The sequence below is a fragment of the Halocynthiibacter namhaensis genome, from assembly GCF_000812685.1.
In the GTDB taxonomy this organism is placed as follows: domain Bacteria; phylum Pseudomonadota; class Alphaproteobacteria; order Rhodobacterales; family Rhodobacteraceae; genus Halocynthiibacter; species Halocynthiibacter namhaensis.
Genome location: NZ_JWIF01000065.1, coordinates 1 through 57,671 on the forward strand (window position 1 = coordinate 1; position 57,671 = coordinate 57,671).

Annotated in this window: 49 protein-coding genes, 2 tRNA genes and 3 pseudogenes (1 of these 54 running past the window's edge); 32 read left to right on the forward strand and 22 right to left on the reverse strand. The window is 53.1% G+C overall.

The annotated features are described in order from the left end of the window. Positions 1-38: 38 nt before the first annotated feature. Positions 39-230, forward strand: a pseudogene (locus RJ38_RS18595) (transposase); the annotation flags it as partial. A 232-nt stretch (positions 231-462) separates the two neighbouring features. Continuing rightward, complete coding sequence (locus RJ38_RS14175; RefSeq protein WP_052245411.1) at positions 463-2,298, forward strand: M3 family oligoendopeptidase; 1,836 nt, start codon at positions 463-465, stop codon at positions 2,296-2,298. 83 nt (positions 2,299-2,381) lie between these two features. Here the strand turns inward: RJ38_RS14175 and RJ38_RS14180 are convergent. Together RJ38_RS14180 and RJ38_RS14185 are read right to left on the reverse strand one after the other, a co-directional pair. Then, positions 2,382-3,579, reverse strand: a pseudogene (locus RJ38_RS14180) (IS30 family transposase). A gap of 199 nt (positions 3,580-3,778) precedes the next feature. Then, the gene (locus RJ38_RS14185) at positions 3,779-5,254 is read right to left on the reverse strand and encodes an Ig-like domain-containing protein (RefSeq protein ID WP_162183576.1); all 1,476 of its coding nucleotides are present in this window, start codon (positions 5,252-5,254) and stop codon (positions 3,779-3,781) included. A 70-nt stretch (positions 5,255-5,324) separates the two neighbouring features. Here RJ38_RS14185 and RJ38_RS19090 point away from each other — a divergent pair, with 70 nt between their 5' ends. Beyond that, complete coding sequence (locus tag RJ38_RS19090; RefSeq protein ID WP_162183577.1) at positions 5,325-5,666, forward strand: hypothetical protein; 342 nt, start codon at positions 5,325-5,327, stop codon at positions 5,664-5,666. 260 nt (positions 5,667-5,926) lie between these two features. Here the strand turns inward: RJ38_RS19090 and rpiB are convergent, their stop codons facing one another. The 3 genes from rpiB to RJ38_RS14205 form a co-directional block, all read right to left on the reverse strand. Continuing rightward, on the reverse strand, positions 5,927-6,367 hold the full coding sequence (gene rpiB, locus RJ38_RS14195; RefSeq protein ID WP_039019551.1) for a ribose 5-phosphate isomerase B: 441 nt from the start codon (positions 6,365-6,367) through the stop codon (positions 5,927-5,929). Positions 6,368-6,541: 174 nt separating this feature from the next. Continuing rightward, complete coding sequence (locus tag RJ38_RS14200; RefSeq protein ID WP_039019552.1) at positions 6,542-7,510, reverse strand: alpha/beta fold hydrolase; 969 nt, start codon at positions 7,508-7,510, stop codon at positions 6,542-6,544. Next, positions 7,510-7,797, reverse strand: a complete 288-nt coding sequence (locus tag RJ38_RS14205; RefSeq protein ID WP_039019553.1) for an SCP2 sterol-binding domain-containing protein — start codon at positions 7,795-7,797, stop codon at positions 7,510-7,512. Before RJ38_RS14205 ends, RJ38_RS14200 begins: the two co-directional genes overlap by 1 nt. A 68-nt stretch (positions 7,798-7,865) precedes the next feature. Here RJ38_RS14205 and RJ38_RS14210 point away from each other — a divergent pair, with 68 nt between their 5' ends. The 5 genes from RJ38_RS14210 to RJ38_RS14230 all read left to right on the forward strand — a co-directional run bounded on the left by RJ38_RS14210 (position 7,866) and on the right by RJ38_RS14230 (position 13,000). Then, entirely contained in the window at positions 7,866-8,492 is a 627-nt protein-coding gene (locus RJ38_RS14210; RefSeq protein WP_052245412.1) for a tetratricopeptide repeat protein, read from the forward strand. 30 nt (positions 8,493-8,522) lie between these two features. Next, positions 8,523-11,339, forward strand: a complete 2,817-nt coding sequence (locus RJ38_RS14215; protein ID WP_039019554.1) for a helicase-related protein — start codon at positions 8,523-8,525, stop codon at positions 11,337-11,339. Positions 11,340-11,345: 6 nt separating this feature from the next. After that, the gene (locus RJ38_RS14220) at positions 11,346-11,777 is read left to right on the forward strand and encodes an RNA-binding S4 domain-containing protein (protein WP_052245413.1); all 432 of its coding nucleotides are present in this window, start codon (positions 11,346-11,348) and stop codon (positions 11,775-11,777) included. Positions 11,778-11,831: 54 nt separating this feature from the next. Continuing rightward, positions 11,832-12,170 carry a ferredoxin FdxA gene (gene fdxA / locus RJ38_RS14225; RefSeq protein WP_039019555.1) on the forward strand — a complete coding sequence of 113 codons (339 nt, stop codon included), beginning with the start codon at positions 11,832-11,834 and terminating at the stop codon, positions 12,168-12,170. 314 nt (positions 12,171-12,484) lie between these two features. Continuing rightward, a complete protein-coding gene (locus RJ38_RS14230; protein WP_039019556.1) occupies positions 12,485-13,000 on the forward strand; it encodes a CarD family transcriptional regulator in 516 nt (171 codons plus the stop codon). Between the two features lie 113 nt (positions 13,001-13,113). On the opposite strand, the gene RJ38_RS14235 is transcribed toward RJ38_RS14230, so the two are convergent. Both RJ38_RS14235 and RJ38_RS14240 read right to left on the reverse strand, forming a co-directional pair. Then, complete coding sequence (locus tag RJ38_RS14235; RefSeq protein WP_039019557.1) at positions 13,114-14,970, reverse strand: monovalent cation:proton antiporter-2 (CPA2) family protein; 1,857 nt, start codon at positions 14,968-14,970, stop codon at positions 13,114-13,116. Between the two features lie 9 nt (positions 14,971-14,979). Beyond that, positions 14,980-15,453, reverse strand: a complete 474-nt coding sequence (locus RJ38_RS14240) for an Lrp/AsnC family transcriptional regulator (RefSeq protein ID WP_039019558.1) — start codon at positions 15,451-15,453, stop codon at positions 14,980-14,982. Positions 15,454-15,578: 125 nt separating this feature from the next. On the opposite strand from RJ38_RS14240, the gene hppD reads away from it, so the two are divergent. Continuing rightward, on the forward strand, positions 15,579-16,697 hold the full coding sequence (gene hppD, locus RJ38_RS14245) for a 4-hydroxyphenylpyruvate dioxygenase (RefSeq protein WP_052245414.1): 1,119 nt from the start codon (positions 15,579-15,581) through the stop codon (positions 16,695-16,697). Between the two features lie 68 nt (positions 16,698-16,765). On the opposite strand, the gene RJ38_RS14250 is transcribed toward hppD, so the two are convergent. The 3 genes from RJ38_RS14250 to RJ38_RS14260 all read right to left on the reverse strand — a co-directional run bounded on the left by RJ38_RS14250 (position 16,766) and on the right by RJ38_RS14260 (position 19,565). After that, positions 16,766-17,071 carry a hypothetical protein gene (locus RJ38_RS14250; RefSeq protein ID WP_039019559.1) on the reverse strand — a complete coding sequence of 102 codons (306 nt, stop codon included), beginning with the start codon at positions 17,069-17,071 and terminating at the stop codon, positions 16,766-16,768. A 59-nt stretch (positions 17,072-17,130) separates the two neighbouring features. Then, the gene (locus RJ38_RS14255) at positions 17,131-18,411 is read right to left on the reverse strand and encodes an O-acetylhomoserine aminocarboxypropyltransferase/cysteine synthase family protein (protein WP_039019560.1); all 1,281 of its coding nucleotides are present in this window, start codon (positions 18,409-18,411) and stop codon (positions 17,131-17,133) included. A 149-nt stretch (positions 18,412-18,560) separates the two neighbouring features. Continuing rightward, positions 18,561-19,565, reverse strand: a complete 1,005-nt coding sequence (locus RJ38_RS14260) for a hypothetical protein (protein WP_039019561.1) — start codon at positions 19,563-19,565, stop codon at positions 18,561-18,563. A 91-nt stretch (positions 19,566-19,656) separates the two neighbouring features. Between RJ38_RS14260 and RJ38_RS14265 the strand changes: the two genes are divergently transcribed. Next, the gene (locus RJ38_RS14265) at positions 19,657-20,094 is read left to right on the forward strand and encodes a hypothetical protein (RefSeq protein WP_052245415.1); all 438 of its coding nucleotides are present in this window, start codon (positions 19,657-19,659) and stop codon (positions 20,092-20,094) included. 8 nt (positions 20,095-20,102) lie between these two features. Here RJ38_RS14265 and RJ38_RS14270 read toward each other — a convergent pair whose 3' ends face one another. Together RJ38_RS14270 and RJ38_RS14275 are read right to left on the reverse strand one after the other, a co-directional pair. After that, positions 20,103-22,511, reverse strand: a complete 2,409-nt coding sequence (locus RJ38_RS14270; protein WP_039019615.1) for a PIG-L family deacetylase — start codon at positions 22,509-22,511, stop codon at positions 20,103-20,105. A gap of 144 nt (positions 22,512-22,655) precedes the next feature. Continuing rightward, a complete protein-coding gene (locus RJ38_RS14275; protein ID WP_052245416.1) occupies positions 22,656-23,903 on the reverse strand; it encodes an ROK family transcriptional regulator in 1,248 nt (415 codons plus the stop codon). Between the two features lie 154 nt (positions 23,904-24,057). On the opposite strand from RJ38_RS14275, the gene RJ38_RS14280 reads away from it, so the two are divergent. From RJ38_RS14280 to RJ38_RS14315, 8 genes are all read left to right on the forward strand, one after another. After that, on the forward strand, positions 24,058-25,311 hold the full coding sequence (locus RJ38_RS14280) for an extracellular solute-binding protein (protein WP_039019562.1): 1,254 nt from the start codon (positions 24,058-24,060) through the stop codon (positions 25,309-25,311). A 60-nt stretch (positions 25,312-25,371) separates the two neighbouring features. Continuing rightward, positions 25,372-26,265, forward strand: a complete 894-nt coding sequence (locus RJ38_RS14285) for a carbohydrate ABC transporter permease (protein WP_039019563.1) — start codon at positions 25,372-25,374, stop codon at positions 26,263-26,265. 1 nt (position 26,266) lies between these two features. Next, positions 26,267-27,142, forward strand: coding sequence for a carbohydrate ABC transporter permease (locus RJ38_RS14290; protein WP_039019564.1), 876 nt, complete (start codon positions 26,267-26,269; stop codon positions 27,140-27,142). A gap of 112 nt (positions 27,143-27,254) precedes the next feature. After that, complete coding sequence (gene argH, locus RJ38_RS14295; RefSeq protein ID WP_039019565.1) at positions 27,255-28,739, forward strand: argininosuccinate lyase; 1,485 nt, start codon at positions 27,255-27,257, stop codon at positions 28,737-28,739. A gap of 1 nt (position 28,740) precedes the next feature. Continuing rightward, entirely contained in the window at positions 28,741-29,796 is a 1,056-nt protein-coding gene (locus RJ38_RS14300) for an ABC transporter ATP-binding protein (RefSeq protein ID WP_039019566.1), read from the forward strand. Further along, the gene (locus RJ38_RS14305) at positions 29,793-30,701 is read left to right on the forward strand and encodes a carbohydrate kinase family protein (RefSeq protein WP_202903893.1); all 909 of its coding nucleotides are present in this window, start codon (positions 29,793-29,795) and stop codon (positions 30,699-30,701) included. The genes RJ38_RS14300 and RJ38_RS14305 overlap by 4 nt, the downstream gene beginning before the upstream one ends. 164 nt (positions 30,702-30,865) lie before the next feature. Next, positions 30,866-31,807 carry a calcium-binding protein gene (locus RJ38_RS14310; RefSeq protein ID WP_052245417.1) on the forward strand — a complete coding sequence of 314 codons (942 nt, stop codon included), beginning with the start codon at positions 30,866-30,868 and terminating at the stop codon, positions 31,805-31,807. Positions 31,808-31,982: 175 nt separating this feature from the next. Continuing rightward, a tRNA-Asp gene (locus RJ38_RS14315) sits at positions 31,983-32,059 on the forward strand. Between the two features lie 49 nt (positions 32,060-32,108). On the opposite strand, the gene RJ38_RS18230 is transcribed toward RJ38_RS14315, so the two are convergent. Beyond that, positions 32,109-33,392 carry a DUF6161 domain-containing protein gene (locus RJ38_RS18230; RefSeq protein WP_052245418.1) on the reverse strand — a complete coding sequence of 428 codons (1,284 nt, stop codon included), beginning with the start codon at positions 33,390-33,392 and terminating at the stop codon, positions 32,109-32,111. A 109-nt stretch (positions 33,393-33,501) separates the two neighbouring features. Between RJ38_RS18230 and RJ38_RS14325 the strand changes: the two genes are divergently transcribed. Together RJ38_RS14325 and RJ38_RS18235 are read left to right on the forward strand one after the other, a co-directional pair. Beyond that, positions 33,502-33,578: transfer RNA gene (locus RJ38_RS14325), tRNA-Asp, on the forward strand. Positions 33,579-33,739: 161 nt separating this feature from the next. Next, positions 33,740-35,752, forward strand: a complete 2,013-nt coding sequence (locus RJ38_RS18235; RefSeq protein ID WP_082005763.1) for an acyltransferase family protein — start codon at positions 33,740-33,742, stop codon at positions 35,750-35,752. Positions 35,753-35,776: 24 nt separating this feature from the next. On the opposite strand, the gene RJ38_RS14335 is transcribed toward RJ38_RS18235, so the two are convergent. Both RJ38_RS14335 and RJ38_RS14340 read right to left on the reverse strand, forming a co-directional pair. After that, a complete protein-coding gene (locus tag RJ38_RS14335) occupies positions 35,777-36,268 on the reverse strand; it encodes a cupin domain-containing protein (RefSeq protein WP_039019621.1) in 492 nt (163 codons plus the stop codon). A gap of 62 nt (positions 36,269-36,330) precedes the next feature. After that, positions 36,331-37,719 carry a dipeptidase gene (locus RJ38_RS14340; protein ID WP_039019567.1) on the reverse strand — a complete coding sequence of 463 codons (1,389 nt, stop codon included), beginning with the start codon at positions 37,717-37,719 and terminating at the stop codon, positions 36,331-36,333. Positions 37,720-37,883: 164 nt separating this feature from the next. Between RJ38_RS14340 and RJ38_RS14345 the strand changes: the two genes are divergently transcribed. The 5 genes from RJ38_RS14345 (at position 37,884) to RJ38_RS19525 (ending at position 43,623) form a co-directional block, all read left to right on the forward strand. Further along, positions 37,884-38,501, forward strand: a complete 618-nt coding sequence (locus tag RJ38_RS14345; protein WP_052245420.1) for a hypothetical protein — start codon at positions 37,884-37,886, stop codon at positions 38,499-38,501. Positions 38,502-38,639: 138 nt separating this feature from the next. After that, on the forward strand, positions 38,640-39,863 hold the full coding sequence (gene hemA / locus RJ38_RS14350) for a 5-aminolevulinate synthase (RefSeq protein ID WP_039019568.1): 1,224 nt from the start codon (positions 38,640-38,642) through the stop codon (positions 39,861-39,863). A 144-nt stretch (positions 39,864-40,007) separates the two neighbouring features. After that, on the forward strand, positions 40,008-41,207 hold the full coding sequence (locus RJ38_RS14355) for a helix-turn-helix domain-containing protein (RefSeq protein ID WP_039019569.1): 1,200 nt from the start codon (positions 40,008-40,010) through the stop codon (positions 41,205-41,207). Between the two features lie 109 nt (positions 41,208-41,316). Then, entirely contained in the window at positions 41,317-42,444 is a 1,128-nt protein-coding gene (ispG, locus tag RJ38_RS14360; RefSeq protein ID WP_039019570.1) for a flavodoxin-dependent (E)-4-hydroxy-3-methylbut-2-enyl-diphosphate synthase, read from the forward strand. Positions 42,445-42,564: 120 nt separating this feature from the next. Then, a complete protein-coding gene (locus RJ38_RS19525) occupies positions 42,565-43,623 on the forward strand; it encodes a TPM domain-containing protein (RefSeq protein ID WP_039019571.1) in 1,059 nt (352 codons plus the stop codon). A 256-nt stretch (positions 43,624-43,879) separates the two neighbouring features. Here the strand turns inward: RJ38_RS19525 and RJ38_RS14370 are convergent, their stop codons facing one another. Genes RJ38_RS14370 through RJ38_RS14380 form a run of 3 tightly spaced genes read right to left on the reverse strand, consistent with a single transcriptional unit; the run spans position 43,880 to position 46,954 of the window. Beyond that, entirely contained in the window at positions 43,880-44,812 is a 933-nt protein-coding gene (locus RJ38_RS14370; RefSeq protein ID WP_039019572.1) for a hypothetical protein, read from the reverse strand. Positions 44,813-44,817: 5 nt separating this feature from the next. Then, positions 44,818-45,582: a DsbA family protein gene (locus tag RJ38_RS14375; RefSeq protein ID WP_039019573.1), complete on the reverse strand. Its 765-nt coding sequence runs from the start codon at positions 45,580-45,582 to the stop codon at positions 44,818-44,820. 19 nt (positions 45,583-45,601) lie between these two features. Beyond that, on the reverse strand, positions 45,602-46,954 hold the full coding sequence (locus tag RJ38_RS14380) for a M48 family metalloprotease (RefSeq protein ID WP_052245421.1): 1,353 nt from the start codon (positions 46,952-46,954) through the stop codon (positions 45,602-45,604). A 247-nt stretch (positions 46,955-47,201) separates the two neighbouring features. On the opposite strand from RJ38_RS14380, the gene RJ38_RS14385 reads away from it, so the two are divergent. From RJ38_RS14385 to prfB, 3 genes are all read left to right on the forward strand, one after another. Further along, complete coding sequence (locus tag RJ38_RS14385) at positions 47,202-48,488, forward strand: N-acetylmuramoyl-L-alanine amidase (RefSeq protein WP_238321714.1); 1,287 nt, start codon at positions 47,202-47,204, stop codon at positions 48,486-48,488. Between the two features lie 169 nt (positions 48,489-48,657). Beyond that, complete coding sequence (locus RJ38_RS14390; RefSeq protein ID WP_039019574.1) at positions 48,658-51,201, forward strand: PBP1A family penicillin-binding protein; 2,544 nt, start codon at positions 48,658-48,660, stop codon at positions 51,199-51,201. Between the two features lie 110 nt (positions 51,202-51,311). Continuing rightward, positions 51,312-52,436: a peptide chain release factor 2 gene (prfB, locus tag RJ38_RS14395; protein WP_039019575.1), complete on the forward strand. Its 1,125-nt coding sequence runs from the start codon at positions 51,312-51,314 to the stop codon at positions 52,434-52,436. A gap of 369 nt (positions 52,437-52,805) precedes the next feature. On the opposite strand, the gene RJ38_RS14400 is transcribed toward prfB, so the two are convergent. After that, the gene (locus RJ38_RS14400) at positions 52,806-53,156 is read right to left on the reverse strand and encodes a winged helix-turn-helix transcriptional regulator (RefSeq protein WP_039019576.1); all 351 of its coding nucleotides are present in this window, start codon (positions 53,154-53,156) and stop codon (positions 52,806-52,808) included. Positions 53,157-53,283: 127 nt separating this feature from the next. On the opposite strand from RJ38_RS14400, the gene RJ38_RS14405 reads away from it, so the two are divergent. The 3 genes and pseudogenes from RJ38_RS14405 (at position 53,284) to RJ38_RS14415 (ending at position 55,205) form a co-directional block, all read left to right on the forward strand. Continuing rightward, positions 53,284-53,676 carry a nuclear transport factor 2 family protein gene (locus RJ38_RS14405; RefSeq protein WP_039019577.1) on the forward strand — a complete coding sequence of 131 codons (393 nt, stop codon included), beginning with the start codon at positions 53,284-53,286 and terminating at the stop codon, positions 53,674-53,676. Positions 53,677-53,709: 33 nt separating this feature from the next. After that, positions 53,710-54,579: pseudogene (locus tag RJ38_RS14410) on the forward strand (oxidoreductase). Positions 54,580-54,785: 206 nt separating this feature from the next. Next, the gene (locus tag RJ38_RS14415; protein ID WP_039019578.1) at positions 54,786-55,205 is read left to right on the forward strand and encodes a VOC family protein; all 420 of its coding nucleotides are present in this window, start codon (positions 54,786-54,788) and stop codon (positions 55,203-55,205) included. A gap of 1 nt (position 55,206) precedes the next feature. Here the strand turns inward: RJ38_RS14415 and RJ38_RS14420 are convergent, their stop codons facing one another. Then, positions 55,207-55,905, reverse strand: coding sequence for a creatininase family protein (locus RJ38_RS14420; RefSeq protein WP_039019579.1), 699 nt, complete (start codon positions 55,903-55,905; stop codon positions 55,207-55,209). Positions 55,906-56,138: 233 nt separating this feature from the next. On the opposite strand from RJ38_RS14420, the gene RJ38_RS14425 reads away from it, so the two are divergent. After that, positions 56,139-56,966, forward strand: coding sequence for a DUF2189 domain-containing protein (locus tag RJ38_RS14425; protein ID WP_052245424.1), 828 nt, complete (start codon positions 56,139-56,141; stop codon positions 56,964-56,966). A gap of 87 nt (positions 56,967-57,053) precedes the next feature. Here the strand turns inward: RJ38_RS14425 and RJ38_RS14430 are convergent, their stop codons facing one another. Further along, a complete protein-coding gene (locus tag RJ38_RS14430; RefSeq protein WP_039019580.1) occupies positions 57,054-57,551 on the reverse strand; it encodes a bactofilin family protein in 498 nt (165 codons plus the stop codon). Further along, a protein-coding gene (locus tag RJ38_RS14435) for a M23 family metallopeptidase (RefSeq protein ID WP_039019581.1) crosses the window boundary here: on the reverse strand, positions 57,541-57,671 show its final stretch. 1,183 nt of this gene lie beyond the right edge of the window; only the last 131 of its 1,314 coding nucleotides appear in the window; the start codon falls outside the window, past its right edge; its stop codon occupies positions 57,541-57,543. The genes RJ38_RS14430 and RJ38_RS14435 overlap by 11 nt, the downstream gene beginning before the upstream one ends.

Sequence of the window (57,671 nt, forward strand, 5' to 3'; positions counted from 1 at the left end):
CCTCTCATTGCTGTAAACAGCAATGAGAGGGCTATGCATGGCAACGCGGCTCAAATGAAAATACCAACCGCTTGCTGCGACAGTACTTTCCAAAGGGCACAGATTTGTCGATACATAGTCAAGCAAAGCTGAGCGCCGTTGCAAGACAGCTCAATGAACGGCCACGTAAGACGCTGGGATTTGAGACTCCCGCAGAGCGTTTCAATGCATGTGTTGCGTCGATCCATTGAGATCACCGCCCATTGCCGACCTTGGCGTGAACAGCCATAAAGGTTTGCGCTTGGAAGGTTGAATGTTTGGAGCAATATTGTAGCGGCCCGTAAATGGCATCACGAACCTGACCTATCAAGTCAAAGCTTCCGACGCCCCACGCCCGCTGTATCCACAAATTGGCAGGCTTTTCCCTTGTCTCTGCGCCCCTGCCCGCCTATCTCAGTAGGAACCAATTTCTGAGAGGTCCCTATGCAGTTTTCCCTTCCATTCGCCGCCCCCGAAATCAACCGCGATGCGGCAAGTGAAACCGGGGGGGATGCGCTTGGCAATCTGCCGGAATGGAACCTGGACGACCTGTACACGGGCGAAGACGCACCTGAACTAGAGGCCGACATGGCCTGGCTTGAAACCAACTGCGCGAAATTCGCCGGTGATTATGCGGGTAATCTGGATGGTTTAAGTGCTGCGGACATGCTGGCCTGCATTGAATTGCAAGAAGAAATCAACCAAAAGGCCGGGCGTATCATGTCCTATGCGGGCTTGCGCTATTACCAAAACACCATGGATTCCGGTCGTGCCCAGTTCATGCAAAACTGCCAAGAAACCTTGACAGATTATACCGGTCATCTTGTATTTTTTTCGCTTGAATTCAACCGCTTGGATGAAGATCATTTGGCTGGCCTTCTGACGGAAAACGCCGATCTCGCCCGCTACAAACCCGTCTTTGACCGTATGCGCGCGATGAAGCCACATCAGCTGTCTGACGAGCTGGAACAATATCTGCATGACCAGTCCTCTGTTGGTGCTGCCGCTTGGAACACGCTGTTTGACGAAACCATCGCGGGCCTGATGTTCAACATGAACGGCGAAGAGCTGAACCTTGAGGCGACCCTGAACTTCCTGACCGATCAAGACCGTTCCAAACGCGAAGCCGCATCACACGAATTGGCGCGTGTGTTTGGCGAAAACGTGCGTCTCTTTGCCCGCGTTCACAACACCCTTGCGAAAGACAAAGAGGTCGAAGATCGCTGGCGCAAAATGCCATCCCCGCAAGCAGGCCGTCATCTGTCCAACCACGTAGAGCCCGAGGTGGTCGAGGCCCTGCGCAACGCGGTTGTCGCCGCCTACCCCAAGCTATCGCACCGTTATTATGCCTTGAAAGCCAAATGGTTGGGCTTAGAGACCATGCAAACTTGGGACCGCAACGCGCCCCTGCCAATGGAAAGCGAACGTCTGGTCACCTGGGATGAGGCCCGCGCGATTGTCGACGGCGCTTATGGCGACTTCGACCCACGCATGAAGGAAATCGCTGCCCCGTTTTATGACAAAGGTTGGATCGATGCCGCCGTGAAACCTGGCAAGGCCCCTGGTGCCTTCGCGCATCCGACGGTCACCAATGTGCATCCCTATGTGATGCTGAACTATCTTGGGAAACCCCGTGACGTCATGACGTTGGCGCATGAATTGGGCCATGGTGTACACCAAGTTCTGGCGGCGGATCAGGGCGAAATGCTATCATCAACCCCGCTGACCTTGGCTGAAACCGCATCGGTCTTTGGCGAGATGCTAACCTTCCGCAAGCTGCTTGATGGCGCGACAACCCAAGTAGAACGCAAAATCATGCTGGCGGGCAAAGTTGAGGACATGATCAACACCGTCGTGCGCCAAATCGCGTTTTATGACTTTGAATGCAAACTACACGAAGCGCGCGCCGAAGGTGAATTGACGCCAGACGACATCAACGCCCTGTGGATGTCTGTGCAGGCCCAAAGCCTTGGCCCGGTGTTCGAATTCGCACCCGGCTATGAAACCTTCTGGGCCTACATCCCGCATTTCGTGCACTCGCCCTTCTACGTCTACGCCTATGCGTTCGGCGACGGCCTCGTGAACGCGCTTTACGCGGTCTACGCCGAAGGTGATCCAGACTTCCAAGAGAAGTATTTCGACATGCTCAAAGCCGGTGGTTCTAAACACCACAAAGAACTGCTCGCCCCCTTCGGCCTAGACGCCTCAGACCCCGCCTTCTGGGACAAAGGCCTGAGCATGATCTCTGGTATGATCGACGAATTGGAAGCGATGGAATAAGCTTCCCCCTCCACCACTTTTCTTAACTTGGGAATACTCAAGTTAAGAAAAGTGGTTCCAAATGTCTGCTGCGCGGGGTGATCTCAATGGATCGACGCAACACATGCATTGAAACGCTCTGCGGGAGTCTCAAATCCCAGCGTCTTACGTGGCCGTTCATTGAGCTGTCTTGCAACGGCGCTCAGCTTTGCTTGACTATGTATCGACAAATCTGTGCCCTTTGGAAAGTACTGTCGCAGCAAGCGGTTGGTATTTTCATTTGAGCCGCGTTGCCATGCATAGCCCTCTCATTGCTGTTTACAGCAATGAGAGGGGGCTGTGAGGGTCGCACAGAAAGACGTCGATATCGGTCGCCAGGGTGAAGGCCTTGTGCCCTGCTATTTCGCATCCACGATCCCAAGTCAGAGAACGATAAAGCTCTTTGGGCAACTTACGTGACTGCTTTATCAACGCTTGAATGACGCTGTGACTGTCTTTGTTGCCAACCTTCGCCAGCATCACAAAGCGGGTATGGCGTTCGACCAATGTTGCTATAAAGCTATTGCCAGATCCTGCGATTAAGTCTCCTTCCCAGTGACCTGGTACGGCCCGGTCCTCGACTTCTGCAGGTCTGTCGCTGATCGAAATCGCATCGTTGAACTTACCTATCCCGCTTCGTTTTAGCGTGGCATGCCGAGACCTGCGAATGGACCACGTCGCCCGCAAATGGGTTAGAAGTTCCTTCTTAAGTACACCGCGTGTCTGGATAAAAAGGCTCCGATAGATCGTCTCATGCGAAACGCGTTTACCTTCTTCATTGGGATGTTCACGCATCAGCCAACCTGCGATTTGTTGTGGGGACCACTTGCGTCTCAGCTTGGCCGAAACCGCGCGACAGAGATAGTCATTACTTGCCTACTTGCAGAGTTTAGGGCGCTTTGAGCGATCCCAAGCAGCGGCGTCTGACTGCGCCGCTCGGTAGCTTTTGGCACCTCCATTGCGGCGGACTTCGCGACTTATTGTCGAAGCCGAGCGACACAAAGATTGTGCAATCGCCCTCAGAGATATTTTGGCAATAAGGCCTCTCGATATCTCTTCACGTTCGGGCAGCGTAAGGGCCAAACACGATCTCACGCGTTTAGCAGGTCGAATGCCACCAGTTCGAGCCAGCAGCGGATAAATCGAAGATGAGGCACGATTGAATCTGCGCCCAATCGAACTCAAAGACTCCCCACGCTCCCATCGATCCCACATCTCCGACTTCTGCGTGTCTGTGTAAAACGTCCGTGTGCGATACTTCATGATAAACACTCCATCTTTCCAAAAAGATTAAAGTGTTGCGTCGACCAGTTGAAATCACCGGACGAACCAGACCTTCACTGAACATGCGTCAACGTCCGGGTCGGTGAACGGTCCTTTATTGAACATTCATATCTAGAGAATAAGCCCACCCCATCGTTATCAGTTTGAGCTGGTTTTGAGCATCCTGGAGAGGTCACCCTTAAAATTTCTTCTCGAAACTGAGACTTGCCCCGAAGCTTTCGTGGTCTGAGCCTATCCCGTCATAGAAAGTTCCGGCTGTGAAGTTTCCACCAATCTCTGTGACATAAGTCAGGCCCAGATGGGCGCGGCCACGATTGCCATCAAAATTAACCTCGCCACCATTGGTGGAGGCGTGGATCGCAGAAATACCGCCTGCAAGCTCAAGCTCGCCGGTCTCTATTTGCAGCGATGTGCTGAAATCGAGACCCACGGTCAGCTGCATCAGATCAACGGTTTGCCCGGCGATCGTATTGCCCAAATTATCGGTATAGGTTTCTTGGGTGTCATCTGTGTAGGTAAGATCGAGGAGTGGCATCAGGGTGGCAGACTGAAGCTTATATTCTCCTGTCGCCCGCAACTGCGCCAACCAACGCTCTGTCCGGAAGCTGTCCGTATAGGTGCCAAACGGAGAGATGTCGTTGCTTGTCTGACCATAAAGCAAGCGGCCCTCAAAAATGAACGGGTGTTCAGGTGCTTTCGCAACAAAATAGGGGCCAATCATCCAGCCATTGCCGGAAACATTGTTGGCATCATCTTTGGCATAATCCACCTGAACCATGCCGCCGACAAGCAGATCGGGGTTCACAAACCCATGCGCGCCAAAAGAGACCAACGTATAGGTGGTGTCACGCGACCACGCACCGCTTATATTGGCCCAAGTATTGCCGTGCGAAGCACACCCGCTGACAGAGCCCGCGCCTTCGGACGCATTGGCACTAAACGCTCCACACCCGCTGCCTTGCAGAAAATGTGACAGGCCACGCTGGTTGGACGCTAGGGTACCAGCACGTATCAACATGAAACCCGCGATGGCCTTTTGCGTTTCTTCAACGATGGCTCTACTTGTGCCAGGCGCGATGGATGAGTCGCGAGCTACGACAAGCGTGTTGGATGAGGTGTTACCGTTGCCTGAACCGTCCTGAGCGGCTGCGTCAGGGATAGTGATCGAGACATCGCCGCCCCCATCTGGGGTTACAGCCACAGTATAGACAGAGGCACTGACTTTGGTGATGCCCGTGACACTTGCATTGGTCACAGTGACATCTTTAGCGAATTCGTCAAAGCCAGTCACATCCTCATCAAATGTCGCGGTGACGGTGAATGGATCTGTGTTGGTCAACGTCGCTGGTGCACCGGAAAGGGTCACGGTGGGGGAAGTGGTGTCGCAGCTCAAACATGTGCGACTTACTATTTGTGTTGTTACAGAAGCTCCTGTGTAGGCGTACTCCCAACGATAGGTTTTACCATCGAGATCACCCTTAAGAGAAAAGCCAAAGTAATCATCAGTCGCAAATGTTCCATTGGCACCATCAGCTGAAAAATCTTTTATGTTTTTTATACCACAATAAGCTTCAATATTCGCCGCATTTATTGAGGCGCGCTTTGCTGATATAGTATCGCCTGGAGAGCCATCAATCGCTTCTGTCCCCCACATTGGCCTAACTTCACGCGCAAAACCAAGCCATACACGCGCACTGCCTAATGGGGAAAGACCCATAAACATTGTGCATGCACTACTTAGAGATCCATCCCAAGAAGAGTCCCCTGGATCTGAAGCTACAGCAGAAACCGAGGCTATTGAAGGACTTGTACCAAACTCTAATGCCCAAGCCTGCCCTCCTTCAAACATGGTTGCCGCCGCGATCGCGGCCACAAGTGGCATCGCTTTAAGTTTTTTGAACTTATTACGCATAAAATTAATACCTTATGTGACCGAATACCTTACACCATTATTGATGTATCCGCTAAACCTCCGCCAAGTCAACCGCGTGGCTTACTTCCTTAATTATGATGTGAAAATAACGCATGCCTGCGAAGTTTGTGTTTTGACGCGCATCACCATTTGAATGATGAAAATACGTCTTGCTGGAACACCCACTGACAAAAAACCAATTCAAAACCAAAGTGACTGTTGAAGGTTTTTGCCAACCCAGTGAAACCAGCCATTCGCGGCACCGCAGAATTTTGGTAAAATGGGCTCTCTAGAGACTTTCGCTGCAGGGCGGGCGAAGGGTTGCTTTTCGCTCTGGCAGATTATCGCGGCAATGTCGCGACGGAGTGGCCTGGAATGGCCTGCCCCGCGTGTAACAGGGGGGCAGGTTTATGTTTACGCTTCGATCATGTCCACGCGGGTGGCGTGGCGGCCGCCTTCGAATTCGGTGGTGAGGAAGGCTTCGACGATCTCAAGCGCCAGGCCTTCGCCAATCACGCGCGCACCCATGGACAGCATTTGCGCATTGTTATGGGCGCGGATCATGCGGGCGGAAAACGTGTCAGAACAGACACCACAACGAATGCCAGGCACTTTGTTGGCAGACATCATGATGCCTTGGCCCGTGCCGCAGATCAGAATGCCCAGATCACAATCACCGGATGCAATACGTTTCGCAGCTTCTTGACCATGCAGGGGGTAATGGGTGCTCTCGCTGGTTTGTGGCCCAATATCAACGGCCTCATACCCAAGGCTTTCAACATGTGCGGCGATGGTTTTGCGCAGTTCGATGTCGGCGTGGTCGCTGGAAAGTACGATGCGTTTGGTCTGTGTCATGACAGGTGTCCTTGGCTGAGGCAAATCACTGCATTCGTGTGCGTGGATCAGATGGGGGCTATGTGCCAGACCTTGGGAAGAAACGAAAGCCAATGAAAGCGAGGGGTGCAAATTTTCTGGGCCTTGAAACGCAAGGGTCCGTGTGAAGCTCAAGCTAGGCGCAATAGGATGGGATTAGGGATGGGCGTCGAAATGCGCGACCATTGCGTCAAACACAGCTTTGCGTGTTTCGGGCTTTTCCATCATGACCTCGTGCTCGGCACCTTCAATCATATCGAGGGTCGCAGTTGGCCAGTTGTTCATACGCCGGTGTATAGAGGGTACATCAACGATACGTTCCTGACTGCCCAGAAAGGTCACCACAGGTAAGGCGGGGGGGGTACGTTCCAATATGGCACGGCAATAGGCCAGAGACGCACCCACCCAATTGATACTGGGGCCGCCAAGCCCAAACAAAGGTTCCTCACGGATGTGATCCTGCATATAGGCCCACATCTCGGGATCCGTGGTTAGCATGTTGTCGTCGAATTCTGCATCAAGCACATAGGACACGGGCTTTGTTCCAGGGGCATAGTGATGTGAAAGCCCAAGCACACGCGCAACACCTGCGATGCACCCGGCCATGGCACGCGTGATAGGATGAAGTTGAATGCCCCACATGGGGGCCGAGAAGGCCACAGCGTTTACGGGCAAATTGGCAAAGAGCGCTTGCATGCCGATGGCCCCCCCCATGGAATGCCCAATCATATACCATGGCTTTGGCAGGTCTTGATGATGCGCCCAAATCAGCAGGGCATCCACGTCTTTCTGATAATCAGAAAAGGCACTGACATGCCCGGTCATAGGGTCGTTAAGCAGACGATCTGCAAGCCCCTGACCACGCCAATCAATGGCCACCATTTCATAACCGCGCGCCGCGAATTCACTTGCCGCGCGGCCATATTTTTCAATGTATTCGGTACGGCCCGGAAACATCAGGACCGTCCCTTTGACATCCGCCTTTTGCGCAGCGCCCTTCAGAACCTGCGATCCCATGGGCCAATGACCCACACGGATACGCACCCCATCAGAGGCATGCAGCCAAACGGCGCGTCCCCCATCTGGACCATCAGAAAGCTCGCTGTGAAAGGGCGCGTCTGTCATCAGCCGATAACCGAAGCCAGTTTCATCGCCATGCCCATGTCACCATCAACAGACAGTTTGCCGGTCATGAAAGCTGTGGTTGGGTTTTGGTCACCTTCAAGGATGGCTTGGAAGACATCCGCATCCGCCGACAAGGTCACGTCTGCATCATCATCGCCAGCGCGCACGCCATCGGCATCAATGATGATAGAACCTTCGCCATTGAGGGTGAACTTAGCTGTGCCGTCAAAGCCGCCAGTCATTTTTTCGCTCAGCGCCGCAACGGCCGCAGTGATAATGTCGCTCATGACATTCCTCCGATTTGTGATCCGACAGCTCTCGCTTTTTGTCGGGAGTTTGTTACTATGTTTACGTTATGGTCAATTTCTTCACATACCTCAAAGCTTTCCTTACGGCAATTCCTCTGACAATTGCGTTAACTTGTGTGTTTCCTATTGGTTTACCACAGGTTGCAAATGCGCAAGACGCTGAACGCTTGGATGAGACACGCCAAATTGCAACCAAAAGCATGGGAATCGATGATTTGCTGACCTTGCTTGCAACACCTGACCTTGAAGGTTGGGAGGATGTAGAAGCAAAAATACGCATAGAATGGTCTCGGTCCGGATCCCACAGCATGGATCTGATTCTGCTGCGCGCCCAAGAGGCCCTAAACGCCGCAGAGGGGCAGGTGGCCTTGGAACATGCCACTGCATTGACCGATCATGCACCTGATTTTGCAGAGGGTTGGAATGTATTGGCGATGGCCTATTTCCAATCCGGGTATTACGGGCCTGCCTTGGATGCTTTGCAACGCACAGTTACCTTGAACCCCAATCATTTCGAAGCTCTGTCTGGACTTGGAACGATTTTGGCTGAGTTGGACGACGAGGCAGGCGCCTTGAAGGCATTGAAGGCTTCCCATGCTATACATCCGCATCGCCCTCATATATCTGCGTCAATAGATGAACTTGAGGCCCGTTTGGGCGGCGAGAAGATATAATTAACGCCGAACTGAATATGGGTGGATAAGATGCAGGGTCAAATCACGGCGGTTCTTGGGCCAACGAATACGGGTAAGACCCATTACGCCATAGAACGGATGTTGGCGCGCAATTCCGGTGTGATTGGCCTGCCGTTGCGTCTGCTGGCGCGCGAAGTTTACGATAAGATCGTTGATATACGTGGCCCGTCCACTGTGGCGCTGATCACGGGTGAAGAACGCATCGTGCCGCCGCGCGCGAAATTCTGGGTTTGCACGGTTGAGGCCATGCCCCTGTCCATTGGCGCCGATTTCGTTGCCATTGATGAGATCCAGCTGTGCGGTGATCCCGAACGCGGTCATATTTTCACGGATCGCCTGCTAAACGCTCGCGGCACCCATGAAACACTGTTTCTTGGCGCAAACACCATGCGCGATGTGATCCGTGATCTGGTGCCGGATGTGCATTTCATGACGCGTGAACGTCTGTCTGAACTGGTCTATGCAGGATCCAAGAAAGTCAGCCGCATGCCCGCGCGATCCGCTATCGTCAGTTTTTCCGTGGAAAACCTTTACGGCATGGCGGAACTGATCAAACGCCAAAAGGGCGGGGCGGCTGTGGTCATGGGGGCTTTGTCGCCACGCACGCGCAATGCTCAGGTCGAGATGTACCAAAACGGTGATGTCGATTACCTGGTGGCCACAGATGCGATTGGGATGGGCTTGAACCTTGATATCAATCACGTTGCGTTTTCATCCACCGCGAAATTCGATGGCCGCCGCATGCGCGAATTGTTCCCACATGAAATGGGTCAAATCGCCGGACGCGCTGGGCGGCATATGAACCATGGCAGCTTTGGTGTCACGGGGGATGCGCCTTTGTTGGAGGATGGACTGGCGGATGCGATTTGCAATCACCGTTTTGCCCCGATCAAACGTCTGGAATGGCGCAATTCAAGGCTTGAATTTGGCACGGCGGAACGGCTGATCAATTCCCTACAACAACAGCCCAATGATCCACGGCTGATGCGTGCGCGCGCGGCGGATGATTTGATTGTGCTGCAAACTTTGGCCAATGATCCGTTGGTTGCTGCGCGTCTCAACAGCCCGGGCGACGTGCGCCTGTTGTGGGATGTGTGCTGTATTCCTGATTTTCGCGGGATTTCGCCTGGGGAACACGCCAATCTGTTGATGACGATCTTTAATCATCTGAAAGAAGGTCCACTGCCCGAAGATTGGTTGCTGCGCCAGATAAAACGACTGGATCAAACCCAAGGTGGGACAGGCAGCGATGCGGGGGGCGATATTGATGCTTTGTCAAAGAAACTGTCATTTATCCGCACCTGGACATATGTTTCTCAGCGCAAAAACTGGACAAAAGACGAAAAACATTGGCGCGGCGTCGCGCGCGCTGTAGAAGACCGCCTGTCGGATGCATTGCATAATGCGCTGACACAAAGATTTGTTGATCGCCGCACATCTGTATTGATGCGGCGATTGAAGCAGAAGGAGAGCCTGGTGGCTGACGTGAACGATAAAGGTGAAGTGACGGTTGAGGGGCAATTTGCCGGCCGTCTTGAGGGGTTCCGCTTTACCCTGGATAAATCCGCAGAAGGGGATGAAGCGAAAACGCTGAAAACCGCTGCATATCAAGCGCTTGCGCCTGAATTCTCACTTAGATCAGATCGTTTTTACAACGCACCTGACACTGAAATCGACTTCACCGAACAGGGTGGATTGATGTGGGGTGAATACGCCGTTGGTAAGCTTGTAAAGGGTGATGAGGCCCTGAAACCACGTGTTCAAGCCTTCGTGGATGACGAAGCTGGCGCGGATGTTTCTGAGAAAGTGACACGCCGTCTTCAGCACTTTATTGATCGCAAAATTGCGAATCTCTTTGAGCCAATGTTGGCGATGTCGCGCGATGAGACCCTCACAGGTATTGCGCGTGGCTTTGCTTTCCGCTTGCTGGAAGCCCAGGGCATCTTGCCCCGTGACCAGATCGCACAAGAAGTGAAAGAACTGGACCAAGATGCACGCGGGCTGCTGCGCAAGCATGGTGTGCGTTTCGGCCAATTCACAATCTTCATGCCGCTTTTGCTGAAGCCAGCACCAACGCGTCTGCGCCTTGTGCTTTGGGGGCTGTTCCAAGATCACGCTGAATTCGCCGAAAGCCCCCCTCCGGGTCTTGTGACGATCCCATCTGCGAAAGATCTGGCAGCGGGTTACCACACCATGTGTGGCTATCGCCAAGCAGGCGTTCGTGCTATTCGCATCGATATGCTGGAACGCCTTGCAGATATGCTGCGTTCAGAAGATTCCCGTGGTGGTTTCGAAGCCAACGCAGACATGTTGTCGATCTCTGGCATGACGCTGGTGCAATTCGCTGATTTGATGCGCGGCCTTGGCTATAAAGCTGAAGAGGGCGAGCGCGCGAAAGTGAAAGCCGCACCTGCTGAAGCTGCAAAGGTTGAAGCACCTGTCGTAGAGGCACCTGTTGCTGAAGCCGTTGTCGCTGAAGAGGTTCCTGCCGTTGAAGATGCGCCCGTTGAAGAGGCCACATCTGAAGAAGCGGCACCTGAAATGGAGGTCTTCTTCACCTTCACTTGGGCACGTCAGCAACGCAATGCAGGCAATCGTGGCAACAACCGTGGCGACGCGGAGGCGGGCCAAAACCGCAACCGTGGCAATAAGCCAAAGGCTGGTGGGCGCAACACAGGCAAGCCAGGCCGTAAGGGTGGCAATGATCGCAATGATCGCGGTGATCAGAAACCAAAATCCTGGGCGTCTAAACCTGCACGCAAAGAAAAACCGATTGATCCTGACAACCCGTTCGCCGCTGCGCTGATGGGCCTGAAAAGCAAGTGATCGGCCATGTCTGAAAAGGCAGCTGATCCCCAAAATACCCCCGGTGCGCCGAAGATCGCGCTCCGGGTGGACAAATGGCTTTGGCATGCGCGGTTTTTCAAAACACGCACCTTGGCCGCCAAGCAGGTCTCTGAGGGTAAGATCCGCATCAATTCCACCAAAATCAGCAAACCCGCCCGCACCATTGTGCCTGGTGACGTGCTGACATTCCCCAAAGATGATCACGTTCGGGTGATCAAAGTGCTTGGCATTGGCACGCGACGCGGCCCCGCCCCAGAAGCACAGGCCTTATATGAGGATCTTGATCCGCCACAACCGCGCGAAAAGCGTGTAGATCAGAATAATTTCCCGCCTATGCCGAAATATGAGGGAAAAGGGCGTCCGACTAAGAAAGATCGTCGCAATTTGCCTCTTTCCGGTGCCTCCCTGCTTGATTGATCCCCCTGAGTGGACTAATTGGGTCAGAGCAACGTAGAATTTCCGGACTTAGCCATGACCTATATCGTCACTGACAACTGCATTGGATGCAAATACACCGACTGTGTCGAGGTCTGCCCTGTGGATTGTTTCTATGAAGGCGAGAACTTCCTCGCGATCCACCCTGATGAATGTATCGACTGTGGCGTTTGCGAACCAGAATGCCCTGCCGATGCGATCCGTCCTGATACCGATCCGGACATGGAGAAATGGGTCGAGATGAACCGCAAATACGCGGAGCTTTGGCCTGTGATCATCACCAAGAAAGACCAATTGCCTGACGCCGAAGAAAACGACGGCAAGCCCGGGAAATTGGACACGATCTTTTCCGAAGCCCCCGGCGAAGGCGGATAAAACCGATTCGGTGAAATTGGCGGCTATGACATCGCGTAATTGCGCTGTTTCCCTGTTATAATATCGCTTTTACGTGGTTTTTATCTAAGCGGGGGTTGCGACTTTTATCATTGCCCATTTTCTGATATACTGTTGATACAAACACTTACACGCACACAGGCATTGGGCTGAACATTTCGCCCAAATACAGGTCTTTCTGCCCAAAAATTAAAAACCTGCGGGGAAGCAATTTCCCGTCGGAATTTTTGTCGCAACACATCGGTCTAGATGCTTAGGCATCATGCATAACGCCACGACGAAGGAAGCCGAGACATATGAGCAAAGCTAAGAAATACGATTTTCGCCCCGATGAATTTGTTGTTTACCCCTCTCATGGTGTGGGCAAAGTGATCTCGATTGAGGAACAGGAAATCGCCGGAATCGCGCTTGAGCTTTTTGTCATTTCGTTTGAAAAAGACAAAATGACTTTGCGCGTACCAACCAACAAAGCCATCGAAGTTGGCATGCGCAACCTGTCATCGCCTGCGATGATTGACCAAGCTATGGGCACGCTAAAAGGCAAAGCCCGCGTGAAACGCGCTATGTGGTCCCGTCGTGCGCAGGAATATGAACAGAAGATCAACTCAGGTGATCTGATCGCGATTGCAGAGGTCGTTCGTGACCTTCACCGCACCGATGATCAACGTGAACAAAGCTATTCCGAACGCCAGCTTTACGAAGCGGCCCTTGAACGTCTGACCCGCGAAGTTGCGGCCGTTGGCGGTGGTGACGAAGGCAATGCACAGCGCCAGATCGGTGACGTGCTGTCCGCGCGCGTATCCGCAGCCTAAACACCTAAACACCAAAACAAGCGAATATCAAAAGCCGTGGCCTTGCGCTGCGGCTTTTTGTTTTGTCCGCCCGTTGGCGTGTCTGGCGTGTCTGGCGTGGTGGGATAGGGGCGTTAGCGTGCCCCGTTGTCCTCACGCATTTTCTCGAGTTGCCGCATCAGGGCGACGTCCAGTTCACGGGTCATCTCACCAGCACGTTTGATGAATTCTGGGTTGTCATCGATGGCCACATCTTGCTTCCAATATTGCGCCAGTTCTTTCACCGCGTCGCGGTCCATCACACGGAAGGCTTCGGTTTGTTGGTGGGCTTCGTATTCCGTGAGGCCAAGGTTCTCAAGCGCATAGCGCCCCGCTCGCATTGAGCTGTCGAAATTCTCGCGCACGATGTCATTGGCTCCGGCCTGATACAACTCATACACATGCATCCGGTCGCGGGCACGCGCAATAATGTGAAGATCCGGGCGGGCTTTGCGGGCGGACCGCGTCAGTTTCACAGCCGCCTCGGGTCCATCAATGGCAATGACAAGAATTTTGGCGTCTTTTAATCCCGCAGCGATCAAAACATCTGGCCGGGTGGGGTCGCCAAAAAACGTCTTAAACCCAAAACGTTTCATCATGTTCACGGCTTGCAGGTTATGATCCAAGACAACTGTAGAAAAGCCCGATGAGTTGATCATGCGGTTGACGATTTGCCCAAAACGCCCGATCCCCGCGACGATCACCTCGCCTTGATCGGTGATCTCATCGTCCGGGGTGACCTCGGCGCCAGACAGTAAGTTGTCGCTGAGACGATCAAACAGGATGAATAAAAGCGGGGTCAACAGCATGGACAGGGCCACAATCAACAACAGCTGATCCGCCAAGGCGGTGGGCAATACATCGGTCTGTACCATGAACCCCAGCATCACAAACCCGAATTCCCCAGCTTGGGCAAGGGACAGGGCGAATAGCCATTGATTGCGCCCTTTCAAGCCAAAGCTAAGGCCAATGCCGTAAAGAACTAGACCTTTGATCGTCATGACAGCAATGGTTGCCCCAATCAGAAGAAACGGTGTGGCAAAAAGTAAATCAAATCGAATGCCCGCGCCGACGGTGATGAAAAACACACCCAACAACAAGCCTTTGAAAGGTTCTACGTCGGCTTCCAACTCGTGGCGGAACTCTGAGTTGGCCAGAACCACGCCGGCCAGAAACGTGCCAAGGGCGGCGGATAGGCCAACGAGGCTCATTAGGAAGGCGATGCCGATGACGATCAACAGCGACAGCGCGGTATAAAGTTCGCGCAGCCGTGCCATATGTGCGTATCGAAACAAGGGTTGCGTCAGGTAATGTCCCGCTAAGATCACCCCGGCAATCGCCGCGATGGTGACCAGTGTCACGCCCCAACCGGGCAGGCCTTCGACCAAAGATAACGCTGTTTCTGCGCCATGACCGCCGCCGTGGTGGCTGTTTAATCCTGGCACTGCAAGCAAGGGAACCAAGGCCAACATCGGGATCACCGCAATGTCTTGCGTCAGAAGAACCGCAAAAGAATTGCGCCCGCCTTCGCTGGCCATCAGTCCCTTTTCACTTAGGGTTTGCAGCACAATCGCGGTCGAGGACAGCGCGAAGGTTAAGCCAATCGCAAGGCTGGTTCCGACGTTATATCCGATCCACATGCACGCCCCCATAACAGCCAATGTCGTGAGGCTGATCTGCAATCCGCCAAGGCCCAGAAGCTTTTTGCGCATGTCCCATAAGGCGCGGGGGTCAAGCTCTAGACCGACGATGAACAGCATCATAACCACGCCAAATTCAGCAAAATGACGCAAGCTTTCGGTTTCATCGCCCACAAGACCAATCACAGGCCCAATAAGGATTCCGGCCATCAGATAGCCCAGAACAGACCCAAGCCCAAGCCGCGATGCAATCGGCACCGCGATGACGGCGGCGCCAAGGTAAATTGTGGCTTGAAGCAGAAATTCCTGCATGGGTCTCTCCTAGGTGGGCAGCGGGGCGTCCGCTTTGAGTTGGTCCATCACGATTTGGCTTTGCACGCGGGCGACAGACGGGTGGGGCAGCAAAACATCGTGGATCAGATGGTTTAATGCGCCCAAGTCTTGGCACCAAGCACGTAACAGGTAATCGGCTTCGCCGGTTAGGGTCCAGGCCGATGTGATTTCGGGCCGCGTGCTGATCAATGTCGCGAAGGCGCGGGCGCGTTCGGGGGCGTGTGCTTCCATTTGAACCTGAATAAAGGCCTGGACGGTTAGGCCCACAGCCGTGGGCGTCAACCGCGCGGAATATCCTGCGATGACGCCATCGTTTTCCAGCCGGTGACGGCGTCGGTTGATCTGACTGGCCGAGAGGTTCAGTTCTTCGCTTAACTCTTGCGAGGTCAGATGGGCGTTGCGTTGTAGGGCGGCCAACAGGCGGGAATCTATACTGTCCAGTTCGATGCGTGTATTGTGCATATTTACCCTAAATCTCGAAAACTCGGCGCGAAGTGCAAGTGCAATAGCGTGAAATATGCGCGCATTTCGCAAATATTATGCGACATAATTGGGAAAAGCGCAACAGTTATACCTAGGAGAGCCCAATGGGACCTTTTCCACATAATGCCCCCAAATCCGTGATTTCCGGTGAAAATCCAGCAGGTACGGATGGTTTTGAATTCGTAGAATTCGCGCATGAAGACCCGCAACAGTTGCGCGATTTATTCGCCAAAATGGGTTATCAACACGTCGGCACACATAAAACCAAAGCGATTGAGCTGTGGAAACAGGGTGACATCACCTATATTTTGAACGCAGAACCTGGATCATTCGGGATGCGTTTCGTGGATGAACACGGCCCTTGCGCCCCGTCCATGGGGTGGCGCGTCGTGGATGCACAGCATGCGTATGAACATGCGATCAAGATGGGTGCTGAACCTTATGACGCGGATGATAAATCCCTGAATGTGCCTGCTATTAAGGGCATCGGCGGGTCCCTTCTGTATTTCATCGACCAATATCATGACACCAGCCCCTATAATGATGAATTTGACTGGGTTGCACCGGCCCATCCCGCGGGCGTTGGCTTCTATTACCTTGATCACCTGACGCATAATGTTTTCAAAGGGAACATGGATAAATGGTTCCACTTTTACGGTAACCTATTCAACTTCAAAGAAATCCGGTTCTTTGACATTGCGGGAAAACATTCCGGTCTGGTCAGTCGTGCGTTGACGTCACCCTGTGGCCGTATCCGCATTCCGATCAACGAGGACCGGGGCGAGAAGGGCCAGATTGTTTCTTACCTGAAGAAATACAACGGTGAAGGCATCCAGCATATCGCGGTGGGTACAGAAGATATCTACGCGGCGACCGATGTGATCTATGATCGTGGTCTGCGCTTTATGCCCGCCCCACCCAAGGCCTATTACGAGATGAGCCGAGAGCGTGTGGTCGATCATGAAGAGCCATTGGATCGCATGGAAAAACACGGGATCTTGATTGATGGCGAAGGTGTGGTGAATGGTGGTGAAACCCGTATTTTACTGCAGATCTTCTCAAAGACTGTGATTGGCCCAATCTTCTTTGAGTTCATCCAGCGCAAGGGTGACGACGGTTTTGGCGAAGGCAACTTCAAAGCACTGTTTGAATCAATTGAGCGTGAACAAATCGCCAATGGCGAACTGGGCACCGACGATGTGCCAGCGACCGCCGCGGAATAACGGAACTACACGCTGCAAAGTTCTGCCCCGCATCAGAAGATGTAGGGCAGAACCGTTGTGTGATTGTCTTATCCGCAGAAGACTTTGATGATGGTGGAACTGGGGTCAGTCACGGATTCAAAGGCGGTGCCGCTGTGAATAAAATTCAGACGTGTCGGCACATTGGTGGCGACACGTTCTTCACTTCCATAGTGGCGAGAGTCATCCGCAATATCCAAGCCAATGGTTGCGCGGGAGGGGCCACCAACCAAGTGTTCAAATTGGGACGCACCGCATGCGTCTGACGACGCGATTTGTGGAACCGAAGATTGACAGGCGCTGAGGGTAAAGGCTGCCGCAATGGCCACGGCATAGGTCGTTTTTACTTTTTTCATGTTACTCATCACAAATTTAAAAATGCTGCCCCAGCAGAAAATTCACCGGGGCAGGGCACTTAGACAATTGCTTGATCAAGATCTGCGATCAAATCCGCAGCATCCTCGATTCCGATGGACAGGCGCACCACATTGGGCGCGGCACCCGCTGCGATCTGCTGATCTTCTGTCAACTGACGGTGGGTGGTCGAAGCGGGGTGGATGATCAATGACCGCGCATCACCTAGGTTGGCCACATGGCTGAAAATGTTCAACCCATCGACCGTTTTTACGCAGGCATCATATCCACCTTTCAGCGCGATTGTGAACAACGCACCTGCACCTTTGGGGCAGATACGTTCCGCACGTTCACGGTAGGGGCTTGTGGGCAGCCCGGCCCAACCCACAGCTTCAATACGAGGGTCGGTTTCCAACCAAGCCGCGATTTTGGCCGCATTTTCCACGTGACGTTGCATGCGCAATGACAGGGTTTCAATCCCCATCAATGTGTAATGGGCTGCCTGCGGATTCATCGTCATGCCGAGATCGCGCAGACCAACGGCAATGCCATGGAAGGTGAATGCAAGCGCACCAAATGTCTCGTGGAATTTCATGCCGTGATAGGCGGGTTCGGGTGCGGAAAGTGATGGAAATTTGTCACTGGCGGACCAGTCAAACGTGCCGCTGTCAACCACGCAACCACCTGTCACCGTGCCGTTGCCCGTTAAGTATTTGGTTGTGGAATGGACAACCAAAGTCGCGCCATGTTCAAAGGGGCGACATAGGTAAGGTGTGGCGGTTGTGTTGTCGACGATCAACGGAACGCCCGCAGCCTTGGTCACGCTTGAAATCGCGTCTAGGTCGGTGATCACCCCACCTGGGTTGGCAATGGTTTCGCAAAAGACGGCGCGTGTGTCGTCGTCAATCGCGGCGGCCACGGCGTCGGTGTCATCGAAATCAACGAACTTGGCTTCCCAGCCGAAACGTTTGATGGTTTGGCTGAATTGCGTCAACGTGCCGCCATATAACCGGGTCGATGCCACGATATTGCGCCCAGGCGCCATCAGGGGAAACAGTGCCATGATCTGAGCCGCGTGGCCAGAAGAACAGCAAACCGCACCTGCGCCGCCTTCCAGGGTTGCGATGCGTTCCTGTAAGACCGCGACAGTCGGGTTCGTGAGGCGTGAATAGATATAGCCAACTTCCTGTAAATTAAACAGTTTTGCGGCATGTTCGGCATCGCGAAACACATAAGCCGTTGATTGGTAAATCGGTGTTTGGCGCGCGCCTGTGGCGGGGTCAGGATGGGACCCAGCATGAATTTGTTGCGTATCAAAGCCCAGAACAGGGGTGTCAGACATTGGATTCTCCCTCAGATTTTCTCATAGACTGGGGGGATATTCCGAATGGGTCAATACGGATAGGTCAGTTTGGATAGTATTCCCGAAATTACGCAAAATTTGGGGAATACATTCTTTGTATGGGCTTTGCGCAGATTTTTCGCGCGGGGCTATCGCATCCACAGTTTTTCGCGTTTGATCCTATTGCGAAGCACTTGTTCTTTACGTGGCAGTTTGTTTTGGTCAAACATGGTACGAATTTTTTGACCCTTCTTTTGGTAGACCAATTTTCGGATCGCATCATATTTTTTGATAGTTTTCTTGATCTTATTATGGGCGATTGCCTCTTCCAGCTCTTGAACGACAGCGTCTCGCTCGCGGGCATAAAGCAAAGACAACACGCGGTAGTGACAGGTGATTTTACCGTCCAATAGCCCATCAGGTACGGTTTTGCGTGCGCCACCTAGCTTATGGATCACCAAAGGTAATGCAACTTGGTCAAGCCAAGGGTCAAGATTTTGACAGACAATGGTTTCCGGCCCATCATCGCGAATTGCGACGGCGTAATCCGTGAACAGGCGACCAAATTCATGCGGACAGCGGTAGAAAAACCAACCGGCATTGAAATATAAATAACGTTCCCAATATTCGTCTGGTTTGCTTAGATCGAGGCTGCTGTCAAAATCGATGCCGAATTTGTCGTAAAGCGATTTCCAAGTCTCGGCATATCCGGGGCCATAAAGTTCAATCGTTGGCCATGTGTTCGTGCGCATAAGCGACGCGCTGGGGTGGTCGAAATCAAACGGAATCTCTTCAATGTTACCGGTGACCAATGTGTCGGTGTCAAAGAAAACAAAGGGCTCGCCTTTGGGAAGGGCTTTCAGCGCTTCGATTTTATTTCCATGCGGGTAATCTTGGCCAAAGTGTTCATTTTCAAATGGAATGATCTCTGCGCCGAAATGTTCCAGAAGGTCCCGAATTTCGGGGTCGTGAATGCGTGGATCTGAATGCCACTTAGGGCCGGGCTGGGGCTCCGCGACAAACAACCTACCTTTGAAATCGGGGTTGTTGCGCTTGAATGAGGTCACAAAAATCACGGCCTCATATGACAGTCGGCCGGCTTGCGCGACAATGACAATGTTGAACTTTTTTTGTTTTGCTCTATTTTTGATCATAATAACACTATTCTTCCGTTGCCGCTGGGGCGTTTATAGATTGTTTTCAGCGCAAACGGAAAGCCTGATTGTTGACTGCAGGAGCAGGAATTTGTCTATTTTTACGCGCTATATCCGTCGCTTTCGCCATATCGCCACGGGGGTCTGTTTTGGATTGATCACCGCGCCGCCTTTAATGGCTGATAATTTCACCACCGCCGGGGAGGTGCGCCCGATTCTAACTGCGACGCGTTCCAGTTGGGTAAGCTTGCGCGCAGACAGTGCACAAGACGTGTTGGATTTCACTCAGATCGCGGCTTGGCGTTGTGGTCTGTCGGCGGTGCATTACAGGATCAATGGTGGCAGTGAAAAGTCGCTTGATCTTGAAGCGTGTTATGAATCTGAGCTGCGCCCGAATGCCACTAAAAACCGAGCCGTTTGGTTGGTGAACGAACCCGGCGGTTCGGTTGATCGTGTTGACCTGCGCTTGATCTATGATGATGGTCGCGAGGACAGTATTCAAGTGAACCGCGCTTCAATTCAAAGATAGGCTGACGCTTATGATCCTGATGATGGGTCACGTTTGGCCAATAGGTTGGCCATTAAGCGGAATGCGCCCGGTGTAAGCTGTTCCATTTGGTGGTGAAGAATCAAGGCGCAATGAATGTGTCGGCCATCCCCAATGTCACCGACCAGCAATGCACCTTGGTGGGGGGCTTCGCCAGGATCTGACATCTCAAGGATCGGGGTGTATTCTTCCCCCCAAGATTTGGCGAAATACAACCCGCGTTCTTTGTGCCAATCAGCCCAATCATCATCGGTGATCTTGTTTGGCGTATTCAAAATCGCATGATCCGGCACCAAATGTTTCACTGCAGCATTCTTGTCGGTCACACGCCAGCGCAGGGACGGCTGCCCAATTTCAAGGTGAGCAGGGGCAGACATGGCCGGATCCCAATTGTCACGCGGGCGATGGTACAGGGTGATCAACGTCCCACCATCGCGCATCCAAGCGTGCAGTTCTGGCATCACATCTTTTAGACCCGGGCGAAAACCAAGGGCAAAGATGCCGATGACAATGGTGTCAAACCGTAACAATGCGCCCGGAACCTGGAGATCTTCGTCAGATACAAGTTCCACTTGCACGCCCATTGCAGACATCCAAGCATCGACGTTATCATTCCCGCCGCCAATATATCCGACACGCACGTTTGGAATTTCCGCATGTAAAATACGTACTTTTAGGCTTTTTTGATCCGTTAAGGCGGTTGGGTTAATATGGGCGTGGCTTATACGTTGGACGCTGCGCGCAGCAATCCCATCCAATGTCATCGGCAGTTCATACAGGCCGGGTTGTGCGTCCATCGGTGCCGCAACGGCAAACCCAGTACCTTCTACACCGATCTCCCAGCCTTCTGGCGGGCTTAACGAGGCGACTGCGCCGGAAGGCGTGATGCCAGACAGTGAGGTTTTGATCTCGCGGCTGAGGGTGGATGTGTTGATGATCGCGGCCTCGGGCATAAGGCTTGCGCTTTGTGCGGGCAGGGCTACGGGCGGGTTGTCCAAGGGCAGTCGCAGAGAGATCGGAGTGTCATTGACCGTAAAACTGACCTGCAGCGCGGGTTCTGGTGGGAAATGAGGGTCAAAGCAATCACGATATCCGTCATGGGGCAGGGCAGTATTGTCCAACCCGATATGACCATCCTTCGAGAACCAACCTTCGGGGAGCGCAGCTTGCACATCGAGGTTCTGTGCGCGCCCTTCGCGGGTCTCAATGGTGAGTTTCGCGGTCTCGCCCGGGGTCAGCCAAGTTTGATCAACAAAGGCCGAAACTTCGGCAGATGAGGCAAGCCAAATCACCCGTGAAATCGCATTTTCCAGACGTTCCAATCGGTGCAAGATTTGGTCTTTTGCGGCATCAGGGCAGTCGGTTTGAGCCAACCGTAGGACGTTAAGTGCTTTCGTCGCGGCGTCGCAGATTGCACGGCCATTGGGGAAGGCGGCGATCGCGCCATTGCAACAATCTTCCGTGTCGCGCAAAAGCTGGGAAATCGGTTCTGCGCCAGGAAGGGCTGCGAGGTCGGATAGGCGCGACGCGATCCCTGCACCAAGGGTTTCCCCTTCGCTGCAGGTGAGATCCGAAACGCGGCTGTCCAATAGGTGCAAAGGCCAATCGCGTTCTGTGCCGGGGCTGACCCAACGTCCCATGCCTTGGGTTTTGTGAAACACGCGGCTTTGCTGGGCGATTTGTTCATAGCTCCAGCCCGTGACGGGATCACAGCCTTTGGCGCTGATCACATGGGTGGCCATTGGGGGCGGCACTTCGTCGTCATAAGCATCCCCGCCGCCACCCCATGCGGGCAAGAAAAGCTTCTTGACCTGCCAAGGGGGGAGGTCGCTGTCAGGATAAGATACATTGGCTGCCAAATTCATAATTTGTTGGGCGACGCGGGTCATGGCCCGGTGGTGGCCATGCTGTCCGGGGACATCAAGGAAGGTTGGGCAAATGATGTCGGGACGTTCACGCCGCACCACGTCGACCATACGTTTCAAGGTTCGGGCATCGCCCCACTGGCGCAGGGTTTCTTCACCACTTTTGGAAAACCCGAAATCTGATATGGTGTCATTCGGATCTTGGGACAACCAATACAGGCGCATGGACAAATGATTGGCGGCCTGTTCCATTTCTGCGGTACGCAAGGCCCCCAATGTTGCACCTGTTTCGGTGCCCAAATCATTTTGCCCGCCTTCGCCGCGATTGGCGCAAACATAAGAAAGATGCAGCCCATCACGAAGCCCCAAGCAGGCCAGCATTGCACTGGTTTCATCGTCAGGATGCGCGCCGCTGTTCATGAAGGACAGGGTCGTGCGCAGAGGTTGCAATGCTTGCCATAGGGCCGCGATGCGGGGCCGCAATTGCTGTTTGCGAATGCGTTTCTCGACTGAAGTTTCTTCGTCTTTTGGCATGTGGTGATCCTGCGCGTTCATAGTCACTTTGTGACATCCTTATGCAATGTGTCAGGGAATTCCTGAGATTTCCTAAATTTAACAAATCTTCTTGAACTCAATAATATTATCTTATGTTTTCATCAGTTTGGGGCGCGAGTTCTTTCAAGAACTTCCCATGAATTTCGGTGTAAACTCATCATTCAGCACCAAGGCTGCGGATCCAAGTGCGGCGGTCATTGGGCCCGAGCTGCCTTGCACCACGCGGTCAATCGTTCGATCAGGCCGCACGGATACGGAATGGGGGGAAAGCGATAAATCTTGGACCAAGGCTGCGAAAATCACGGCGGGCATGGCGCCACATAAAACAATGGTTTCCGGGTCGTAGAGGTTTTCGATCAGATTTGTCGCTTCGGCGAGGGCCAGCCGGGCTTGATCAATCCAGGCCATTAAGGCTGGGGTTTCGGATTGGAAATGGGCCTCGAGCGCCTCAGTGGTTTGCGCTGATATGTCATTGATTTTCAAGTGTTTTTGAACGGAAATCCGGCTGAGAACTTGCTCAAGGCGTGCAGGACCGGACGGCATCGGGATACGAATATGCCCGATTTCCCCGGCATTGCCGAAGGCTCCGCGCAAAATCTGCGTGTCATTCACAATGCCCAAGCCAATACCCGCGCCAAAATACAGACAGGCATAGTCGCGTAAACCGCGTGCGGCGCCGGAAATACGTTCTGCCATAGCGGCGGCATTCGCATCATTTTCGACAAGGCAGGGCAGATCAAGCAATTCTTGAGCCCAATCGCGCACATCAATGTCCTGCCACTCCGGAAGGTCAGATTGATGACCCGTGATACCCGTGATGCCAAAGGGGCCAGGCATAACCAGACCGACCCCCAAAATCATATTCGCAGACAGATTTCGAATGCCCAGTGCTTCGGATTTCAGGGTTAACATTTCCTGGGCGACGTTTTGGGGTGTGGCTTGTTGCAGAGGATTTCGATCCCAAAAAACAGCCTTACCATGGAGGTTGATCAAGGTGCAGAACACGGCATCAGGGCGCACTTCAAATCCAAGAGCATATGCACCGTCCGGGTTGATTTCATATTGAATTGCTGGCTGGCCACGTCCTACGCTGCGCCGTCCACAGGCACGGATCAATCCGCGCGCTTCGAGATCAGCAATAATGTTGCTGACGGCTTGGGTGGACAGGCCGGAGAGACGCGCAATTTCGGCGCGCCCGGCGGTCCCATTGCCAGCGTAAGCATCTTGGAGTGCACTGAGCACAAGTTTGCGATTGTGCTGTCGTGCACGTTCAGAATTTGCACCTGTGCCCGTGCTGTTGCCCGTGCTGCTAGATGAGGCTTTGCCTGCATTGGATCGACGTTCAAATTTATCTTTAGAAATAGGTTTCATGGGCCCTCATTACATTACGCCCCTTGTTAACTCAATTTGATTGAGTTAACAATTCCCTACTTTGTGATATTTCATTCGAGATCTCCCTAAGGGGGAGTATCCAGAAATTGCTTGGGCCGGGGGAGGTCTAGGCGCAAAAGGGAGGGAAGAACCTATGAGTAAATTCAAAGCATTCGCACTTGGAACGGCGATCAGTGCGGCCAGTTTTGCAGCCACATCTGCCCAAGCGGTAGAGATTGAATATTGGCAGTATTACTTTGACGCGCGTGTGACGGCGATGGAACAGCTGATTGAAGGTTTCGAAGCCGCCAATCCAGACATCACCGTCAAAATGACCCATTTTCCCTATGCTGATTACCGCACGAAAGTGGCGGCGGCGATCCCTGCCGGTGAGGGGCCGGATGTGGTGCAGCTGTTTTATGGTTGGCTCAATGATTACGTCGAGGCCGAGCTGATCCAACCTTTGCCCGCCGACACATTTGATCCCGCGCGCATTGATGCGGAATTCTTCCCAATGGTTCAGGCCATGAAAGATGGCGATCATTACTGGGCCTTGCCCACTGCCGTGCGTTCGCTTGCGCTGTTTTACAATGAACGCCTGTTTGAAGAGGCGGGCATCGAAAGCCCACCCACCAATCTGGATGAACTCGTGGAAATCGCCGGTCAGCTGACCAAACGCGATGGCGCGGGCAATATTACGCAAGTTGGCATCACCACGGGCATGAACGCCCAGGATCACCATTGGTTCCGCGAGGTTCTCGTGCGGCAAATGGGCGGCGAGCCATATACAGACGATTACCAAACCGTGAACTATAATTCCGACGCAGGCCAAGCGGCTGCGGCATTCTACACGGGACTTGAACAAGAACACGGCGTCACGGCTGCGGGCTTTATGGATGAACCCCAGGCCGCGTTTAAGGCGGGCATGGCGGGGATGCATATTGACGGGTCTTTCCGCATTGGATCGCTTGATAAAATCCGGGGCCTGCGGTGGGGCGTTGCTGAGTTGCCCGCTGCAATGGACGGCACACAATCGAACTACAGTTCTTATTGGGTGAATGCGATCACATCCAAAGCCGAAGGCGAACGGTATGAAGCATCGGTCAAATTCATGGAATATGTCACATCAGACGCGGCCATGCAGATTTGGTTGGATGTGGTGGGTGAGTTGCCCGCGAAACCGTCCGTCGGCATGACCGAGGTCAACGCCAATCACGACGTTTATGGACCGTTCATTCGCGGATTGGCCTATGCCAACACCACGATCTTCGCCAATGAAAGCGCGCAACGCCAAGTCCTGATGGATATGGTGCAGCACGTCAGCATCGAAGATCAGCCCGTGAACGAGGCCCTCGCCAATGCCGCCAAAGCCGAGCAAGTCATTCTCGACGAATATTACGCTGACTGATTTCTCATCTTGTGACGTACCCTTGCCGCATTGGCAGGGGTGCCCTTCAGGAATACATGTATGAACCTTCGTAACACCCTGACGATACGTCAGAAACACATCCTTTGGGCTTGGGGTTTCCTTGCGATCCCAGTGCTGTTTTATGTGGTGATCCGCTTTTATCCCACGGGCAATGCGATTGTCCTAAGCTTCCAAAATTGGAACCTGCTAAGCGCGCGTACTTGGGCGGGCGCGGATAATTACGTCAAGCTTTGGCACGATGAGGTCTTCTGGAAAGTCTTTAAAAACACCTTTGTGTATCTGCTGTTGGGGACACCCTTCAGCCTTGTGATCAGCTTTTTGATCGCCTTTCATCTGGATCGCGTGCGCTTCATGCATGGATTTATCCGCATGATGTATTTTCTGCCGTTCATGACGTCCGCTGTGGCTATGGCTTGGGTCTGGCGTTGGTTTTATCAGCCGGTTCCTGTGGGGATTTTCAACAATATCTTGGCAACATTCGGCATCCCACAAATTAACTTCCTGAACTCGACCACCAACGCGTTGCCTGCCGTTCTGGCCCCCGCGATTTGGGCGGGATTGGGCTTTCAAGTGATCATCTTCATGGCAGGTCTACGCGCCATTCCCACCAGTTATTACGAGGCCGCGCGCATTGATGGTGTCTCCGGTTTTACCATCCTGACCCAAATCACCATTCCACTGCTGAAACCGACGATCATCTTCATCACGGTTTTCAGTTCAATCGGATTTCTGCGCATCTTTGACCATGTCTTCAACATGACCACCAACAACCCGGGCGGGCCTTTGAATGCCACCAAGCCTTTGGTTCTTATGATCTATGACACCGCCTTTAACGGGTTTGATATGGGCTATGCCGCGGCACAAACCGTGGTTCTGTTCACGATCCTTCTGTGTGTCAGTCTGTTGCAACTATATCTGCTGAGGGACCGCTGATATGGCCGCCACAGAGATCCGCCCCACAACCGATGGCCTGCTGAACGCGACCAAAACCCCGATCAAACGCAGCTATGGTCAATATATCCGCTGGCTGCTGCTGTTTATTGGTGGGCTTGCGATGGTGATGCCGATTGCATGGATGATTTCTACATCCCTGAAATGGCCGCATGAGGTCTATAACCTCAAATTCATCCCGGATGAACCAACGATCGAAAACTATACCTATGTGCTTGAAGATGGACGGTTTTACGGCTGGTTCCTGAATTCCATCGTGATAGCAGTCGTGACCACGATCTCAAATCTTCTGTTTGATTCACTTGTTGGCTATACCCTGTGCAAATTCAAATTTCCGGGTCGCTATATCATTTTCATAGCGATCCTTTCGACCCTGATGATCCCCACGGAAATGCTGGTTATTCCATGGTATATCATGTCTCAAAGCTTCGGCTGGCTCGACAGTTATTGGGGCATCATGTTCCCGGGCCTCATGACCGCTTTCGGTACGTTCCTGATGAAGCAATTCTTTGAGACCGTACCTGATGACTTCCTAGAGGCGGCGCGCATTGATGGCCTAAACGAGTTGCAAATCTGGTGGACCGTCGCCATGCCGCTGGTCAAACCCGCCTTAGCAGCACTTGCGATCTTTGTGTTCTTGGGCAACTGGACCGCGTTCATCTGGCCCCTGATTGTCACAAACTCACCCGAAATGTACACCGTACCCGTCGGTCTATCGGGCTTTGGAGATGAGGCCGACGTCGCATGGGAACTTATCATGACAGGTGCCGCCATCTCAACCATTCCAACTCTGATCGTCTTTATGGTGTTCCAACGGTTCATCATTCGCGGCGTCGTCATGGCTGGCTTAAAAGGTTAACACATGCTGAATTCACTCTTTCTTTTCAGTCTAAATATCCCGGGGGCGCGGGGGCTGGCCCCCGCTGGATGGAATGCGCTAGGGCTGGCCCGCGCAAACAAGGGGCACCACAATGACTGACACAGATAAATTCCCCCATCCTGTTTACAAGGAAACAGTGCTCGCCCCGCTGTTTGAGGGTGTCAAAACCCATTACGCCAAACATATGGGCGCGATCAACAAAGCCCATCTGGTGATGCTGCGCGAAACCAATATCCTATCCGCAGATGTAGCGCGCGATATCGCCAATACATTGCAAACCATCGAGGCCGAAACAGATCCCGAGGCGCTGGAATACACTGGCGAGCACGAGGATTATTTCTTCTTCATCGAGGCCGAATTGAAACGTCACTTGGGCGACGCAGGCGGGGCATTGCACACCGCGCGCTCGCGCAATGACATGGACCACACAGTGTTCAAATTGGCGCTCCAAGCGCGTGCAGAAAATTTGATCGCGGAACTTCATGCATTGGCCGATGCAATCCTGCAAAAGGCGCGCGATGAGAAAACGACTTTGATCACCGCCTGGACCCATGGCCAACCTGCCCAGCCCACGACATTTGGGCATTATCTGGCCGCAGCATTGGAGGTTCTGCAACGTGACATTACCCGTCTTGAAGCGGCCATTGAAGGCCTCGATCATTGTCCCATGGGGGCCGCCGCCATCACCACGTCAGGTTTCAAAATCGACCGTGATCGCATGGCGCAACTTCTTGGCTTCAAAGAACCTTTACTGAACTCCTATGGCTGCATCGCCTCGGTCGATTACGTCACCGGGCTGTATTCTGCGATCAAACTGACCTTTCTGCATCTGGGCCGTGTGATCCAGGACATGCAATTTTGGTCCGCCTTTGAGGTTGGCCAACTTCACGTTCCAAACAGCCTTGTTCAGGTCTCATCTATCATGCCGCAGAAACGCAATCCCGTGCCGATCGAACATATGCGCCATCTCGCCAGCATGACCTGTGGGCGCGCCGACGCGGTGGTCAACACCATGCATAACACGCCCTTCACCGATATGAACGACAGCGAGGGCGAAGTGCAGCAGGGCGGATACGCCGCCTTTGACAGTGCCAGTCGTTGTGCGCGCCTGTTAACCGCGTTCATCCCGGCGACCTCGATCAACGCGGATCGGGTGCGCGCTAATATGAACGCGGCCTGTGTGACGATCACGGAATTGGCGGATACATTGGTGCGTGACGAAGGATTAAGCTTCCGTCAAGCCCATGAAATCGCAGCAATGGTTTCCAAAACAGTGATTGCCATGGGGCAGGGGCTTGAGGCTGGGTACGAAGCCTTTACGGATGCGTTTTTGGCGCAAATCAAGCGCGAAACCGTCCTCGGTCAGCAAGCCTTCCTTGAGGCCGTGTCACCGGAAGGTTTCATCCTTCGCCGTGACCGCCTCGGCGGCCCGGCCCCCGCTGCCCTGGATGCGGCCTTTGACATTTACACGGTGGAATTGGCCGAACTGCGCCAGAAACAGCACCTGCGCCAGACCCGCCGTCAATCCGCGACCTCGGCCCTTAATATTACATTCACCAAGTTGATGGAGATCTGAATTGGCCAATCTCACGCTAAAAGACCTGCAGAAATCTTATGGCAAGACTGAGGTGCTGCACGGCATCAATCTTGAAGTCAAAGATGGTGAATTTGTGGTTTTCGTAGGCCCATCTGGCTGCGGAAAATCCACGACGTTGCGTTTGATTGCAGGGCTTGAAGATGCCTCGGGTGGTGACATTGAAATCGGTGGGCGCGTGGTCAACAACCTTGAACCGCGCGACCGTGATATCGCGATGGTGTTCCAAAATTACGCGATTTATCCGCATATGTCTGTGAAGAAAAACATCGCTTTTGGTCTGCGCACATCGAAGCTTTCCAAACCGGAAAAAGAGGCCCGTATCCAGGACGTCGCAGCCATTCTTGATATGGTCGATCTGCTGGAACGAAAACCAAATCAGCTGTCTGGCGGTCAACGTCAACGGGTCGCCATTGGGCGTGCCATGGTGCGGGATCCGGCGGTGTTTTTATTCGATGAACCTCTCTCAAACCTTGATGCTCAACTGCGTACTCAGATGCGACTTGAGATTAAGAAACTCCATCAACGTGTTGGAAATACGATTGTTTTCGTGACGCATGATCAGGTTGAAGCCATGACCATGGCGGACCGTATCGTCATCATGAAGGGCGGGCATATCCAGCAAGTCGGCCCCCCAGAACAGGTCTACCGTACGCCCGCGAACATTTTCGTTGCGCAATTCATCGGGGCGCCGTCTATGAATATTTGGGACGGCGAAATTAAAGGTGGGCGCGTGATGTTGGGGGATGTTGCCTTGCCCCTATCTCTCGCACATGTAAAGGCCGGTACGCCACTCAAAATCGGGGTGCGCCCGGATGATCTACAGCTGGGAAGTGCCGATCCCATTCTACATGGAACCGTGTCGTTACGAGAACCCTTGGGGCCAGAAACCTTGCTTTATCTAAGCAGTGACTTGGGGGCAGTTATCGTGCGCGCACCGGGGAAAAATCCACCCGAGGTTGGGGACCGCATTGCCTTGGGTGCGTTGGCCGAGAACATTCATTTGTTCGATGCGACAAGTGGAGAGGCCCTCGTATGAGCATGCATATGGGAAGCCAATTGCGCACCGTCGGACGGGCGGGGGGCGTGTTGTGCATCGGACGCCTTTATTGTGACCTTGTATTCTCAGGCATTGATGGTGCACCGGCGCCTGGCACCGAAGAATTTGCGCAGGGGATAACGTTGATGCCCGGCGGCGGGGCTTGTATTACCTCGGCTTGGCTTGTTGCGCAGGGGCGTCCAGCTTGGCTTTGCGCGACTTTGCCGTCTGGTCCCTTTACGGATGCGATCACTGGAGAGTTGATGCGCGCTGGTGCGGATCTTAGCCTGTGTTCCCCGGCTGATCCTGCCACAGATCCTCAGGTAACAGTGGTGATCCCATCCGGGGCAGATCGTTCTTTTGTAACAAGGCGCTCTGGCCCGGCCGCGACACTTCCGGATGCGGATGACTTATCCTCGCTTCCCGTGTCACATGTGCATATCGGCGAATTGGCGACATTGGTTCAGATGCCAGAAATCCTAACACTGGCCCGGGATGCTGGGCTTACGGTTTCGCTAGATTGCGGTTGGGATGATAGCCTCACCCGCGCGGAAGTGCTTTCCTTGATCCAAGATGTAGATGTTTTTCTGCCCAATCGAACGGAACAGGCTTGGCTTGATCGCATTGGCGTGCCCTTGGGGACTGCGCCGTTAACCGTGGTGAAATTGGGGGCCGACGGGGCGGCCGGGCACTGTCCCCTCGGTCACCAACATGTTCCGGGTGAGCCAACAAATGTCGTTGATGCCACCGGTGCTGGGGATGCCTTTAACGCAGGTTTCCTGCATTCATGGATCGACGGAAATCCGGTCCCCGATTGTATCGTTCAGGGCAATCACTGCGGTCGCATGGCTGTCGGTGCCATGGGGGGCACTGGCGCTTTGCTCGAGGCCGATACCCAAGAATAGTTGCCGAAATGCGATACAAAAGCCCAACTTCGGTCCTCTTTTCCTCCCAAAATCCGATTTTCATTGCACTTTTCGCCCAAATGCATGATTTTTCTTTTGTTTTATCGAGTATTGCGCAGATTTATTAATCTTGCGCGAATTGAATTAATTGATTGGTGACCGGGATGTTGTTTTTTGCCAATGCTCTAATGTTTTTTGTTCCGTTGGCATATGGTCTTGTCAGTGATGCAGATGATGACACCGCAGAGACGGGGGCCGCCGTACCGGAACCCAACGAGAGTGATACCTATATCGGTGATGATACCGATAATTCATTTGATGGCGGTCTTGGTGATGACCTCATTTTTGGGGCTGGTGGCAACGATGAACTGACCGGCGGTGAAGGCGTTGATACCGTTCACGGTGGCGATGGAAATGATCGTATCTTTGGCAAGGCAGGAAATGACATTTTAAACGGCAATGCTGGCAATGATCACATCAGTGGTGGTGACGATGTGGATGAGATCAACGGCGGTGGGGACAATGACACGCTGTTGGGGAAACGCGGCGACGATATCGTTCATGGCGATGCTGGCAATGACATGATTTATGGTGGTCGCAACGATGACACGCTTTATGGTGATGGCGGCAATGACACCATCAATGGGGGTGCGGGGGCAGACATTATCTATGGCGGCGCAGGTAATGATATTCTTAGCGGATACTTTGAGACGGCAACACTTGCGTCAAATATCCAAGAGAATGATGATGCCGACGGTGCAGACCGTCTTGATGGTGGGGACGGGGACGACACGCTGCTGTTAGGCAAAAATGATACCGGCATCGGGGGGGCTGGCACCGACACGTTTGCAATCGGGGACGACGCAGGCAATGCGGGGATTGCCAGGGTGACAGATTTTGAAGCGGGCGTTGACCGCGTCGAAGTGAACTATAAATGGGACCCAGCGGTTCCGGCGGATGCACCTGAAATAACTGTGGTGCCACATGCTGATAACACTGGCGCGTCAATCATGTTAAATGGCACGAAAATCGCCGACATCACCGGTGGCCAAACCTTGACGACAGGCGATATCACCGTGATCAACAAAACGACGGTGGCGGTCTAATCCGATCTTGTCTTTTTGAACTGTCTTTCTGTGGTCTTTGACTACCGGTTTCTTGCCTGTTCTTCCTTTTAAATCAGCATGCATGCAAATAAATGCAAAAAACACGTCAGAACCGCTTGACCGCTGCGTGTCCTGCTTCTAGAACGCCCACAGTTCCTAAGATGGAACGCAGTGGGCGGTTGTAGCTCAGTTGGTTAGAGTACCGGCCTGTCACGCCGGGGGTCGCGGGTTCGAGTCCCGTCAACCGCGCCATCACTGCTTTGAAAAGGTCTCCTCACGGGGGCCTTTTTCATTTGTGAATTCACTTTGCCAAAAGTTTCGAGAGGCCCGCAGCAATCGCCGGGTCTAGTCCCCCGTCGTCTTTAACGGTTCCATCAGAGCTTGGTCGAAATAGCGCGCCGTAAACAAGCGCCCGCTGATCTGCGGCTTCTTTTGAGGTGTCGCCTTGGCTGAGTAGGCCGATATAGGCTTTGGTGAAGGCCTCACGTTCACGTGCGTCCAAGCGCATGTGACGCTCAGCAAGATAAAGCTTCATCTGCAAACGTGTAAACCAAAGCGCGACTGTGAAAATCGTCAGAATAGCCGCAATAACCAAGGCGCTGTGCAAGCTGAAACCAGTACACCCTGCTCCGGCACTCGCATCGCATCCAGGAGCAGAAAACAGGGTGTTGATTTGGTCCGGAAATAAAAACGGTGAGATGATGATAACGACCGCGAGTGCAGCTGTTAGCCCAAGCCCGAATAGGAACCATCCAAATGAGACACGTTGATGTTCCTTATGCTCCGCTTGCTTGTCCGCCCACAATTCGACTGGGCCGGTAACTGCGATGCGTTCTTTAAACTCGGCCTTGAATGCGTCAAGTTCTGATTTGGTCGCGTGTATGGCTTGGTTGGCTTCGTCAATAGTTTGCCTGAAGCCTTGGAATATATCACGTCCTTTTAACAGTTGTTTGCCTAACTGGTGGTTAACTTGAGTACGTTCCCTATTGAAGGTCTGAGAAAACTCTGCGAGCCGGGATGCGCGTTCATCAGTCTTCTCAGAAAATGCGTCTATCTTGTCGCTAGCCCTTTTGTACATTCGTTCTTCCTCGTGGGGCAGAAACGCAGGGTACTGAGGCAGGGTGGATAGATATCTCACCGTTTGGATATATCGCTCTTGGCCATCCTCAATCTCTGAAATCTCTTTTAAACGCGGATCCAGTTGCGTGGCCTTGCAACCGCTGAACTGAAGTCCCGGAGATTGAACGGGCTGCGGGGAAGAGGGGCTACGATAGAGATGTGGCATCTCAAGCACCGGACGTAGATCTTCGACCTCGCTGTCTCGTATGTCCAGAGATTGCAGGTTGGGGAGGGATGTGAGGGGGCGGATATCGGATATCTTTGTTCCAGGAATGCCGATATGTTTCGCCTGTTGCGCGTGGGTGATATTCCAAGGGAGTTGAGTAAGTTCTTTATAAGCCCCTGCTTCTCCATGAAAGCGAAGTTCAGTTTTTCCTCCGCGTTGAATGAAATCCTCAACCCATTTTTCAGCTTTATGTACTGCGGTTTCTGTTGGGGTGGGCGTCAAATCTGCTAAGTCGGTCATAGTATCCCCTCTAAAATACCGCCTGACTGTAACGGGTTAAAAAACTTTCACAATCTCGCATTTTGTCGCTTGACCCTGTGCGACGGGAACCATAAACAGCCCCCATAGCGCGGTTGTAGCTCAGTTGGTTAGAGTACCGGCCTGTCACGCCGGGGGTCGCGGGTTCGAGTCCCGTCAACCGCGCCATTTTATCAAATGAAAAAAATGATATTTTGCATTGTTTGCGATGGCAACGGAATGCTATTTCATTTGTTTAGATCGTCAATGGGTAGCATTTAGCCAATAGCGTTAACTGTGATGTTCCTTTAGTTAGTCACTTGAATTTATGTGACAGGAACACTGGATCTATGAACTACCGAACTGAGATAGATGGTTTACGCGCTATCGCCATATTGGGAGTGGTGCTGTTTCACGCTGGTTTTACGCAGCTGTCTGGTGGATTTGCCGGCGTCGACGTGTTTTTTGTGATTTCAGGGTTCTTGATAGGTGGCATAATTCTCGACGAACTTGCCGCTGGGCGTTTTTCATTCCGAAAGTTTTATGCGCGACGGATTCGGCGAATCCTGCCGGCACTTGTTGTCATGATCCTAATTGTGATGTGCCTCGGTTGGTTCAGTTTAATGCCTCAGAGTTACCGATACTTGGGGGGCGGGGCGATCACGGCGCTCATCTCGTTGAGCAACTTGTGGTTTTATGCGCGTATCGACTACTTTAACCCTGCGGCAAAACAAGATCCTCTGATTCATACCTGGAGCCTGGGAATCGAGGAGCAGTTTTATCTCGTTATTCCATTGCTGCTTGTTATTGTTTGGCGCTTGCGGCCAACTGCGGTGCTGCCCGTGCTGGTGTGTTTGACCATTGTCAGTTTTATGACCGCCTTTTTGACCGCAAGCGAATTGCGGATGGAAGCATTTTATCTTTTGCACACCCGAGCTTGGGAGCTTCTTGCGGGTGTCTTGACTGCCTTTTGGCAGCGCCAGAAGAGCCTTGATTTAAGGTTGCAAAATCCAGCGTTCGCCGCCGGGGTCTTTCTTATTGTATTTGGTCTTTGGGCCGTCCCACCAACTGCGCCGTGGCCGGGAGTTTGGACTCTTCCGGCAATAGTCGGGACAGTTTTGGTTCTTATTGCTCCGAAGGCATCTCCGATGCTGAAATATTTGTTGGCGAACCCAGTATTTCGCTTTTTCGGGCTTATTTCTTACTCAATGTATCTTTGGCATCAGCCTATCATTAGTCTGCTTAAGACCACACAAATGTGGCCAACCGATGGTCTTGGCGTGCTTACTGTTCTGTTGTTCCTCGTTGTGGTTTCGACAGTGAGCTGGAAGTTTGTCGAACAGCCCTTTCGCGGATCTACGCCATTGCATTGGCCAAAGCGATTTTTGCTTGTCGGTAGTTTCGTTGCGATTTGGGCCTTTGCAATCGCAGGTCATATTTCAGAAGGTTTTCCAACGCGGATGCCTGGCAAAGTGCTGCAGGTTCTTGCCGCCGAAGAAGATTATAGTTCGACATATCGAAAATGCATCGTCGTCAGAAAACAGGTGCCGAACTTTGACTACGAGCAAAGCTGTGTGTTTGGTCCGGATGAGGAGCCCTCATTGCTCATTCTAGGCGACAGTCATGCCGCGACATTAGCCCAGCCGTTGGCCGAGGAGTTAGCGAAGCGGGACATCGCGTCAAGGCAACTAACCTTGTCAAGCTGCCTTCCAATTGGAGGCTTGATCAATGTCGGTCAATCACGTGCCGAGCAATGTCCTGCGTTTAACAGTGGGGTTCTGGGTTTCCTTGAAACGGCACCTGAAATCACGGAAGTTGTGCTTTATGCCAATTGGACGAATTATCTTTTTGATGAATCTGAACCTGACATGTTTGGAGCAATTGGTGAAAGTGGGTTTTACAGCGTGCCTCACAACGCAGCTGAACCGGCTTCCCAACTCCTCAGAGAACAAGCGTTCTCACACGCCCTATCTCAGCAATTGGTCGCTTTGGCTGAAGGTGGGCGCCATATCACACTTGTTCTGTCCAGCCCGCGCCCCAACGTGGATCTGCCGCGCTACTTTGCGACAAGACTCTGGTGGGGGGATGCGCTGCCCGAAAGATACAGTTTTCCGCGAGAATTTCATGAAACATTGTATCGACGGCTTCAAATCGTTTTTGAGGCCGCAATAATGCAGTCGGACCTCCCTGAGAGCCAAATCTCTCTTGTATCCCCGACAGAATTATTCTGTTCCGGTCAGCAGTGCGATGTTATTCAAAACGGTAAGATACTATATACTGACGGGGACCATCTATCCTTGTCAGGAATTGCCATCTTACAGCCCGCAATCGCGAACGCAGTACTTAACGGTTCAGGGCAATAGCCGTTCGAACAAGGGTTAAGGGTATTACTCGTTTTGCGCTGCACGCGGGTTGGTCAGGGTGGCGATGTCTGTCAGATCCCAAGACATGCCCTTGTTGCGAAAGATACGCTTGTCTTTGTTTGGATAGTCGGCAACGTCATGATCCAGGCGTTGTCCAATCACCAGAAAACGCAGGGGAATGTCGCCCGTGTTGGTGATGGAATGTGCGTCTCCGCCGGCCGGGTAGCCCAGAAAATCGCCTGCTGAGATGTCATCTCTTCTGTCACTGGTTAAGGCCGTGCCCGTGCCTTCAAGGATATAGACGCATTCGTCTTCAAAGTAGTGAACGTGATGTTCTGTGCTGTCCTGCCCGGGGGCGATTTCCATCAGATGCACGCCCAGCCCCGTCAATCCGCAAAGGTCACCTAGGGATTTCTGAAGGCGGCTGGCATTTGGGTTGAGAAAATGAGTTTTTGCGACACCGTCCAAGGCGTCGATCTCGGATGCTTTGATTAGGGTTGGTTTTACGGTTTGCATCTCGGCGCCTCGCATAAAGCTTGCATAAGAAAAGGGCCGCACGGTGGCGGCCCTTGTGAGGTTTAGTTTTGTGCCAGTTTGTCCAGCATCCGCGCCCAAGATCGGATACCCTTGTGGAAGCTTTGCACGTTGTATTTCTCATTCGGGGAATGGATGCGATCATCGTCATTGGCAAAGCCCATCAATAGGCTTTCCATGCCCCAGATTGACTTAAAGAAGCCCGCGATTGGGATTGACCCACCCATGCCTACGAACACGGCTTCGCGTTCCCATTCGTCTGAGAGGGCTGATTTCGCCGCGACAAATTCAGGGCGGTCAATATCCATTACGCTGGCTTTTGATCCCTCAAGGTCTTGGTTCCACGTGATTTTCGCATCCTGAGGCAGGCGATCTTCCACATGCTTGCGCAGGGCGGCGCGCAGTTTGTCTGGGTCCATATCGCCAACCAGGCGACAGGTGATTTTACAATGGGCATCCGCCGGGATCACGGTTTTGGTGCCAGCACCGTTATAGCCGCCCCAAAGCCCGTTGATTTCCAATGTTGGGCGGGACCATTGCTGTTCCAGCGCGGAATAACCGTCTTCGCCATGGGCTTTGCTCATGCCGGCGAATTCAAGATATTCACTTTCATTAAAACCACAGTTTTTCCAGGCTGCAAGTTGTTGGCTTGGGACATCTTCCACACCATCATAAAACCCGTCCACGGTCACGCGGCCTTGGTCATCATGGAAGGTGGCGATCAGTTTTGAGATCTCGCGCAAAGGGTTCAGGGCAGGGCCGCCATAGTGACCTGAATGCAGATCAAGGGCAGGGCCGGTCAGGGTGAATTCATCTTTCAACATGCCACGCAGTTGGGATGCGATAGATGGGACACCGGGCGAGACCATGCCCGTGTCACAGATCAAGGCGATATCGCAGGTCAATTCGTCCTTATGGGCTTCCATGAAGGGCACCAAGGACGGTGAACCTGATTCCTCTTCGCCTTCCATGAAGAAGGTGATTTTGACCGGCATAGTCCCGTGGATCTTTTTATAGGCACGGCAGGCCTCGATAAAGGTCATCAACTGGCCCTTGTCATCACTTGAACCCCGTGCACGGATCACGTCACCTTCGGGGCGGGCCTCGATCGTGGGTTCAAACGGTGGCACATCCCAAAGTTCCAGCGGGTCAACCGGTTGCACGTCATAATGGCCATAAAACAACACATGCGGCACGTTATCAGGGGCGTTTGGATCATGGGCGACGACCATGGGATGGCCCGTGGTCATACGTTTTTCTGCGTCAAAGCCGATGGTTTTCAAATCCGCAACCAGCCAGTCAGCGGCCTTTTCACAATCGGCTTTATAGGCCGGATCGGTTGAGATGGATTGAATGCGCAGAAGACCCTTTAGGCGTTCCATCGCATCATCAAGACTGTTGTCAATTTCGTCCAATACGGCGTTCAGGCTCATGGGGGGTCTCCAAAGTAGGTGGGTGTTTTGGGCACTCTGGCGTGGGTTGCGGCGGATGTCCAGATGACTGCGCGGCCTAGGATGATTGTCACGACTGGCGAAGATCAGGCGCATCTGGCAAACTGGGACGATCCTTTACCAAAGATTCTCGCAGGAGCACGAAGATGACGACGTTTTCAAAAGGGATTTCCCATATCGCTGTGGCCGTTGGCCTGACGGTTTTGACGCTGCCTGGGGCTTTTGCCCAGGACCTGCCTGTTGACAGTCGCGATGCGCGCGGGATGTTATTTGATCGCAAGGGCGGCCAAGTTGTCGTCTTGGAACAGGACTTTCTGACTGAGGCACAGGTTGCGCAACTCGCAGCGATGGGCGGCGCTATTCCCTATTATGGCGCGGTGGCTATGGCCCCGGATGAGGGCATGTTGTCCGAAACAAATCAGGCGGCAGCGAACCATCATTCCATTGCGGCAGCTGAAACGGCAGCTTTGGCGGCGTGCAATACGGCGCGTTCTGGTGGTCAAAGATGTGTGATTGTGCTTCATTTCTTGCCCAATGCCTATGAATCTGGGCGCGCGCTTGAGCTATCACAATCCGCAACCGAGGAATTTCGCACATTTCGCCGCGGTCGTGGCGAGAAGGCTTTTGCAATTTCCCCATCAACCGGGTCCTTCGCTTCTGAGACAGGGGCAGGGGCTGAAAGCACGGCGATTGCGGCCTGTAATGCAGGCGCAGATGGTGCAAATGTGACTGCGACGGATTGTTACACGGTGATTGTGAACTAAATGCTATCATAGGACTGGATTTATCTGATCTATATCAAGTAATAGGTCATAAATCCGGACTATGAGTCCGACAAAGGGATTCCTTTTGAGTCCCGCGTGAACAATCGCCCTTTATGGGCTGCCAGCTGAGGTGCCACTTTGGATTACTCCGCCAGTATCGACGCAGCGCTGCAAAGCCTGCATGACGAGGGCCGTTACCGGACCTTTATCGACATCGAACGCACGCGTGGGCAATTTCCCCATGCAACTTGGACACGCCCGGATGGCACTCAAACCCCGGTCACTGTCTGGTGTGGCAATGATTACCTTGGCATGGGGCAAAACCCGGTTGTTCTAAAGGCAATGCATGATGCGATTGACGCAACAGGTGCGGGTTCTGGTGGCACACGCAATATTTCCGGCACGACCGTCTATCACAAACAGTTGGAAGCCAGCCTGGCCGATCTACATGGCAAAGAAGCAGCCTTGCTGTTTACCTCAGCCTATATCGCCAATGACGCGACACTTTCCACATTGCCAAAGATTTTCCCTGGTCTGATCATCTATTCTGATGCGTTGAATCATGCCTCTATGATTGAAGGTGTGCGTCGTAACGGTGGTGCGAAACGCGTGTTCCGTCACAATGACGTTGAACATCTGCGTGAACTACTGGCTGCCGATGACCCAAGCGTGCCAAAGCTGATCGCCTTTGAATCTATCTATTCCATGGATGGTGATTTCGGCCCGATTGAGGCGATCATCGAGCTGGCAGAAGAATTCAACGCGCTGACCTATATTGACGAGGTCCACGCGGTTGGCATGTATGGCCCGCGCGGGGGCGGGGTCTCGGAACAAGACAACCTGGCCCATCGCATCGACATCATCAATGGCACGCTTGCGAAAGCTTACGGCGTCATGGGTGGCTATATCACGGCCAGCGCGAAAATGGTGGATGCTGTGCGCTCTTATGCGCCAGGCTTTATCTTTACCACATCCTTGGCACCTGCTGTTGCTGCCGGGGCAACCGCGTCTATCGAATATGTGAAAAACGCACCTGAATTGCGCGCCCAGCATCAAACGCAGGCTGCGATCTTGAAGTTGCGTCTCAAAGGTTTGGGCCTGCCGATTATTGATCACGGCAGCCATATCGTGCCTGTGCATGTGGGCAATCCTGTGAAATGCAAGATGATTTCCGACATGATGTTGGAAGATCACGGCATTTATGTGCAACCGATCAACTATCCAACAGTGCCGCGTGGCACCGAACGTTTGCGTTTCACACCGTCGCCGGTGCATGGGCCGCGCGAAATGGACGCTTTGGTCACTGCGATGGATGGGCTTTGGTCGCATTGTGCGCTGAATCGTGCTGAAATGGCTGGATAATTCCCCCTTTTTGTGAAAAATCATTTCATTATGCTATAAAAGTCTAACTGATCGGGTATAAGAGAATCACTCGGCAGTTGGGGCAATTGGGTGAGCACATCATTGTTAAGTGATTGGTGCTATATATAAAAAAGGGACAAAGGGATGATCGGCCGTTTTAGATCACCTGTGCAGGTAGAACCGGAAGGGCCGAAAGGCTTTGACGATTTTGTTGTGCGCCTTGGCGACATGATGCGCGGCGAGCGTGCCACCCTTGGAAAGTCACTGCTGGATGTGCAGCGCGAATTGAAGATCAAAGCATCTTATGTCGCCGCCATCGAAAACGCTGACCCTTCTGCTTTTGAAACACCAGGCTTTATCGCCGGATATGTCCGTTCTTATGCGCGTTATCTGGGGATGGATCCGGATGAAGCGTTCAGCATTTTTTGTGCTGAAAGCGGGTTTGAGACAGCCCATGGCATGTCATCAAACGCATCAACCCTAAAGAATAACCGAAAAGCCATGACGCCGGTTGTGGCATCGTCTGATCCATTTGCGGATCCGAACGCCAAGTTTATCCCACAAGACAACCATCGTTTTTCTGCCGTTCAACCTGGCGCGCTTGGATCCTTGGCTGTGCTTATTGCATTGACCGGTGCGATTGGTTTTGGCGTTTGGACCGTGTTGAAAGAAATTCAACGGGTTGATATCGCACAGGAAATTAGTTCTGAAATCATTACGGATGATTTACAGTTAACGGGACATGATCCATTGGCACGTCGCGAAAGCGGGGATATCGTTGTGGCAGCGATTGCCGCGTCAGATGCTGCTGCGTTTGAACGTTTGTATCGTCCCGAAGCTCTTGAAGTACCGGTTCTTGTGTCACGTGATGGCCCGATCGGGACGCTTGATCCATCCACAACGGGTGCCTTCGCCCCGACGCAATTCGCCAATGACGCGGCTGTAGATCTACCGCTGCGCGTTGCCGCTGCTGGGTATCTTGAGGGCGAGACCGAAGTGCAAGTGACGGCAGAGACCGCACCTGAATTGCGTTTGGTTGCTGTGCGTGCCTCTTGGGTGCGGGTACGTGGCGCAGGTGGCGCGATCTTGTTTGAAAAAATCATGAACGCTGGCGACGAATATATTCCCCCTCAAACAGAAGAGCCTGCCACATTGAAGGCGGGTGAATCTGGCGCAGTGTATTTTGCGATGGGTGATAAGATGTATGGCCCTGTTGGTCCACGCGGTCAGGTGACTTCGGAAGTTGTATTGTCTGCGGCATCGGTGTCGGAAACCTATGAGATTGCGGATCTCGACGCGGATCAAGATCTCGCCCGTGTTGTTGCGGAAGCACTTCCTGAGTAACTCCCGAACTGCAGCGACTGCGAAGATTTAGCGCGGGCACAGCCATTGCAGAGCCTGCCGAGCCTGCGTATATTTGCGCCAACGCACATCCCAAAAGCAGAGAACCGTCATGACCCACAATCACATTCGTCCATGGCGCAATATCGAACGTCGTAAGTCACGTCAGATTATGGTGGGGAATGTACCCGTTGGGGGGGATGCGCCGATTGCGGTGCAAACAATGACCAACACGTTAACCACCGATGCTAAGGCGACGATTGAACAGGTTCTGCGTTGTGCCGAGGCTGGTGCCGACATCGTGCGGGTTTCGGTTCCAGACGAGGCCTCATCAAAGGCGCTTAAAGAAATCGTGCGTGAAAGTCCGGTCCCGATCATTGCGGACATCCATTTCCATTACAAACGCGGCATTGAAGCGGCTGAGGCGGGTGCGGCCTGTCTGCGGATTAACCCTGGGAATATCGGTAAGGAATCGCGGGTACGTGAGGTAATCAAAGCGGCACGGGATAACAATTGTTCCATGCGTATTGGGGTGAATGCTGGATCTCTTGAGAAACACCTGCTTGATAAATATGCGGAACCTTGCCCTGACGCGATGGTTGAAAGTGGTCTGGATCACATCAAAATCCTGCAAGACAACGATTTTCACAATTTTAAGATTTCGCTGAAGGCCTCTGATGTGTTCATGACGGCCGCTGCCTATCACAGCCTGTCTGAACTCACGGATGCACCGATCCACCTTGGCGTGACCGAAGCCGGTGGTTTGATTTCGGGCACTGTAAAAAGCGCGATTGGCATGGGAAACCTGCTTTGGGCGGGGATCGGTGACACCATCCGCGTCAGCCTGTCAGCGCCGCCGGAAGAAGAAGTGAAAATGGGCTTTGAGATTTTGAAATCTCTGGGTCTGCGTCACCGCGGCGTGAACATCATTTCCTGCCCAAGCTGTGCGCGCCAGGGCTTTGACGTGATCAAAACCGTCGAGGCGCTTGAAACCCGTCTGGCCCATATCCACACCCCCATGAGCCTGTCGATCATTGGCTGTGTGGTCAACGGCCCGGGCGAGGCTTTGATGACGGATGTAGGGTTCACCGGCGGTGGGGCTGGGTCTGGCATGGTCTATTTGGCGGGTAAGGTCAGCCATAAGCTTAGCAATGATCAGATGATTGATCACATCGTTGAACAGGTTGAAGATCATGCTGCAAAGGTTGAAGCCGCGAATGCTGCTGATGCTGCCGAATAACCGGATATTCAAAGCCCCCAGCTGTCAGAAATTCTCAATCTCTACAGCGTTTTGTTGAAAATACAGGGATACTTGCCTAATCTCTCCAAAGAGCGGGGTTTAGGGACGGGTCAGCTGCAAATGTATCGAGCTTTCAGCGTTTTTTTATGTTTTCTATTCGTATTTGTGACCCAAGCGAGGGCCGAAACTGAATATCCGCCCTATAGCAATTTATACGTCAATGATTATGCAGCGATCATTGATCGCCGAGATGAAATCTATATCCAAGACGCGCTTGAGGCATTGCGAACGGAAACCGGAATTGAATTCACGGTACTGACGATACGAAATACCTCATTATATGATCATCACGGCCCGATTGAGCCTTTCGCCACGGGCCTTTTTAACCATTGGGGGATCGGCAATGCCGCAAAAAATGATGGCGTCCTGATGCTGATTTCCCGAAATGATCGGAAAATGCGCATCGAAGTCGGATCCGGTTATGGGCGAACCAAAGACCGCCCGATGAAACGTATTATCGACAATATCATTATTCCGGATTTCAAAAGAGACGCCTATTCCAGTGGCATTCGCAGAGGTGTCGATGCGGTTGTTTATGATCTCGCCGGTTATTACCCAGGCGATAAGGACAGTGGTTTTGTGACCAGAAGCATCAACCGGGTGGACCGCTTCATTGACCGGTTTTCTGGGTGGTTTGTTGCTGCGCTTGCGGCCATATTTGGTGGCGCGGCTTTGGTCTATAAACGGTGGCGTCGCAGATCGCCCAGAAAGTGCCCAAGGGATGGTTCGCGCATGTCGCGGCTTGACGAGGATCAGGATAATGAGCATCTGTATGACGGCCAGAAGACCGAAGAACATCTGAAAAGCGTTGATTATGATGTCTGGACCTGCCGCCAATGTGATCATGTAACGATAGAAGCATATCGCAGTTGGTACACACGGTATGGTGCGTGCCGCCTTTGCAATTATCAAACGTTGCAAGGTGATACGACGATACTTAATCATGCGACCACCAGTTCCACTGGTCTGAAGCGTATTGATTATCATTGCCACAATTGTCGCTCGGAATATTCGGCGACGGTTACGATCGCGCGCATAAGCAACTCATCCTCTCGTGGCGGTGGATCGTCTTTTGGGGGCGGGTCCTCTTCCGGGGGCGGGGCAAGCGGCAGTTGGTGAGGCGGGGCAGCGTACGCATCTACAGGGGCATGTTTACCCTTTTAGATGCATAACCATCCCGATCATGATCACCACACGCGGAAGAAACTCCCCGCGTGACTTGTCGGATGAGAGGCCCCAACTGGGGCGGATCACGGCCTTCCCCCGAGGTTTGACACATCTCGGCTCACTCAGATATCCGTACAGGGCGGCGCCGCCTCTTTACGATGGTGATAGCAGTACCTGACAGATATGAATGCGACACACCGACGGAGGTTCATTCTTCCGGGCGGAGTTCCGTGCTGTCAGCATGCCAGACTTCTGCAATGCGCAGGGGCAGGGCGCATGTCTCAATCTGCCGGGAGAAAACCTTCATCAGCGCGAGCTTATCAGGCACAAAGGGCGAGATGTTGAAATGACGGTACGGGCGGCTGATCGCAATCAATATCTGGCCGTTATCAATGCATAGCGATTCAAAATCCGACCAAGCGTAAAGCCGTTCGTTTGTTTCGCGGATCAGCCGGAAAATGCTCTCCAGAGTTCCCGTAACATCTTCTTCCCTCCCATTGAAAAACACCGCATGTAGCCCATCGCCTTCGATCACAGCGAATTCACACTCCAACCGGTGCTTGCGTGGCGCATTGCCACCAAAGGGTTCTATAATTGCTCGGGTCAGCGCGCCCTTGACCGGGCGTATCAGCAGATCAGGAAAATGATCCGGTGCGCTCATAGTGATCAGGTGTCCGGAAAAATCTACACGTTTCTTTTTGTTTGCCCGGTGCGAGATTTCGAACTGGTCCATACGCAGATCGATGTCGCCATATAGGCCCGATATCCCCTGTTCCACATCAATGCTGTGATTTGGGAACATACCCATCTGTGCAGCACGTGAAACCATTTCGTTGCTTTCAGGGGACCCATAGGCATAGTTCAAGCCCAGGCTTTCACATAAAAGTGGCAGCGCGCGATGGTTCAGTCTCTTTCGGGCTGCTTCTGCAAACAAGGCCCAGCCGACTATAGGAATAGCAACAGATATGACCAGCACAAGCGCCGGTTTGTCGTATGAATTGAGGAAAAATACAAAAAACACGAACAGGGCCAATGCCAGCACGCCGATCCCAAGCAGGATCATGCGTTTACGCCAGGCGAGAAAATCCTCGGCTATATGTTCAAGCGCGGAAAGGTCAGTGATTGGTTTTTCCGCGCTCATTTTTCTTAACCTTCGTCGCGCTGGTCCGCTACGATCTGTTGCATACCATCCAGCGGCAGGTAGCCGCGCAGCATGTGGTCGCCGATCACAAAGCTTGGAGTGCCAGAAATCTGCATGCGTTGCCCCAGAAGGCGTGTGTCACGGATGGCTGTGGCCACGTCTTCTGATTCCATCTGTACTGCAATCGCCGCCATATCATGGCCAAATTCGCTCGCAATGCGTGTCAGGCTGGCCTCGTTCACGGCCCCGCGCATCGCCATCATCGCATCAGATACATTCTGATAGGCTTCATCCCCATGCAGTTGCTTCACCGCGATGGCAAAGCGGCTGGCCAATACGCTTTCGTCCCCCAAAATTGGGTATTCTTTCACGATCAAGCGGATGTTTGGGTCGGCTTCAATCATGGCTTTCACTTCGGGATGGGCGCGTTTGCAATAGCCACAACGGTAATCCAAGAATTCAACCACGGTGATATCACCATCGGGGTTTCCGCCCTGCCAGGAAAAACCGTCATTGTGTAGCGCGTCAAGGTTTGCTGCAATAAGATCAACATCTTGCGCGGCTTCCTGTTGCTGTTCGCGTTCCTGTAAAATGGCGACCGCATCCATGATCACTTGTGGGTTTTCCAGAAGATATTCGCGAACGGCTTCGCCAAAATCAGCGCGTTCCGCATCGGTCATGGTGGCAAGGTCAAGGGCCCCAGCAGAGAAGGCAGAGCTGCCAGCAAGGCAAAGCCCAAGGGCGGTGGTCTTTAGGAAATTACGGATCATTCTGTCTCTCTCTGGTCAATTATTGCGTCGTTCGTAACACATCTTGAGCCCGGTTCCACCCCTGTGATCCGCGCGGGAGTTGATCTGCCGCACGTTGTGCGTGGATCTTGGCGTTGCGCATATTCCCAGTCAGGGCAAAACGTTCGGCTGTCACAAGGGACGCCAAGCCCGGATTGCCGGTTTTGCTGTAAACCAACGCCAAGTCTCGCAACATCCGGGGTTGGCGTGGATCATGGGCATAGGATCGTTCCAGCACGGTTTTGGCGCTGGCCAAACTGGAACGTGTGTCAGCTGCAAGCAAGGACCGTCCATATCCCGCCAAGATCAGCGGTTGATTGGGCAAAATGTCTGCTGCCCGGCGATAAGAACGCACGGCACCGGCGGGATCGCGGCTTTCCAGCAGGATTTGCCCTTTAAGTTCATGGTAATAGGGATCATTTGGCCGGGCGGTGATCAATGCGTCGATATTGGCAATCGCTTTGCGGGTGTTGGCCTGACGATGCAGAGCAATGGCCCGCTGAAGCAACACAGTTTCGGTCACATCGCTGCCACGCAGATTGCGCAAACGGCGCAGGGTTTGGCGTGAATTTCCGGTGAACGACGACAGTTTCGCACGCGAGCGGTCAAACCAATATTGTGCGGCCGGGGTGATGTCATTGCCGCCGCTATAAGCCGCAGCATAGCCCCGTACCTGACGACGTCGATCGGCAGAAAGCGGGTGGGTTCTGGCATATGGGTCTTGACGGCCTGCGGATAAAACTTCCTGTCCGTGCAGTAAATCAAGCACCCGGACCATGGCTTCGGGATCAACCCCGGCATTGGCCATAAAGCGTGCGCCGGATTGATCTGCTGAGCTTTCTTCACCGCGTGTATGGGCGAACAACACGCGTTGTGCTGATCCAGCGCTGCCAAGCGCGATACCTGAGGCGGCCTCTGGGCTGCCAGCGGCGGCGACCACGGCTGACAACAGCAGGCCAAAGCCCGCCGCCGTGCGTGAAGATCGCATGTTTGCCAAGCGTCGCGAGATATGGCCATTGGCGATATGCGCCGCTTCATGGGCGATGACCGCTTGCAGCATTGAGGGATCTTCCATGCGGGTGATCAGGCCTGAATGAATGAAAATGTGCCGGGTATCAATGATGAATGCGTTTAGGGATCGATCATTCAAAATTATGATCTTTACCCGCGCGGGCGACAGGCCTGCGGCGTTTAAAATGGGGGTTGCCAGCTGTGTCAGGGAATGTTCAAGTTCAGCGTCCCGGATCAAATTTTGGGCATTGGCGTTCTGCGATGGCAGGGTCATAAGCCCGGCAACACAAAGCAGCTGAAGCGGACGGGTCAGGTGTTTTCGAACGAATGAGATGACGGTCATTTAGATCCTTATCGGCAATCGCCAGTGGAATTTTCATCAGTGTAGGGGGCCGTGTTTGTCCAGCGCAAGTGGTGATCAGGCAGGTGCCGCGAATGTTACATCCGTCCAGCAGAAATGCGCCGAGGTCGTGGGGAATTACCGCTGAAACAGGTGAGGTGATGCAAAAAGAAAGCTGCTGATCTGATCTGGATGACACCAGAGGTTTGAAGCCCTATAAGGGCCAAAACAGAATTCAGGCAGGGCCATCATGAAGATCCGTTCAAATGTGAAACATGCGTCTGTCTTAGGCCCCATTCCCCGTATGTTGCGTGTGGTCGCCCTGTGTTTGGGCTTGGCACCGGCTTTGAGTTCAACGGTTTACGCGCAATCAACCTTTACGGCCCAGGCCCGTGTTTTGCCGGATGAAACGGTGATCACCTCGCAGCGCGACGGTGGGTTTGAACTGCGCATTGGGCTGTCACGCGGTGTGCCGTTCCAAGTATATACTTTGGCTGATCCCATGCGTTTGGTGATGGACTTTAGCGAAGTTTCCTGGCGTGGCCTTGATCGCGATCACCTCTTGGATTTGCCGCAGGTCACCACTTTGCGTGCGGGTGCACTGCGCCCGGGTTGGACACGCCTTGTTTTGGGGTTGGATCAACCCCTTGCTGTGCAGGCCGCGAATATGGATATCGACGCCGCCAGCCAAGAAGCGGCGTTGACCCTGCGGGTCCGGCCCGTGCCCTTGCAAGACTTTGTGGCGCAATCCGGTGCACCAGTGGGCGCGCAATCCGTTGATGGCAAAGGCATTGAGGTAAGTGGCGAAATGATCCAGCGTCAGCGGGGGGATCGTGCCTTGGTGATCGTGCTTGATCCAGGCCATGGCGGGGTTGATCCAGGCGCGCAGCGGGCGGGCCTGAACGAGGCGGATTTGATGCTTGATTTCGCCCGCGCATTGCGTGAGGAACTGGTGCGCAGCGGTGGGTTTGATGTGGTTCTGACACGCAATGACAACAGCTTTGTGTCGCTTGAACGTCGTGTCAGTATTGCACGATCCGCGCGCGCAGATCTGTTTGTGTCCTTGCATGCGGACACGGTGTCAGAGGGGCGCGCGACGGGCACGACCGTTTACACACTGTCCGAGGATGCAACGGATGTCGCTTCGGCCCTCTTGGCAGAACGCCATGATCGCGAAGATCTTTTGGCGGGCGTTGACCTAAGCCAGCATGACGATCAGGTGGCGATGGTTCTGATGGATCTGGCCCGGCGTGAAACTGCCCCGCGCAGCACACGGCTTGCGCAACGTTTGGTGGATATGATCGGGCAGGAAGTCGGGCACCTTTATAAACATCCGCATTTGGAAGCTGGGTTTTCGGTGCTCAAAGCCCCTGATATTCCATCGGTCTTGATCGAATTGGGCTTTATGAATAACCCGTCTGACTTACGGCGTATCCAATCGCGCGAGTGGGAAGCTGCGATGACAGTGGCAATCAGCAAAGCCTTGCAAATTTGGATGTTGGAAGATGCCGCCGAAGCCCAGCTGTTGCGGCAGTGAAGCACGCCAGATCGGCTGTGACTTGTGACATGGGGTTTCCAGGCAACAGACAGCCGAAGCGTTTTGACGGTTGGCCTTCAGGCCAGTATGTTGCGCGGATAAGAATCGCGGTTCTGTGCTATTGTGCAGAACAAGAGAACAGACAGCCAGAGCAGGCCGGAGCACCACATTGATCGCTTTTATCGCAAGAACACTGGGCGGATTGTTCAGCTTTATCACCGTCGGAATTTTCGTCGCAATGTTGGGTTTGGCCGCCGTTTTCCTCATGTACGGCCGCGACTTGCCCAACCACGAGCAATTGTCACAATATACGCCACCGACCATCAGTCGGATCTATTCCGGTGAAGGGCGTATCATGGATGAATTCGCCCGCGAACGTCGTTTGTTTGCGCCTGCCGATGAGATCCCGGATCTGGTGAAACAGGCGTTTATCTCTGCGGAAGATAAGAATTTTTACAGCCATGCGGGTTTTGATGCTTTGGGCATCTTGGCGGCCGTGCGTGATGCGGCCCGCGGTGGGCGTGTGCGTGGGGCGTCGACGATTACCCAGCAGGTGATGAAGAACTTTTTGTTGGGGGGCGAACGCCGACTTGAGCGCAAGATCAAAGAGATCATCCTGGCCGCGCGCATCGAAGGCACGCTGGACAAAGAATCCATCCTTGAACTGTATCTGAACGAAATTTTCTTGGGGCAGAATTCCTATGGTGTGTCGGCTGCGGCCCAGACCTATTTTAACAAAACCCTGTCAGAATTGAACTTGGAAGAAGTGGCTTATCTGGCAGCTTTGCCGAAGGGGCCTTCGAATTATCACCCCGTACGTGAATATGAACGCGCGGTGACACGGCGTGATTTTGTGCTGAAGGAAATGTTGGAAAACGGTTATGTCAGCTTTGCAGCATTTGAGGCCGCTATCAATGCGCCTCTGCGTTCCGTGCAAAATGGTGATTTCCCGGCGTTCCGCAATTCCTTGCCACCACGTGATTATTTCACGGATGAAATCCGCCGTCAGCTTTCTGAGGACTTTGGTGAAGAAGAATTCTTCACCGGTGGTTTGTCCGTGCGCGCGACCGTTGACCCTGAACTTCAACCCGTCGCAGCGGCGTCTTTGCGCAAGTCTTTGGAAGACTATGATCGCAACCAAGGGGTTTGGCGCGGAACCGGCAAAACCATTGATGTCGCCCAATTGGGGGATGAGGAAAGCTGGCGCACCGCCTTGGCAGACGTACAGGTTGCCCGTGACATCGCAGGTTGGCACCCGGCCGTGGTGCTTGAGGTCAGCAACACACATGCGCGTCTTGGCATTGGTGGCGTAGAAGAAGACAGCGACGGCCATTGGATCGCGCCGAAAGATGTGACTTGGGCGCGCAAACGTTTGCCCGATGGCAGTCTCGCGCGGCGTGCGCGCAACGCAGGTGATCTGGTCGAGGTCGGTGACGTCGTCCATGTGCGCGCCATGACAAGCGACAGCGACGGCAGCTTTATCCGTTGGACATTGCGTCAGGTGCCCGAAGTCCAAGGTGGCTTTATGGCGATGGATGTGAACACTGGCCGCGTGATTGCAATGCAGGGCGGGTTTTCCTATCAATATTCCGTGTTTAACCGTGCAACACAGGCGCAACGCCAGCCAGGATCCAGTTTCAAACCCTTTGTTTATGCCGCGGCTTTGGACAGTGGGTTTTCCCCTGCGACCATCGTGATTGACGCCCCAATTGAGGTCAACACTGGGGCTGGCATTTGGCGGCCTCAAAACGCCAGTAAGCAATTCTATGGCCCGACACCTTTGCGCACCGGTATTGAACGGTCGCGGAACTTGATGACTGTGCGTCTCGCGCAGGAAATCGGCATGGATGTGGTGGGCGGTTATGCGGAACGTTTCGGTGTGTATGATCGTATGAACCCGTTTTTATCCAATGCACTTGGGGCGCAGGAAACGACATTGTTTAAGATCGTCTCGGCCTATGCGATGTTTGCAAATGGTGGGGAACGCGTTGAACCAACACTTGTGGACCGCGTGCAAGACCGTTGGGGACGTACCATTTACCGTCATGACCAACGACAATGTGTTGACTGTAAAGAAGAAATTTTGACGCCAGGCTTCGGCCCACGCATTTCATCAAACCGCGAACGGGTGATGAACGCGATTACAGCTTATCAGCTGACCTCTATGATGCGCGGCGTTGTGCAACGTGGTACTGCAAGAGGTCAGGTCACGCTGAACGTGCCTGTGGCGGGCAAAACCGGGACAACCAATGACGCACGTGATGTGTGGTTTGTTGGCTTTACCTCCAACATTGTTGCGGGCTGTTACATTGGTCATGATCGGCCCCGTCCACTTGGGCGTGGGGTTTATGGCGCGAACACCTGTGGCCCTGTGTTCAACCGGTTCATGTTGGAAGCGACCGAGAAATACGGCGGCGGTGCATTTGATGTGCCTGAGGGCGGACATTTCATCAAAATCGACCGTTTCTCTGGTGCGCGTTTGGCCAATGATGCCTCAGGCGACAATGTGGTCGCTGAGTATTTCCGTGACGGCGAAGAACCGATCTTTGGTCTGGGTGCCTTGATTGACGGTGGTTTTGCGATGGGGGCGAACTTGCCTTTGTTCCAAGAGGCGCAGCAAAATGTGCAGACGGTGACCACCTCTACGGGGAACACGGTGACCTTGGAAAGCAATGCAAACAGTTTCGATCTGCTTGATGGCGGCGAATACTGACGATTTCCACGAATATTACGAATTAGCAGGCGGCATACGGTACACGGGCGCTTGCCGAGCGGGCAGGGCGTTGTTATCACCCCTGCAACATAAGGTCAGGGGAATACGATATGCGCGCCGAAGCACAGAACTGGGTTGAAGCCATTGAAAAATCCGTGGCCCTGTTAAAACAGCGTCTCGATTGGGACACTGCACCGCACCGTTTGGAAGAATTCAACGCGCGTGTTGAAGATCCGACCCTGTGGGATGACCCGACAAAAGCGCAAAAACTGATGCGTGAACGTCAGATGTTGGTCGATGCATTGGATGTTTGCAAAGGCATTGCTCAGGACTTGGCTGACAATATTGAGCTGATCGAACTTGGCGAAATGGAAGAAGATGACGAAGTTGTTAAAGACGCCGAAGATGCGCTGAAAACACTGAGCATTAAAGCCGCTGAGAAAGAACTAGAAGCGCTGTTGGACGGCGAGGCGGACAGCAATGACACTTTCCTTGAGATCAATTCCGGCGCCGGTGGCACCGAGAGCTGTGATTGGGCATCGATGCTGGCGCGGATGTATGTGCGTTGGGCTGAGAAGAAGGGCTATAAGGTTGAATTGCAAGCTGAAAGCGCTGGGGAAGAAGCAGGCATCAAATCGGCATCCTATAAAATTTCCGGGCATAACGCTTATGGTTGGTTAAAGTCGGAAAGTGGTGTGCATCGCTTGGTGCGGATTTCACCGTTTGATTCAGCTGCGAAACGGCACACGTCTTTCACTTCGGTCAAAGTGTATCCGGTTGTGGATGACAACATCGAAATCGAAGTGAACCCTGCCGACATTCGTATTGATACTTACCGGTCGTCCGGGGCAGGCGGGCAGCACGTGAACACCACGGATTCCGCCGTTCGGATCACCCACGCGCCAACCGGCATCGTGACCACAAGTTCTGAGAAATCACAGCACCAGAACCGTGACATCGCCATGAAGGCCCTGAAGTCGCGTTTGTATCAGATTGAGTTGGATAAGCGATCAGCCCTGGTGAATGAGGTCCATGAAAACGCGGGTGATGCAGGCTGGGGCAACCAGATCCGATCTTACGTGTTGCAGCCCTATCAGATGGTAAAAGATCTGCGCACAAATTTTGAAACCTCAGACACCAAAGGCGTGCTGGATGGCGATCTGGACGGTTTGATGGCAGCGACTTTGGCGATGGATGTGGCAGGCAAAAGTCGCAGCGAAGCCCAGGCGGATTGATCTATTTTGCAACTCCCTTTGGGAGTTTTGCGCGGCCTAACGGCCCCGCCCCAAAGCAGCGCGCCCCTCGGTCGCGCTGCTTTGCTTTAGCACCAGAACGGCGAACCTCAAGGCTGCTCATATATCTATGCTGCCCAGCCAAATATGGTGTTCTTTCAAGCAAAGCTATGACTGCAGCCAGCCCAACGCTACTGCTCTTACGTGCGAATATGATTGGGCCACTGCTTCTTCTCTTATCAGAATCTGTGGAACGTTTTCTCTTATCAGAATCTGTGGAACGTTTTCTCTTATCAGAATCTGTGGAACGTTTGTTTAGAGGGACGCAACAATCCCTTTGAATGAAGCTTTCGTAAGGCCATCACCGGATGTCTATAAATTTGAATTGTTCAATCGATCGTGAATGTAATCTTCGCCCCATTTTGTGATGCTCGCGATCACCGGCTCAATAGAATGACCGACCTCCGTGAGGGAGTATTCGACCTTTGGCGGGATGGTGGCATAGGCTTGGCGATGCACGACACCCTTCGCTTCCAGCAGCTTTAGATCTTTGGTCAACATGCGGGTCGAAATCTCAGGGATGGCTTTTTCTAACTCTTTAAAGCGTAACGTCCCACGGCGTGACAGCACGTATAGGATCGCGAACTTCCACTTTCCCTCAAGGATGGTCATGGCAAGATGAAAGGGGCAATGCATGTATTCTTCTAATGTTTTTTCACGCATGCCCAAATTTTCCGCCTTATTTTGTGTATTACTTACCTTTGTGTCCTTAGTAACCAATCATGTGCCTTCTTGCAAATAGATAGTGATATAAGCAATTCCTATTCATCAAACATGAGGAGAAGTCATAATGGAAAACAAAGAACTGGTCGCAAATTTCATTGAAACAATGCGCCTGTCGGACGTGGCAAAACTTACGACACTGATCACCGATGATTTCAGCTGGTGGATCGCGGGCAAGCCCGAGTATTTGCAAACCGCAGGCGAACACGACAAAGAATTCTTTCTTGGGTTCTTCGCAGGTGGTGCTGATCTGTTCCCCAACGGGGCCGAATTTAGCGTTTCAGGCATGATTGCGGAGGGGGACAAAGTCGCCGCCGAAGCCCGCATGGTTGCGCAGACGGCCATGGGATCGCAATATGACAACAGCTATCACTTTCTATTCACCCTGCGCGACGGCAAGATTGCTCGGATGAAAGAATATATGGACACGCACCACGCAAAAACAACCTTTGGCATGTGATCGGGGAAGACGATGAACTGGACAGCAGAAAAAATGACCGATCAGGGGGGCAAGACCTTTCTGATCACCGGGGCCAACACGGGGCTTGGCTTTGAAACCGCATTGGAGCTGGCGAAAAAATCGGCACATGTGATCATAGCGGGGCGCAGCGAAGACAAGTTGAACACCGCGCGTGCAGACATATTGGCCCAGGTGCCGAAGGCGGATCTGGACATCGCGGTGATTGATCTTAACAGCATCGCGGCAATCAAATCCTTTGCGGACGGCTTCCTGGCGTCTGGGTAAAAACTTGATATTTTGATCAACAATGCCGGTATCATGTTCCCCCCGCCAAGCAAGACTGTCGATGGGTTTGAGGCCCAGTTCGGCGTCAATTTCATCGGCCATTTCGTTCTGACAGCCCTGCTGTTCCCGCGTCTAAATGCTTCTAAACATGGTCGTGTTGTCACGCTTAGCAGTATGGCGCATCGTGATGGTGTGATTGATTTTGACAATCTAAAGTTGGAAAAACCGTTCAATAAATTCCGTGAATATGGGCAAAGCAAAGTGGCCGATCTGATCTTTGCGCAGGAATTGCAGCGACGCAGTGATGCGGCGGGAAGTCATGTCATATCTGCCGCCTGTCATCCCGGTGTCAGCAAAACTGAACTGCTGCGCACGGATCGTCCAGAAATGATCGAAACCGTGAACTACATGAGTGCAAATCAAGGTGCATTCCCAACCCTATTTGCCGCAACTGAACCGGTTGGAAAGTTCTCCTATACCGGGCCAGATGGCGAAAACGAGGTCAACGGTTTTCCCGCGCCTGCCGTGATGACGGAATATGCGCAGGATGAGTCGATAGGCGCACAGCTCTGGGAGTATGCGTTACGAGAAACCGGCGTTGAATATTCGATGTCATAAAGGCTGGGTTGCCCGACCATGGGCAACCTGTTTCCGGTCGATCGCAGAGCCGAGAGAGGCTGTATTTTTGTGTGTATGCATGTGCGAATGATCGTTGATGGGGAGGGCAAAATAAGGGACGTTTTGCCGCGTGATTTGGAGTATAGTTGCATTGGGTTTTGGCTTGGGTTTGTCTGAAATCGAGGGCGTTTGAAGGGAATGGGTCTATGATTGCTTATGTCACGGTTGGTGCAGATGATATTGCGCTGGCGAAACAGTTCTATGGGGCCTTCCTGCCGGACTTGGGATATGGGCTGGTCGAGGGGGCTGAGGGGCTGAGCTACGCCTTACCGCTAGAGGCAGGGCAGCGGCCTGTGTTGCCTGATTTCTATGTGAAGCCGACGTTCAATGGGCGGGCTGCCTCGGCTGGGAATGGGGCGATGGTCGCATTTGAGGCAGGCAATCAGCAACAGGTTCGGACGCTGCACGCGGCAGCGCTTGCGGCGGGCGGCCATGATGAGGGGCCGCCAGGGTTTCGAGACGCCTATGGCCCGCATTTCTATGTGTGCTACCTGCGCGATCCTCAAGGCAATAAGGTCGCATTGTTCTCAAGTGATCCGACTGAACCTGGGCGCGACGGGCACTGAGTTACCAATCATCGGTGATTTTCGCACGCGTGGTTTCCACACCAAGGGACCAGAGATGATCTTCCTCCGCTTGGCTGCGTTGGTAGTCACCGCCAAACACACCATCACCAAGTAGGTCACGGACAGCCTGGGGCGGGCGGTCTTTGGTGTGCTCTGGGTCCACTGGGGGTTTGTGACCCGTGGGAACAGGGCGGTGGGGCAGCCGCGTGAAATGGAAGTTTTCCATCCAGGATGCATGGCTTGCATCGGGATCAAGGCTTTGGATGTAGTCAAGCACTGGGGCGGCCAGCCACCAATTGTGAAAACGTAAGCGGGCCTTGGGATGATCCGCCAGCCATTCCCGGCAAAACCCTTCCATCGGGATATTGCCGCCATGACCGTTTACGATGACGATCCGGCGAAACCCTTGATGATAGAGACCATCCAAAATGTCACGTAGCAGCGCGATGGCGGTTTCAAACCGTAAAGATATCGTGCCGGGATATGCCGTGAGATTGGGCGTGATGCCATAGGTCAGGGGCGGGAATACGGGGATGCCAAGGGGGGCTGCGGCCTCTAGGGCGACGCGATGGGCAAGCAAAGTATCCGTGGCAAGCGACAGGGCACCATGTTGTTCGGTGCAACCAAAGGGCACAACCGCGCAGTCATTGGATTGCAGATAGGTTTCGACATCTTCCCAACTTGATTGACTGATATCCATCCGTTGCCTCTGTTTCTGAACCTGTTCATGTATCAGATTGCCCGCGCTTGTCGCGAGATGCAATGACGCAGCGTTGGCGACCTTTGCTTCTGTTGTCCCTGCGTCAAAAAAGCTGGCGCGACATTGCGTCGCTTGTTAGCTTGGGGTGAAACAGCGACAGGGTGGACAGTGGCCGAGTGATAAGGCCGCGAGGGGCACGCGCGAACCTGATGCACAACGGGAAGAACGTAGCTATGACTGAGCAAATTTTGCCAGAGGCTTCTCCGCGGCCAGATATTGCGGAAGTGCAGATTTCAACGCTTAAGGCCGCATTGGCGCGAGGGTTTTCCGATTTTCGAAAAGCGCCAGCCTTTGGCCTGTTCTTTGCGGCGATCTATGTGGTTGCGGGTTGGATTATGACGTTGATCACCATGGCGACCGGGCAAAGTTACTGGCTGGTTCTGGCGGTGTTTGGTTTTCCGTTGATTGGCCCATTTGCGGCGATTGGCATGTATGAGGTCAGTCACCGGATCGAGGCGGGATTGTCATTGGAATGGCGTGAAATCCTGGGGGTTATCTGGCGTCAAAAAGATCGTCAAATCCCGTCTGTATGCGCGATTGTGATCTTTATATTTCTATTCTGGTTCTTCATCGCCCATATGATCTTTGCACTGTTTTTGGGGACCATGTCATTGGTGAACGTATCGGATCCCACGTTCTTCACCACCGGAAGTGGCTTGATCATGTTGTTGTTTGGCACGGGTGTTGGGGCTGCTTTGTCGTTCTTTTTGTTCTCGATTACGGTCATGACCTTGCCGATGCTGTTGGACCTTGAGATGGATTATGTCACTGCGATGATTTTATCCGTGCAAACGGTTGCCGCAAATTTTGGTGTGATGATGTTTTGGGGGCTACTGGTGGGGCTGTTCACGCTGCTTGGGATGTTGTCAGGTTTTATCGGGCTGCTGATCGTGTTGCCTATCCTAGGGCATGCGTCTTGGCACTTGTATCGCCAAGCTTTGATCCCTGTGACGCGTCGTCAACGCACGCGTGAAGCGAAACCTGAAAACTCAGCCAAGTAAAGCGCAAGGCCTGGGTATGCAGGACTGAACAAAGCAAAAAGGGCGCCCACATTGGACGCCCTTTTTGTATTTCATGGCTAACTTAAGTTAGCCTTCAGTTTTAGTGACAACTGGTGGTTTTGCATTTGCAGATGCGTTCAGCGGATCATCTTGACGCTGCACGGAACCTTCAAAATGAGCACCGGATTCAATCGCGATGGTTTTGTGAATGATGTCACCTTCAACGCGCGCAGTGGATGTCAGGCGGACTTTCAAGCCACGCACACGACCGATGACACGGCCGTTGACCACAACGTCATCCGCAACAACTTCGCCACGCACAGTTGCACCTTCACCAACGGTCAGAAGATGGGCACGGATGTCGCCATCAATTTGACCTTCGATCTGGATGTCACCAGTGGTTTTCAGATTGCCTGTGATGTGCAGGTCGGATGACAGCTGCGACGCAGGTGGTTTCGCTTTAGGCGCAGGTGCGGGATCGGATGCGCGTGGTGGCATCGTTGGTTTTTCAGCCACTGCTGGTTTTGCGGTGCCGTCAGAACCAGCTTTTGGGCCTGGTTCGTTGATTTTGCTTTTAGAAAACATCTTGTGCTGCCCTGATATAGTTCATGGGATTGACGGGGGTTCCGCCAACGCGGATTTCATAGTGCAGATGGGTGCCGGTCGAACGACCAGTATTCCCCATTTCACCTATTTTTTGACCAC

Excerpts from the sequence above, each read along its gene's own strand:
- RJ38_RS14175 (WP_052245411.1), top strand. The coding sequence starts at position 463 with ATGCAGTTTTCCCTTCCATTCGCCGCCCCCGAAATCAACCGCGATGCG.
- RJ38_RS14185 (WP_162183576.1), bottom strand. The coding sequence starts at position 5,254 with ATGTGGGGGACAGAAGCGATTGATGGCTCTCCAGGCGATACTATATCA.
- rpiB (WP_039019551.1), bottom strand. The coding sequence starts at position 6,367 with ATGACACAGACCAAACGCATCGTACTTTCCAGCGACCACGCCGACATC.
- RJ38_RS14200 (WP_039019552.1), bottom strand. The coding sequence starts at position 7,510 with ATGACAGACGCGCCCTTTCACAGCGAGCTTTCTGATGGTCCAGATGGG.
- RJ38_RS14205 (WP_039019553.1), bottom strand. The coding sequence starts at position 7,797 with ATGAGCGACATTATCACTGCGGCCGTTGCGGCGCTGAGCGAAAAAATG.
- RJ38_RS14210 (WP_052245412.1), top strand. The coding sequence starts at position 7,866 with ATGGTCAATTTCTTCACATACCTCAAAGCTTTCCTTACGGCAATTCCT.
- RJ38_RS14215 (WP_039019554.1), top strand. The coding sequence starts at position 8,523 with ATGCAGGGTCAAATCACGGCGGTTCTTGGGCCAACGAATACGGGTAAG.
- RJ38_RS14220 (WP_052245413.1), top strand. The coding sequence starts at position 11,346 with ATGTCTGAAAAGGCAGCTGATCCCCAAAATACCCCCGGTGCGCCGAAG.
- fdxA (WP_039019555.1), top strand. The coding sequence starts at position 11,832 with ATGACCTATATCGTCACTGACAACTGCATTGGATGCAAATACACCGAC.
- RJ38_RS14230 (WP_039019556.1), top strand. The coding sequence starts at position 12,485 with ATGAGCAAAGCTAAGAAATACGATTTTCGCCCCGATGAATTTGTTGTT.
- RJ38_RS14235 (WP_039019557.1), bottom strand. The coding sequence starts at position 14,970 with ATGCAGGAATTTCTGCTTCAAGCCACAATTTACCTTGGCGCCGCCGTC.
- RJ38_RS14240 (WP_039019558.1), bottom strand. The coding sequence starts at position 15,453 with ATGCACAATACACGCATCGAACTGGACAGTATAGATTCCCGCCTGTTG.
- hppD (WP_052245414.1), top strand. The coding sequence starts at position 15,579 with ATGGGACCTTTTCCACATAATGCCCCCAAATCCGTGATTTCCGGTGAA.
- RJ38_RS14250 (WP_039019559.1), bottom strand. The coding sequence starts at position 17,071 with ATGAAAAAAGTAAAAACGACCTATGCCGTGGCCATTGCGGCAGCCTTT.
- RJ38_RS14255 (WP_039019560.1), bottom strand. The coding sequence starts at position 18,411 with ATGTCTGACACCCCTGTTCTGGGCTTTGATACGCAACAAATTCATGCT.
- RJ38_RS14260 (WP_039019561.1), bottom strand. The coding sequence starts at position 19,565 with ATGATCAAAAATAGAGCAAAACAAAAAAAGTTCAACATTGTCATTGTC.
- RJ38_RS14270 (WP_039019615.1), bottom strand. The coding sequence starts at position 22,511 with ATGCCAAAAGACGAAGAAACTTCAGTCGAGAAACGCATTCGCAAACAG.
- RJ38_RS14275 (WP_052245416.1), bottom strand. The coding sequence starts at position 23,903 with ATGAAACCTATTTCTAAAGATAAATTTGAACGTCGATCCAATGCAGGC.
- RJ38_RS14280 (WP_039019562.1), top strand. The coding sequence starts at position 24,058 with ATGAGTAAATTCAAAGCATTCGCACTTGGAACGGCGATCAGTGCGGCC.
- RJ38_RS14285 (WP_039019563.1), top strand. The coding sequence starts at position 25,372 with ATGAACCTTCGTAACACCCTGACGATACGTCAGAAACACATCCTTTGG.
- RJ38_RS14290 (WP_039019564.1), top strand. The coding sequence starts at position 26,267 with ATGGCCGCCACAGAGATCCGCCCCACAACCGATGGCCTGCTGAACGCG.
- argH (WP_039019565.1), top strand. The coding sequence starts at position 27,255 with ATGACTGACACAGATAAATTCCCCCATCCTGTTTACAAGGAAACAGTG.
- RJ38_RS14305 (WP_202903893.1), top strand. The coding sequence starts at position 29,793 with ATGAGCATGCATATGGGAAGCCAATTGCGCACCGTCGGACGGGCGGGG.
- RJ38_RS14310 (WP_052245417.1), top strand. The coding sequence starts at position 30,866 with ATGTTGTTTTTTGCCAATGCTCTAATGTTTTTTGTTCCGTTGGCATAT.
- RJ38_RS18230 (WP_052245418.1), bottom strand. The coding sequence starts at position 33,392 with ATGACCGACTTAGCAGATTTGACGCCCACCCCAACAGAAACCGCAGTA.
- RJ38_RS18235 (WP_082005763.1), top strand. The coding sequence starts at position 33,740 with ATGAACTACCGAACTGAGATAGATGGTTTACGCGCTATCGCCATATTG.
- RJ38_RS14335 (WP_039019621.1), bottom strand. The coding sequence starts at position 36,268 with ATGCAAACCGTAAAACCAACCCTAATCAAAGCATCCGAGATCGACGCC.
- RJ38_RS14340 (WP_039019567.1), bottom strand. The coding sequence starts at position 37,719 with ATGAGCCTGAACGCCGTATTGGACGAAATTGACAACAGTCTTGATGAT.
- RJ38_RS14345 (WP_052245420.1), top strand. The coding sequence starts at position 37,884 with ATGACGACGTTTTCAAAAGGGATTTCCCATATCGCTGTGGCCGTTGGC.
- RJ38_RS14355 (WP_039019569.1), top strand. The coding sequence starts at position 40,008 with ATGATCGGCCGTTTTAGATCACCTGTGCAGGTAGAACCGGAAGGGCCG.
- ispG (WP_039019570.1), top strand. The coding sequence starts at position 41,317 with ATGACCCACAATCACATTCGTCCATGGCGCAATATCGAACGTCGTAAG.
- RJ38_RS19525 (WP_039019571.1), top strand. The coding sequence starts at position 42,565 with ATGTATCGAGCTTTCAGCGTTTTTTTATGTTTTCTATTCGTATTTGTG.
- RJ38_RS14370 (WP_039019572.1), bottom strand. The coding sequence starts at position 44,812 with ATGAGCGCGGAAAAACCAATCACTGACCTTTCCGCGCTTGAACATATA.
- RJ38_RS14375 (WP_039019573.1), bottom strand. The coding sequence starts at position 45,582 with ATGATCCGTAATTTCCTAAAGACCACCGCCCTTGGGCTTTGCCTTGCT.
- RJ38_RS14380 (WP_052245421.1), bottom strand. The coding sequence starts at position 46,954 with ATGACCGTCATCTCATTCGTTCGAAAACACCTGACCCGTCCGCTTCAG.
- RJ38_RS14385 (WP_238321714.1), top strand. The coding sequence starts at position 47,202 with ATGAAGATCCGTTCAAATGTGAAACATGCGTCTGTCTTAGGCCCCATT.
- prfB (WP_039019575.1), top strand. The coding sequence starts at position 51,312 with ATGCGCGCCGAAGCACAGAACTGGGTTGAAGCCATTGAAAAATCCGTG.
- RJ38_RS14400 (WP_039019576.1), bottom strand. The coding sequence starts at position 53,156 with ATGCGTGAAAAAACATTAGAAGAATACATGCATTGCCCCTTTCATCTT.
- RJ38_RS14405 (WP_039019577.1), top strand. The coding sequence starts at position 53,284 with ATGGAAAACAAAGAACTGGTCGCAAATTTCATTGAAACAATGCGCCTG.
- RJ38_RS14415 (WP_039019578.1), top strand. The coding sequence starts at position 54,786 with ATGATTGCTTATGTCACGGTTGGTGCAGATGATATTGCGCTGGCGAAA.
- RJ38_RS14420 (WP_039019579.1), bottom strand. The coding sequence starts at position 55,905 with ATGGATATCAGTCAATCAAGTTGGGAAGATGTCGAAACCTATCTGCAA.
- RJ38_RS14425 (WP_052245424.1), top strand. The coding sequence starts at position 56,139 with ATGACTGAGCAAATTTTGCCAGAGGCTTCTCCGCGGCCAGATATTGCG.
- RJ38_RS14430 (WP_039019580.1), bottom strand. The coding sequence starts at position 57,551 with ATGTTTTCTAAAAGCAAAATCAACGAACCAGGCCCAAAAGCTGGTTCT.